This is a genomic window from Rhodococcus ruber, from assembly GCF_027270735.1.
Taxonomy (GTDB): domain Bacteria; phylum Actinomycetota; class Actinomycetes; order Mycobacteriales; family Mycobacteriaceae; genus Rhodococcoides; species Rhodococcoides rubrum_A.
The window spans coordinates 56,927-113,387 of record NZ_JAPWIJ010000012.1 but is presented as its reverse complement, the minus strand read 5'-3'; the positions used below and the strand labels follow the sequence as shown (position 1 = coordinate 113,387).

Annotated in this window: 59 protein-coding genes (2 of these 59 cut by a window edge); 30 read left to right on the top strand and 29 right to left on the bottom strand. The window is 63.3% G+C overall.

The genetic code is table 11. From position 1 onward, the window contains the following. Window positions 1-27 carry the 3' end of a hypothetical protein gene (locus O4220_RS23915; RefSeq protein ID WP_269608034.1) on the top strand. The gene continues 318 nt to the left of window position 1, outside the view, so 27 of the gene's 345 nt are visible here — the last part of the coding sequence; the start codon falls outside the window, past its left edge; it ends in the stop codon at window positions 25-27. Between the two features lie 94 nt (window positions 28-121). On the opposite strand, the gene acnA is transcribed toward O4220_RS23915, so the two are convergent. After that, on the bottom strand, window positions 122-2,761 hold the full coding sequence (acnA, locus tag O4220_RS23910; RefSeq protein ID WP_269608033.1) for an aconitate hydratase AcnA: 2,640 nt from the start codon (window positions 2,759-2,761) through the stop codon (window positions 122-124). 94 nt (window positions 2,762-2,855) lie between these two features. Here acnA and O4220_RS23905 point away from each other — a divergent pair, with 94 nt between their 5' ends. The 6 genes from O4220_RS23905 (at window position 2,856) to O4220_RS23880 (ending at window position 8,039) form a co-directional block, all read left to right on the top strand. Then, window positions 2,856-3,533, top strand: coding sequence for a GntR family transcriptional regulator (locus O4220_RS23905; RefSeq protein ID WP_269608032.1), 678 nt, complete (start codon window positions 2,856-2,858; stop codon window positions 3,531-3,533). A 122-nt stretch (window positions 3,534-3,655) separates the two neighbouring features. Further along, a complete protein-coding gene (locus O4220_RS23900) occupies window positions 3,656-4,732 on the top strand; it encodes a Bug family tripartite tricarboxylate transporter substrate binding protein (protein WP_420030454.1) in 1,077 nt (358 codons plus the stop codon). Between the two features lie 32 nt (window positions 4,733-4,764). Continuing rightward, window positions 4,765-5,154: a universal stress protein gene (locus O4220_RS23895; RefSeq protein ID WP_269608031.1), complete on the top strand. Its 390-nt coding sequence runs from the start codon at window positions 4,765-4,767 to the stop codon at window positions 5,152-5,154. Further along, window positions 5,144-5,701, top strand: coding sequence for a tripartite tricarboxylate transporter TctB family protein (locus O4220_RS23890; protein WP_269608029.1), 558 nt, complete (start codon window positions 5,144-5,146; stop codon window positions 5,699-5,701). The genes O4220_RS23895 and O4220_RS23890 overlap by 11 nt, the downstream gene beginning before the upstream one ends. Then, window positions 5,701-7,206 carry a tripartite tricarboxylate transporter permease gene (locus O4220_RS23885; protein ID WP_269608028.1) on the top strand — a complete coding sequence of 502 codons (1,506 nt, stop codon included), beginning with the start codon at window positions 5,701-5,703 and terminating at the stop codon, window positions 7,204-7,206. Before O4220_RS23890 ends, O4220_RS23885 begins: the two co-directional genes overlap by 1 nt. A gap of 56 nt (window positions 7,207-7,262) precedes the next feature. Next, window positions 7,263-8,039, top strand: a complete 777-nt coding sequence (locus tag O4220_RS23880; protein WP_269608027.1) for a fumarylacetoacetate hydrolase family protein — start codon at window positions 7,263-7,265, stop codon at window positions 8,037-8,039. 31 nt (window positions 8,040-8,070) lie between these two features. Here O4220_RS23880 and O4220_RS23875 read toward each other — a convergent pair whose 3' ends face one another. Further along, complete coding sequence (locus O4220_RS23875) at window positions 8,071-9,063, bottom strand: LacI family DNA-binding transcriptional regulator (RefSeq protein WP_269608026.1); 993 nt, start codon at window positions 9,061-9,063, stop codon at window positions 8,071-8,073. A 167-nt stretch (window positions 9,064-9,230) separates the two neighbouring features. Between O4220_RS23875 and O4220_RS23870 the strand changes: the two genes are divergently transcribed. Together O4220_RS23870 and O4220_RS23865 are read left to right on the top strand one after the other, a co-directional pair. Next, window positions 9,231-10,004 carry a nitrilase-related carbon-nitrogen hydrolase gene (locus O4220_RS23870; RefSeq protein WP_269608025.1) on the top strand — a complete coding sequence of 258 codons (774 nt, stop codon included), beginning with the start codon at window positions 9,231-9,233 and terminating at the stop codon, window positions 10,002-10,004. Window positions 10,005-10,048: 44 nt separating this feature from the next. Next, entirely contained in the window at window positions 10,049-11,722 is a 1,674-nt protein-coding gene (locus O4220_RS23865) for a flavin monoamine oxidase family protein (RefSeq protein WP_269608024.1), read from the top strand. Window positions 11,723-11,765: 43 nt separating this feature from the next. Here O4220_RS23865 and O4220_RS23860 read toward each other — a convergent pair whose 3' ends face one another. From O4220_RS23860 to O4220_RS23845, 4 genes are read right to left on the bottom strand one after another with little or no spacing between them, the layout of a single operon-like run. After that, window positions 11,766-13,421 carry an amidohydrolase gene (locus tag O4220_RS23860; RefSeq protein WP_269608023.1) on the bottom strand — a complete coding sequence of 552 codons (1,656 nt, stop codon included), beginning with the start codon at window positions 13,419-13,421 and terminating at the stop codon, window positions 11,766-11,768. Then, window positions 13,418-14,353 (bottom strand): NAD(P)-dependent oxidoreductase, encoded by a 936-nt coding sequence (locus tag O4220_RS23855; protein ID WP_269608022.1) that lies wholly within the window; start codon window positions 14,351-14,353, stop codon window positions 13,418-13,420. Before O4220_RS23855 ends, O4220_RS23860 begins: the two co-directional genes overlap by 4 nt. 5 nt (window positions 14,354-14,358) lie before the next feature. Continuing rightward, entirely contained in the window at window positions 14,359-15,147 is a 789-nt protein-coding gene (locus O4220_RS23850) for a class II aldolase/adducin family protein (RefSeq protein WP_269608021.1), read from the bottom strand. A gap of 29 nt (window positions 15,148-15,176) precedes the next feature. Then, a complete protein-coding gene (locus O4220_RS23845; protein WP_269608020.1) occupies window positions 15,177-16,496 on the bottom strand; it encodes an MFS transporter in 1,320 nt (439 codons plus the stop codon). A 289-nt stretch (window positions 16,497-16,785) separates the two neighbouring features. On the opposite strand from O4220_RS23845, the gene O4220_RS23840 reads away from it, so the two are divergent. Further along, entirely contained in the window at window positions 16,786-17,937 is a 1,152-nt protein-coding gene (locus O4220_RS23840) for a helix-turn-helix domain-containing protein (RefSeq protein WP_269608019.1), read from the top strand. Between the two features lie 265 nt (window positions 17,938-18,202). On the opposite strand, the gene O4220_RS23835 is transcribed toward O4220_RS23840, so the two are convergent. The 5 genes from O4220_RS23835 to O4220_RS23815 are packed head-to-tail and all read right to left on the bottom strand — an operon-like array spanning window position 18,203 to window position 22,423. After that, a complete protein-coding gene (locus tag O4220_RS23835; protein ID WP_269608018.1) occupies window positions 18,203-19,516 on the bottom strand; it encodes an MFS transporter in 1,314 nt (437 codons plus the stop codon). A gap of 21 nt (window positions 19,517-19,537) precedes the next feature. After that, a complete protein-coding gene (locus tag O4220_RS23830) occupies window positions 19,538-20,767 on the bottom strand; it encodes an alpha/beta hydrolase (protein ID WP_269608017.1) in 1,230 nt (409 codons plus the stop codon). After that, window positions 20,764-21,009 (bottom strand): hypothetical protein, encoded by a 246-nt coding sequence (locus tag O4220_RS23825; RefSeq protein ID WP_269608016.1) that lies wholly within the window; start codon window positions 21,007-21,009, stop codon window positions 20,764-20,766. The genes O4220_RS23830 and O4220_RS23825 overlap by 4 nt, the downstream gene beginning before the upstream one ends. Then, window positions 21,006-21,641, bottom strand: a complete 636-nt coding sequence (locus O4220_RS23820) for a VOC family protein (protein ID WP_269608015.1) — start codon at window positions 21,639-21,641, stop codon at window positions 21,006-21,008. Before O4220_RS23820 ends, O4220_RS23825 begins: the two co-directional genes overlap by 4 nt. Before the next feature lie 29 nt (window positions 21,642-21,670). Beyond that, a complete protein-coding gene (locus O4220_RS23815) occupies window positions 21,671-22,423 on the bottom strand; it encodes a maleate cis-trans isomerase (protein ID WP_269608014.1) in 753 nt (250 codons plus the stop codon). A 253-nt stretch (window positions 22,424-22,676) separates the two neighbouring features. Here O4220_RS23815 and O4220_RS23810 point away from each other — a divergent pair, with 253 nt between their 5' ends. The 5 genes from O4220_RS23810 to O4220_RS23790 are packed head-to-tail and all read left to right on the top strand — an operon-like array spanning window position 22,677 to window position 31,065. Next, window positions 22,677-24,779, top strand: a complete 2,103-nt coding sequence (locus tag O4220_RS23810; RefSeq protein ID WP_269608013.1) for a hydantoinase/oxoprolinase family protein — start codon at window positions 22,677-22,679, stop codon at window positions 24,777-24,779. A 20-nt stretch (window positions 24,780-24,799) separates the two neighbouring features. Continuing rightward, window positions 24,800-27,121, top strand: a complete 2,322-nt coding sequence (locus O4220_RS23805) for a hydantoinase B/oxoprolinase family protein (protein WP_269608012.1) — start codon at window positions 24,800-24,802, stop codon at window positions 27,119-27,121. Beyond that, the gene (locus O4220_RS23800) at window positions 27,118-28,797 is read left to right on the top strand and encodes a (2,3-dihydroxybenzoyl)adenylate synthase (RefSeq protein WP_269608011.1); all 1,680 of its coding nucleotides are present in this window, start codon (window positions 27,118-27,120) and stop codon (window positions 28,795-28,797) included. Before O4220_RS23805 ends, O4220_RS23800 begins: the two co-directional genes overlap by 4 nt. Next, entirely contained in the window at window positions 28,794-30,323 is a 1,530-nt protein-coding gene (locus tag O4220_RS23795) for an FAD-dependent monooxygenase (protein ID WP_269608010.1), read from the top strand. The genes O4220_RS23800 and O4220_RS23795 overlap by 4 nt, the downstream gene beginning before the upstream one ends. A gap of 25 nt (window positions 30,324-30,348) precedes the next feature. Continuing rightward, entirely contained in the window at window positions 30,349-31,065 is a 717-nt protein-coding gene (locus O4220_RS23790; protein WP_269608009.1) for a TetR/AcrR family transcriptional regulator, read from the top strand. 156 nt (window positions 31,066-31,221) lie between these two features. Here O4220_RS23790 and O4220_RS23785 read toward each other — a convergent pair whose 3' ends face one another. Continuing rightward, window positions 31,222-31,947, bottom strand: a complete 726-nt coding sequence (locus O4220_RS23785) for an SDR family oxidoreductase (RefSeq protein WP_269608008.1) — start codon at window positions 31,945-31,947, stop codon at window positions 31,222-31,224. 131 nt (window positions 31,948-32,078) lie between these two features. Between O4220_RS23785 and O4220_RS23780 the strand changes: the two genes are divergently transcribed. Then, window positions 32,079-32,495 carry a MerR family transcriptional regulator gene (locus O4220_RS23780; RefSeq protein WP_269608007.1) on the top strand — a complete coding sequence of 139 codons (417 nt, stop codon included), beginning with the start codon at window positions 32,079-32,081 and terminating at the stop codon, window positions 32,493-32,495. On the opposite strand, the gene O4220_RS23775 is transcribed toward O4220_RS23780, so the two are convergent. Next, the gene (locus tag O4220_RS23775; protein WP_269608006.1) at window positions 32,482-33,348 is read right to left on the bottom strand and encodes an alpha/beta fold hydrolase; all 867 of its coding nucleotides are present in this window, start codon (window positions 33,346-33,348) and stop codon (window positions 32,482-32,484) included. The two genes, O4220_RS23780 and O4220_RS23775, sit on opposite strands and share 14 nt — an antisense overlap. Window positions 33,349-33,513: 165 nt before the next feature. On the opposite strand from O4220_RS23775, the gene O4220_RS23770 reads away from it, so the two are divergent. From O4220_RS23770 to O4220_RS23750, 5 genes are all read left to right on the top strand, one after another. After that, window positions 33,514-34,506 carry an ABC transporter substrate-binding protein gene (locus O4220_RS23770; RefSeq protein WP_269608005.1) on the top strand — a complete coding sequence of 331 codons (993 nt, stop codon included), beginning with the start codon at window positions 33,514-33,516 and terminating at the stop codon, window positions 34,504-34,506. Further along, entirely contained in the window at window positions 34,503-35,315 is an 813-nt protein-coding gene (locus O4220_RS23765) for an ABC transporter permease (RefSeq protein ID WP_269608004.1), read from the top strand. Before O4220_RS23770 ends, O4220_RS23765 begins: the two co-directional genes overlap by 4 nt. Further along, window positions 35,312-36,085 carry an ABC transporter permease gene (locus O4220_RS23760; protein ID WP_269608003.1) on the top strand — a complete coding sequence of 258 codons (774 nt, stop codon included), beginning with the start codon at window positions 35,312-35,314 and terminating at the stop codon, window positions 36,083-36,085. The genes O4220_RS23765 and O4220_RS23760 overlap by 4 nt, the downstream gene beginning before the upstream one ends. Then, window positions 36,082-36,876: an ABC transporter ATP-binding protein gene (locus O4220_RS23755; protein ID WP_269608002.1), complete on the top strand. Its 795-nt coding sequence runs from the start codon at window positions 36,082-36,084 to the stop codon at window positions 36,874-36,876. Before O4220_RS23760 ends, O4220_RS23755 begins: the two co-directional genes overlap by 4 nt. Before the next feature lie 106 nt (window positions 36,877-36,982). Next, window positions 36,983-38,143 (top strand): alpha-hydroxy acid oxidase, encoded by a 1,161-nt coding sequence (locus O4220_RS23750; RefSeq protein ID WP_269608000.1) that lies wholly within the window; start codon window positions 36,983-36,985, stop codon window positions 38,141-38,143. Here the strand turns inward: O4220_RS23750 and O4220_RS23745 are convergent. Next, entirely contained in the window at window positions 38,132-39,487 is a 1,356-nt protein-coding gene (locus O4220_RS23745) for an alpha/beta hydrolase family protein (RefSeq protein WP_269607999.1), read from the bottom strand. The two genes, O4220_RS23750 and O4220_RS23745, sit on opposite strands and share 12 nt — an antisense overlap. 99 nt (window positions 39,488-39,586) lie before the next feature. Between O4220_RS23745 and O4220_RS23740 the strand changes: the two genes are divergently transcribed. Beyond that, the gene (locus O4220_RS23740; protein ID WP_269607998.1) at window positions 39,587-40,189 is read left to right on the top strand and encodes a TetR/AcrR family transcriptional regulator; all 603 of its coding nucleotides are present in this window, start codon (window positions 39,587-39,589) and stop codon (window positions 40,187-40,189) included. A 24-nt stretch (window positions 40,190-40,213) separates the two neighbouring features. On the opposite strand, the gene O4220_RS23735 is transcribed toward O4220_RS23740, so the two are convergent. The 4 genes from O4220_RS23735 to O4220_RS23720 all read right to left on the bottom strand — a co-directional run bounded on the left by O4220_RS23735 (window position 40,214) and on the right by O4220_RS23720 (window position 43,275). Next, a complete protein-coding gene (locus tag O4220_RS23735) occupies window positions 40,214-40,966 on the bottom strand; it encodes a ferredoxin reductase (RefSeq protein ID WP_269607997.1) in 753 nt (250 codons plus the stop codon). A 1-nt stretch (window position 40,967) separates the two neighbouring features. After that, the gene (locus O4220_RS23730) at window positions 40,968-41,567 is read right to left on the bottom strand and encodes a sulfite oxidase-like oxidoreductase (protein WP_269607996.1); all 600 of its coding nucleotides are present in this window, start codon (window positions 41,565-41,567) and stop codon (window positions 40,968-40,970) included. 83 nt (window positions 41,568-41,650) lie between these two features. Next, window positions 41,651-42,427, bottom strand: coding sequence for an SDR family oxidoreductase (locus O4220_RS23725; RefSeq protein WP_269607995.1), 777 nt, complete (start codon window positions 42,425-42,427; stop codon window positions 41,651-41,653). Then, entirely contained in the window at window positions 42,424-43,275 is an 852-nt protein-coding gene (locus O4220_RS23720) for an SDR family NAD(P)-dependent oxidoreductase (protein WP_269607994.1), read from the bottom strand. Before O4220_RS23720 ends, O4220_RS23725 begins: the two co-directional genes overlap by 4 nt. Window positions 43,276-43,392: 117 nt before the next feature. On the opposite strand from O4220_RS23720, the gene O4220_RS23715 reads away from it, so the two are divergent. Beyond that, the gene (locus O4220_RS23715; protein ID WP_269607993.1) at window positions 43,393-44,310 is read left to right on the top strand and encodes a LysR family transcriptional regulator; all 918 of its coding nucleotides are present in this window, start codon (window positions 43,393-43,395) and stop codon (window positions 44,308-44,310) included. A gap of 12 nt (window positions 44,311-44,322) precedes the next feature. Here the strand turns inward: O4220_RS23715 and O4220_RS23710 are convergent, their stop codons facing one another. Continuing rightward, the gene (locus tag O4220_RS23710) at window positions 44,323-45,192 is read right to left on the bottom strand and encodes a helix-turn-helix transcriptional regulator (RefSeq protein WP_269607992.1); all 870 of its coding nucleotides are present in this window, start codon (window positions 45,190-45,192) and stop codon (window positions 44,323-44,325) included. 101 nt (window positions 45,193-45,293) lie between these two features. On the opposite strand from O4220_RS23710, the gene O4220_RS23705 reads away from it, so the two are divergent. After that, window positions 45,294-45,989 carry an SDR family NAD(P)-dependent oxidoreductase gene (locus O4220_RS23705; protein ID WP_269607991.1) on the top strand — a complete coding sequence of 232 codons (696 nt, stop codon included), beginning with the start codon at window positions 45,294-45,296 and terminating at the stop codon, window positions 45,987-45,989. Window positions 45,990-46,017: 28 nt separating this feature from the next. On the opposite strand, the gene O4220_RS23700 is transcribed toward O4220_RS23705, so the two are convergent. Then, entirely contained in the window at window positions 46,018-47,046 is a 1,029-nt protein-coding gene (locus O4220_RS23700; RefSeq protein WP_269607990.1) for an NmrA/HSCARG family protein, read from the bottom strand. Window positions 47,047-47,092: 46 nt separating this feature from the next. On the opposite strand from O4220_RS23700, the gene O4220_RS23695 reads away from it, so the two are divergent. Continuing rightward, the gene (locus O4220_RS23695) at window positions 47,093-47,413 is read left to right on the top strand and encodes a winged helix-turn-helix transcriptional regulator (protein ID WP_269607989.1); all 321 of its coding nucleotides are present in this window, start codon (window positions 47,093-47,095) and stop codon (window positions 47,411-47,413) included. A 3-nt stretch (window positions 47,414-47,416) separates the two neighbouring features. On the opposite strand, the gene O4220_RS23690 is transcribed toward O4220_RS23695, so the two are convergent. Then, on the bottom strand, window positions 47,417-47,917 hold the full coding sequence (locus O4220_RS23690) for a MarR family winged helix-turn-helix transcriptional regulator (RefSeq protein WP_269607987.1): 501 nt from the start codon (window positions 47,915-47,917) through the stop codon (window positions 47,417-47,419). A 179-nt stretch (window positions 47,918-48,096) separates the two neighbouring features. On the opposite strand from O4220_RS23690, the gene O4220_RS23685 reads away from it, so the two are divergent. Continuing rightward, on the top strand, window positions 48,097-48,480 hold the full coding sequence (locus O4220_RS23685; RefSeq protein ID WP_420030456.1) for a Rid family hydrolase: 384 nt from the start codon (window positions 48,097-48,099) through the stop codon (window positions 48,478-48,480). Between the two features lie 93 nt (window positions 48,481-48,573). Beyond that, window positions 48,574-48,981 carry a DoxX family protein gene (locus tag O4220_RS23680; protein WP_269607984.1) on the top strand — a complete coding sequence of 136 codons (408 nt, stop codon included), beginning with the start codon at window positions 48,574-48,576 and terminating at the stop codon, window positions 48,979-48,981. 22 nt (window positions 48,982-49,003) lie between these two features. On the opposite strand, the gene O4220_RS23675 is transcribed toward O4220_RS23680, so the two are convergent. Then, a complete protein-coding gene (locus tag O4220_RS23675) occupies window positions 49,004-49,807 on the bottom strand; it encodes a DUF4239 domain-containing protein (RefSeq protein ID WP_269607983.1) in 804 nt (267 codons plus the stop codon). A 634-nt stretch (window positions 49,808-50,441) separates the two neighbouring features. On the opposite strand from O4220_RS23675, the gene O4220_RS23670 reads away from it, so the two are divergent. Then, the gene (locus O4220_RS23670; protein WP_269607982.1) at window positions 50,442-50,972 is read left to right on the top strand and encodes a tripartite tricarboxylate transporter substrate-binding protein; all 531 of its coding nucleotides are present in this window, start codon (window positions 50,442-50,444) and stop codon (window positions 50,970-50,972) included. A gap of 9 nt (window positions 50,973-50,981) precedes the next feature. Here O4220_RS23670 and O4220_RS23665 read toward each other — a convergent pair whose 3' ends face one another. After that, complete coding sequence (locus O4220_RS23665; RefSeq protein WP_269607981.1) at window positions 50,982-51,557, bottom strand: GNAT family N-acetyltransferase; 576 nt, start codon at window positions 51,555-51,557, stop codon at window positions 50,982-50,984. Window positions 51,558-51,700: 143 nt separating this feature from the next. Here O4220_RS23665 and O4220_RS23660 point away from each other — a divergent pair, with 143 nt between their 5' ends. Together O4220_RS23660 and O4220_RS27960 are read left to right on the top strand one after the other, a co-directional pair. Further along, window positions 51,701-52,189, top strand: a complete 489-nt coding sequence (locus tag O4220_RS23660; protein ID WP_269607979.1) for a nucleoside deaminase — start codon at window positions 51,701-51,703, stop codon at window positions 52,187-52,189. Continuing rightward, the gene (locus O4220_RS27960; protein ID WP_420030453.1) at window positions 52,189-52,446 is read left to right on the top strand and encodes an epoxide hydrolase N-terminal domain-containing protein; all 258 of its coding nucleotides are present in this window, start codon (window positions 52,189-52,191) and stop codon (window positions 52,444-52,446) included. Before O4220_RS23660 ends, O4220_RS27960 begins: the two co-directional genes overlap by 1 nt. A gap of 210 nt (window positions 52,447-52,656) precedes the next feature. Here the strand turns inward: O4220_RS27960 and O4220_RS23650 are convergent, their stop codons facing one another. The 6 genes from O4220_RS23650 to O4220_RS23625 form a co-directional block, all read right to left on the bottom strand. Beyond that, entirely contained in the window at window positions 52,657-52,812 is a 156-nt protein-coding gene (locus O4220_RS23650) for a hypothetical protein (protein ID WP_269607976.1), read from the bottom strand. A 102-nt stretch (window positions 52,813-52,914) separates the two neighbouring features. Beyond that, complete coding sequence (locus O4220_RS23645; protein ID WP_269607975.1) at window positions 52,915-53,595, bottom strand: DUF4232 domain-containing protein; 681 nt, start codon at window positions 53,593-53,595, stop codon at window positions 52,915-52,917. Between the two features lie 27 nt (window positions 53,596-53,622). After that, the gene (locus O4220_RS23640; protein WP_269607974.1) at window positions 53,623-54,060 is read right to left on the bottom strand and encodes a hypothetical protein; all 438 of its coding nucleotides are present in this window, start codon (window positions 54,058-54,060) and stop codon (window positions 53,623-53,625) included. Window positions 54,061-54,220: 160 nt separating this feature from the next. Beyond that, window positions 54,221-54,781 (bottom strand): TetR family transcriptional regulator, encoded by a 561-nt coding sequence (locus O4220_RS23635; protein ID WP_269607973.1) that lies wholly within the window; start codon window positions 54,779-54,781, stop codon window positions 54,221-54,223. Then, entirely contained in the window at window positions 54,778-56,064 is a 1,287-nt protein-coding gene (locus O4220_RS23630; RefSeq protein WP_269607972.1) for a competence/damage-inducible protein A, read from the bottom strand. Before O4220_RS23630 ends, O4220_RS23635 begins: the two co-directional genes overlap by 4 nt. A gap of 63 nt (window positions 56,065-56,127) precedes the next feature. After that, window positions 56,128-56,461, bottom strand: the 3' portion of a protein-coding gene (locus O4220_RS23625) for a helix-turn-helix domain-containing protein (protein ID WP_269607971.1). The gene runs 221 nt beyond the window's last position; the window shows 334 of its 555 coding nt (coding positions 222-555); the start codon falls outside the window, past its right edge; the stop codon is at window positions 56,128-56,130.

Below are 56,461 nucleotides of genomic sequence, written 5' to 3'. Positions count from 1 at the left end.
ATCACGGAAAGTCCGAATCGAGAATAATGCTGCCAGGGACGTGCGCTGAGGCATCCGCTGCAAACTGCTGTGACTCGAGCGGCGTGCTGACGGCACCTTGGGCGATACGGTAGCCACACAGCTACCGTCCACTCTTCAACGGGGCGATGTCGGCCCGCTGAATACGGTCGAGGATGGTCGGTATCACTCCTCCGTTCTCCAGCAGCTGTCGGTCTTGTTCGGTTTCGGCCGCGATGTCGGCCTCGAATTCATGCCGGGTGTCGTCTGCCCGTACCAGAATCACCGTGGCCGTTCGAGCGTTCGATCTGTGCGGTGACGCGTCTATGTGAATGCGGTCTCCCGACGAGCATGTCGCGAGAATGTCGGCGTCCGCGGGCCGAACGATGAGGGGCAGGACGCCGACGCCGATGAGGTTCGATCGGTGGATGCGCTCGAAGCTACGGGCGAGTACGGCCCGAACGCCCAGTAGCCGTACCGCTTTCGCGGCCCAGTCTCGTGACGATCCCATTCCGTAACGTTCGCCGGCAATGATCACCACATTCTCTCCGTCGTGGGCGTACCGTTGCGCCGCAGCCATCAACGGCATCACCTCGCCGCTGGGGGCGTGCACAGTGTGCGCGACGGGCCCATCGGGTGCGAGCGCGTTGTGGACGTTGCGGTTCTGGAAAGCGCCGCGCAGCATGAGTTCCCAATTTCCTCGACGGGAGGCGAAGACATTGAGATCGTTTCTGGGGACTCCGCGTTCGACGAGATAGTCCGCCGCCGAGCTGTTTCTGGGGATGGCACCGGCGGGGGAGATGTGGTCGGTGGTGATGTCGTCACCGAGCACCAACAGTGGGTGCGCGGAGTACCTGCCGAGGACGCCCTCGGCGAATTCTGCGTCCGCGAAAGGAGACGGCCGCAGGGCCGTCGAAGCAGGGTCCCATGGGAACAGCGGGCCCACCGGGGCTTCGATGGCGTCCCACACACCGTTCGAGGACGCTTCGGCGAAGTCGTCGACAACGTCCTGAGACCGTCTGGCCTCGTAGAGCACGCGGTCGATCTCGGTCACATCGGGCCAGAGTTGTTCCAGGTGCACCGGATTGCCGCTGTCGTCTCGACCCAACGGCTGCATGGTCAGGTCGACCGAGGCGTCTCCGGCCAGGGCGTAGGCGATCACCAGGGGCGGAGACATCAACAATCCCAATTCGAGATCGGGGTGTACTCGCCCGGGGAAATTCCTGTTGCCCGACAGCACTGCCACCGGCGATCCAGTGCCGGTCTCGACGGCTCTTGCGGTGGCGTCGAGCAGACCTCCAGAGTTTCCGATGCACGTGGCGCATCCGTACCCGACGATATCGAAGCCAACGGCGGACAGGTCGTCTATCAGACCCGCGCGCCGGAGCAGACTTGCGGCCGAGGGGGACCCGGGAGCCAGCGAAGTCTTCACCCAGGCCGGTGTTCTCAGGCCCAACGCCCTGGCGTTCCTGGCCAGCAGACCTGCGGCGATCAGCAGACGTGGGTCGGAGGTGTTGGTGCAACTGGTGATCGACGCGATGGCCACCGGAAAGTCGGGGAGTTCGCTGTCGTTGTCCACGGGCGGTGTGCCGGCGTGGACTATCGCATCTCCCGCGTCGGACAGTGCTAGCAGATCCTGGGGGCGACGTGGCCCGGCAACGGACGTTTCGATGGCGGAGAGGTCGATGGTGATGGACCTGGAGTAGTCGGGTTCGGCGTCGGGGTCGAACCACAACCCGGCTCGCTTCATCACCGTCTCGACGAGGTGGCACTGGTATTCGGTCCGTCCGGTGTTGGACAGGTATTCGAGCGCATGGTGGTCGACGGGGAAGTAGCCCGTGGTGGCTCCGTACTCCGGGGCCATGTTCGCCACGACAGCTCGGTCTCCGACAGTGAGGGTGGACACCCCCGGACCGAAGAACTCGACGAATTCCCCTGTTACTCCGATCTTTCGCAAACAATGGGTGACCGTCAGTGCGAGATCGGTTGCCATGACACCCGGAGTGAGCGATCCGGTGAACCGCACTCCCACGACGTCGGGGATTTGCAACGTGGTCGGCATTCCGAACATGACCGACTGTGCTTCGAGTCCGCCGATCCCCCAGGCCAGGACGCCGAGGCCGTTGATCATCGGTGTATGGCTGTCTGTTCCGAGCATCATGTCCGGGACGGCCCAGTCGGTACCGTCGCGGCGTTCGACGGTGACCACCGTGGCCAACTGTTCGAGATTGATTGTGTGCATGATGCCGGTACCGGGGCGATTGATGTGCACCGATGCCATCGCACCCGATGCCCACGCCAGGAAGCGGTACCGCTCGCCGTTCCTGCGCATGTCGTGTTCGAGATTGATCGCGGCGGCGGCTGGATCGGCGAACGATTCCACTGCGAGCGAGTGGTCGACCGAGACCTCCACAGGCAGAACAGGACTGAGTGACGATGGATCGCCGCCGCGAGCTGCGACGACGTCTCGCATTGCGGCGATGTCCACCAGGGCAGGTGTACTCGTCGTGTCGTGCATCATCAACCGCCCGGGTAGGAACGGGATCTCTGCGGAACTTGATCGAGCGCCCAGCCACGATCGCAAGTCGTCGAGCGCCTGAAGAGCAGTGGCCGGGGTCGAGGTTCTGACGACGTTCTCCGCGAGCAATCGGAGAACGACCGGCCATCTCCGGTAAACCTCGGATCCGACCGTGCTCTCGACATCGACGACCGACAGAGTCCGTTCGTCGATGTCGGTCACAGTGACGGTAGCGAACAAGTTCATGCAATCACTATAGGTTATAACCTCGTGCTTGCAGCTCCGATGATAAGCTTCACGCGCGTTACAGCTCGTTTCGCCGCGTAGAGGAGGCCACCGGATGAGCATGCCCGAAGCTACGTTCACCAAGAACGACTACGCATACGGGCAGTTGAGGACGCGCATTCTCACCGGAACCCTCGAAGCCGGGTCGGTCATCGGCCAGGCCAAACTCGCAGCCGAGCTGGGAGTCAGTACTACGCCGCTCCGAGAGGCAATTCGGAGACTCGCGGCCGAGGGGATGATCGATCTCGAAGCCCACCGCGACGCCCGGGTGACGGCCGTATCCGCCGACGAAGCCCGCCACCTCTATCAGGTGCGGGAAAGCCTCGACCCACTTGCGACATCCCTGGCCGCCCAGCATCGAACCAAGTCCGACATCGCTCGAATGGAGTTCGCGCTCAGTCGCCTCGAGCCCATCACCGATGCAGCGGACCTCGATGCACTGCTGCGACATCGCGAGTTTCACCGCGCTGTGTACCGAGCATCGGCGAACCCGGTGCTCATCGACATTCTCGAACGGTTGTGGGACAAGGCCGACCGCTATCGGCTGGTGGGGCTGCGGCACGGCGGCGATACGGAGCGTGATCGTGCCAGGGTCGAGGCGGAGCATACGGCGATCTACGAGGCCGTCGCGACCGGAAATGCCGACGCGGCAGCCGAAGTCATGACCGAGCACATCCGCCGTAGCCTCGGCCGGCGGGCCATCGTGGCCCTCGGGGATTCCGCTCAGGTCTAGCGCTCCGTACTACGCGAATGGGGATCCGGTAGTTGTGTTGGACATCACGCGCTATAGGTTATAACCTGCAACGACGAACGTCGCCTGATGTTCGTGTCGCAGACGCAATTGAGGTGTGCTCGTTGAACTCCCCCGAGAATTCTGTCGACCCCACGACACCCACGGACGCGGAGTCGCCGTCGACCGTGGTGCCGATACGCTCACCCCGCCTCTCGAAGGCCGGGCGTCGCGCGCTCGTCGCAGTGGGTCTGGTGGCATCGGTGGCGATCGTGGGAATCGGCGTCGTCGATGCCTCGTCGAGTGGGGGCGGCGCAGATGCTCGTTCCCAGTTGACTCTCATCGCACCGGCTGCCGCAGGGGGAGGGTGGGACGGTGCCGCGCGTGAAGCTCAGCAAGCTCTGCGTGCGCAGGGAATCGTCAACAACACCCAGGTGGTCAACATTCCGGGTGCGGGCGGCACTATCGGCCTCAGCCAATTCACCGGAATGGCCGGTGACGCAGCCACGATGATGGTCATGGGCATCACGATGCTCGGTGCCATCAACATCAATGGGTCCGACGTCGACCTCGGTGACGTCACCCCGATCGCCCGCCTCGCCGACGACTATGACGTCGTCGTCGTACCTGCGGATTCACCGATCCTGACCCTCGACGACCTGATGCAGGCTTGGCGAGAAGACCCGCAGCGCTTCTCGTTCGGCGGAGGATCGTTGGGCAGCGTCGATCAGATGATCATCAGCAGGATGGCCCAGCAGAACGACATCGACCCCGCGGGGGTCAACTACATCGCCTACTCGGGCGGAGGTGAACTCGCCACTTCCCTGATGTCGGGCACCATCAAGGCGTCGGTCAGCGGGTACGAGGACTTCGTCGATCAAATCGACGCCGGAAACCTTCGCGCCCTTGCCATCTCGGCCCCCGAGCCGGTGCCCGCCATAGACCTGCCGACTCTGGTGGAGCTCGGGTACGACGTGTCGCTGACCAACTGGCGCGGAATCGTCGCACCTCCTGGAATCACTGACGAGCAGCGGGCCGAGCTCGAAGCCATCGTCACCGAACTCGTCGATACACCGGAATGGCGAGATGCACTCGAACGCAACAGATGGACCGACACCTTTGCAGTCGGTGACGAGTTCGCCGAAGGCCTCCGAACCGAAACCGAATTCGTCGACGGCATCTGGGCCGACCTCGGCTACTGACACCTGATACTTCCCCGCCGAAAGGATTTGCCATGAGTGTTCTCGTCGCCTACTCCAACACCCCCGAAGGTCGTGCCGCGCTGCGGCACGGACACCGTCTAGCGCAGTCGGACAACGTGGATCTCGTTGCGTTCGACCTCGACAACTTCACCACCGCCGAAGACCGCAGTATCGATCCGCCTGCTGTCGACACCGAGTACGAAGGTCATGCCGTTCGATGGATCGGCCGCCACCGCGAAGATCCCGATGCCGCGGACGAATTGCTCGACACCTCGGAAGAACTCGGTGCGCAGCTGATCGTCCTCGGAATTCGCCGTCGCTCCGCCGTCGGAAAGCTCCTTCTCGGTTCCAATGCCCAGCGCATCCTCATGGGTGCCGACGTACCCGTCGTAGCAGTGAAGGCCGAACAACATGACCACTGACCGTACCGAAACGGAAACTGCCAGTCGTACAGCCGATCCAAGGGAGAAAGTGTCGATCGGCACCGGTCGCAGCGGACTCGTTGTCGCCGCACTGGTGTTCGCGTTGGCGCTCTACCTGACCCACGGCATTCTCACCATGGACGTTCCAGGAAGCGCCGCGACGCCTGGGCCGGCGTTCTTCCCCGTCATCATCGCGGCGTGCGCCTATCTACTCGCCATCGTGCTGACCGTCCAGATGCTCCGCACACCGATGGCTCCGGACCCGGAGTTGTTGCATCCCGGCAACACTCGGTACAAGACGCAGACCGACTGGAAGTCGCTGGGAATGACTCTCGGTGCGTTCTTGGCCTTCACTGCACTGCTGGTGCCGGTTGGATGGATCCTCTCCGCCGCGATGCTGTTCTGGTTCGTCGCGCGAGCGATGGGTAGCCCGCGACCGGTCATGGATCTCGGTATTGCGCTGGTGTTCTCGTGTGCCGTCCAAGCGTTCTTCTCGGCAGGCCTCGACCTGAACCTCCCGGCCGGAATTCTGGAAGGAATCGTCTGATGGAGAGCCTCGAACTCTTGATGGGCGGGTTTGCCCAGGCTCTGACCCCGATGAACCTGCTCTGGGTGTTCATCGGTGCCTTTCTCGGTACCGCCGTGGGCGTACTCCCCGGACTCGGATCGGCGATGGCCGTCGCGCTGCTTCTCCCGGTCACCTTCACCCTCGACCCCACCGGTGCCTTCATCATGTTCGCCGGGGTGTATTTCGGCGGGCTCTTCGGAGACTCGACCATGGGCATCCTGATGAACACCCCGGGCGGATCGACAGCCATTGCAACGACATTCGAGGGCCACCGTATGGCCAAGCGCGGTCGTGCCCCACAAGCACTGGCCACCTCGGCAATCGGTGCGTTCATCGGAGGTCTGATTGCCACGACGCTGGTGGTCTTCTTCGCACCCTCGCTGGCGGATCTTGCGGTCAACTTCGGACCGGCGGAGTATTTCGCGCTGGCCATCTTCGCTTTCATGGCGGTGGCATCGGTCGTCTCCGAATCGGTGACCAAAGGCCTCGCTGCGCTGATCGTCGGACTCGCCTTCGCGGTCGTCGGAATCGACGGCATTTCCGGTACACAGCGATTCACTCTCGGAGTACCCGAACTGTTCGACGGCGTGAGCATCATCGTCATCACAGTCGGCGTGCTGGCGCTCGGCGAGGTCTTCTACGTCGCGTCGCGGATCCACCGGACGAAGACACCCGAGACGGGAACCGTCACCGGTCGGCCGTTCCTGTCCCGCAGTGAGTTCAAGGAAGCGTTGCCTGCGTGGTTGCGCGGCACCGGTTTCGGTGTGCCGTTCGGTGTCATTCCCGTCGGCGGAGCCGAGGTGCCCACATTCATGGCCTACAGCGCCGAGAGGCGACTCGATCGCAGACGCACGGTGCCGCAATTCGGCAAGGGAGCCATTCGCGGTGTCGCGGCACCAGAAGCAGCGGGCAACGCTACTTCTGGCACCGCGATGGGCGCACTGCTGGCGATGGGTCTGCCGACATCGGCCACGGCCGCAATCATGCTCGCAGCGTTTCAGCAGTACGGTTTACAGCCAGGGCCACTGTTGTTCGAGCGCAACGCCGACCTGGTCTGGGCGCTGCTCGCGAGCCTCTTCGTCGGGTTGGTCATGCTGCTCATCCTGAACCTGCCGTTCGCGCCGATCTGGGCGAAGCTGCTACTGATTCCGCGGCCATACCTTTACGCAGGGATCACCGTATTTTGTGCGCTCGGTGTCTACGCCACATCAGCCGCAGTGACCGACCTGTTACTCGTGTTCGGAATCGGCTTCGTCGGGTTCCTGATGCGGCGCTACGGGTTTCCGCTCGCGCCCGTGATGATCGGAGTCGTCCTCGGTCCATTGGCCGAGACCAGTTTGCGCAATGCAATGATGTCGAGTGGCGGCGACGCATCCATTCTCGTCGCCAGCCCCATCACTTGGGTGCTCTACGGAGTCCTCGCGATCGTGCTGCTGTACACGGCGGCAAACCGTGTACGTACTCGCACCCGGGTAGACACATAGTCGAGTCTCGGATCAGGTTCGGCACCGAGTTACGCGAACGGCGAAGGAGTGAGCAGATGAGGTATGCCCGCATCGAGACAGGCGGGGATGTGCGGTGGGCTATGCACGTGGACAACAAGTTTCGGGTGCTCGACGGGAGCCCCTATGACGGTGGAAAGCCGGACGGCACCGAACTATCGGCAGAGAAGGTGCGTCTCGCGGCCCCGGTCACGCCGTCCAAGATCTTCTGCGTCGGCAGAAACTACGCAGCCCACCGAACCGAAATGGGCTACGAGCACGACGGGTCGCCGTCTGTCTTCATGAAGGGCCCGTCGGCGATCATCGGGCCGGGCGACGATATCGTGCTGCCCCCGACAGACATGAGTACTCACGTCGAGCACGAAGCGGAACTGGCGTTCGTCATCGGCAAGACCGCACGATTCGTCTCGGCTGCCGATGCGACCGGCTACATCTTCGGCTATACGTGTGCCAATGACGTGAGTGCACGTGATCTGCAGCGAAGCGACCCACAGCTCACCAGGGGAAAGGGCTTCGACACTTTCTGCCCCGTCGGCCCATGGCTCGAGAGCGAACTGGACATCGACGCCGGAGTCAGGTTGAGCTGCAACGTCAACGGTGAAATGCGACAGGACGCATCGACGGCCGACATGACCTACGACATACCGTTCCTGGTGGAGTACCTCAGTGCCTTCGCCACACTGCACCCCGGCGACCTCATCCTCACCGGCTCTCCCGGGGGAACGACACAGCTGCACCCAGGAGACACGATCGACATCGACATCGCTGGGATCGGGACCCTCACCAACGGCGTGATCGCCGGTCGACGCCCCTGAGCGAGCAGGCAGAACATCGGGCAAAGCCGACCTATCGCGTTCTCGATCGGATCTCCACCTCGTGGACCCGGTACAGCGGCGCGAGCTCCGGTCGGTCGATGATCTCCAGAAGCGTCTCGGAGGCAAGTTGTCCGAACTGGTGAGGTCTGAGGTCGACCACCGTCTCGAATGGGCGGTGCACGCTGTCGACCGGGGAACTGGTGAGCGTGGCAAGGTGAATGTCGCGTCCGCTGGCGGTACCCATCGACTCCAGCATGACGGTTGCGCGATCGGCGATCTCGTGCCAGCCGAACAACAACGCATCGACGTCGGGGTGGCGCAGTACGGACTGCAACGCGTCCTCCACCCGAGTGTTCGAGGGGAAGGGCGGAAGGCTGACCGTGGTCGAACTGACTCCGTGGGCGCGGCACCATTCGAGGTACCCCTCACGTATCTGCTGCGACCACGACAGTGAATCCTCGGCCTCGAGAACCAGGAGTGCTGGTACCGCGGCACCATGCAGAGCGAGTTCGTCGAGAGCTCGATGACACACCTGCGCATGCTCGATCTCGACGACTGCGGCGAAATTTGCGGCCGCCTCGCTGTCGACGCGTCCCGCGGACACCACTGGAAGGTGGGCGCGGACGAGTGAGGACACGATCGGATCGTTCTGGGGAGCATCGATCACAATGGCTCCGCCGAGGTGGTCCCAGGATTCACCCGGTTTCGGTGTGGGCCGCGAAATGAGCGTGAGGTCGTAACCGTGTTTCGACACGGCGTCGGTGACACCGAAAGCAAAAGGCATGTAGAACGGCATGTTTCGAACGTCCGGTCCGATGTAGAGCCCGATCGTCTCCGACGTTTTCGTGCGTAATTGGCGTGCAGCTCGGTTGGAGACGTAACCGGCATCGGCAGCTGCTCGACGCACTCGGTCGCGGGTCGACTCCGACACACGTCCCGAGCCACGGAGGGCGTCGGCGACCGTGGTCTTGGACAGGCCCAGTTGGGTCGCCAAGTCGACGATCGTTCGAGAATCCCGTGCCATGACCGCACCATAGCAGCGGCTACCAGTCGGCATTTGTGCGTGTCGGTCATGTCGACGTCGCTGGTCTGCTGTTGACAACCGTGGGTGTAGACCTGAGGATAGGGACGTGCCGGAACGTTCCGGCAAACGGCATTTCTCCCACACGACATTCAAGGAAGCTTCTACCCATGAAGATTGCGGCGCTGCAAGCCACCGGGCTCGCCGGCGAGCCCGACCTCAACCTCGCAGTATTGCGTGAGGCCGCACGGCAGGCAGTGGCCGAGGGTGCCGACGTCTTGGTGACACCCGAGCTCTACGTCCCTGGCTACGCGCCGGAGCAGGTACGCGGCTCGGACGGATCTGCGCAGCGTACGGAGATCGGAGTAGCCGCTGCGCAATACGGCATTCACATCGTTGCCTCCACCGTCGAGCTGACTCCATCCGGCTCCTATATCTCGGCGTCTCTTTTCGACCCGACGGGTGGCGAAGTGACGAGGTATCGAAAGCAGAATCTCTTCGGGTCCGCGGAGGAGTCCTCGTTCGAACGGGGGCGGGAAGATCCGGAATTGTTCGACCTCAACGGTTTTCGAGCGGCCCTGGGAATCTGCTTCGATATCGAGTTTCCCGAGTTCGTCCGGAAGCAGTCGGTGCGAGGTGCGACGCTGCTGCTGGTCCCCACTGCGGTTCCGCTGCGGGTGAATCCGGACGGTTCGCCGCCCGCGCTCGACACCCGCATTCTGTCCACCACAGTGATTCCCACGCGGGCCTTCGAGAGTCAGCTCTACATCGTGTACGCCAATCAGTGTGGCCCACGCTTTTCGGGGACCAGCACGATCGCAGACCCGTACGGTTCTCGACTCGCTACCGCGGGTGACGACCCCGCGCTGATTTTTGCCGACATCAGCCCCGCCGTCGTGGATGATGCTCGACGAGACGTCGGATACATGACCTTCTTCGCCTAGCCCCTCGTGCCACGTCCGCATCAGATTCTCGAGGAAACGACCACATGCCTGACTCCGCACCCATCACGATGCTCACCCCGGATTTCCCCTTTCCTTACAGCGACTACCTGGCGAATCCTGCCGGGATCGGGTCTGTTCCGTCGGATCTGTACGGCACCGAGGTTGCGGTGATCGGCGCAGGTGTCGCCGGCTTGGTCGCGGCACTCGAACTGATGAAGATGGGGCTCAAACCGGTTGTCTACGAGGCATCGTCGATCGGCGGTCGGCTGCGTGGGGCTCAGATTCCCGGAGCGGAGGGTCCGGTGGCGGACCTCGGTGCGATGCGATTTCCGATGTCGAGTCGGGCGTTCTGGCACTACGCCGACCGTCTCGGGATCGAGACTTGTGCCTTTCCCAATCCGTTGACCGACGCGTCACCGAGCACGGTTGTCGATATCGCCGGCCGGCAGTACGAGGGGAGAGCGCTCGAGGATCTGCCCCCGTTCTTTCAGGAGGTATTCCGAGCCTGGGTCGACTGCCTCGAAGAACGGGCCGACTTCAGTGCGATGCGACAGGCGATCCGCGACCACGACCTGCACCGGGTGAAAGAAATCTGGAACGAACTGGTGCCCAGATTCGACGACATGTCGTTTTCTCATTACCTGGCCACGTCCCGAGCGTTTTCGGAACTGCCGTTCGAGTATCGAGAAGCGTTCGGTCAGATCGGTTTCGGCTCCGGTGGCTGGGACGTGAGCTTCCCGAACTCGATCCTCGAGATTCTGCGCGTCGTGTACATGAAGTGCGAGGACGACCACCGACGAATCATCGGGGGAGCCGAGACGTTCACCCGAGGCCTGTGGACCTCGAGCGACCCGAGCACCGTGCACTGGCCGACCGGAACGACTCTGGAATCCCTTCATGACGGCAGTCCCCTCGGTGAGGTCCGAAGGCTTGCTCGGGTTCCGCAGAGTCCGGATTCGGAGGCCGGTGCGGAGACGGTCGCGATAACTGACGCCAACGGCACCACGCGGCGGTATCGGGCCGTGATCGTCACCTGCCACAAGGGGTTGCTCTCGACTCGAATCGACACCGAGGAAGGGCTTTTCGACCCCGGGACGTGGATGGCCATGCGCCGCGTGCACTACCTGCAGTCGTCCAAGACCTTCATCGCCGTCGACCGCCCGTTCTGGTTGGACGTCGACCCCACGACCGGTAAGAACGTCATGGGAACCACACTCACCGACCGCATCACGCGGGGCACCTACCTGTTCGACAACGGTCCCGACATGCAGGCCATGATCTGCCTGTCCTATACCTGGTGCGACGACTCGTTGAAATGGCTGCCCCTCGATGCAGACGAGCGGGCGTCGGTAGCCTTGCGCACCCTCGCCGACATCTATCCGGACGTCGATGTCGCAGGACACGTCCTGGGTAGGCCCATCACGGTCTCGTGGGAGGACGAACCCCATTTCATGGGCGCGTTCAAGATCAATCTGCCTGGGCACTACCGCTACCAGCGCAGGCTCTACGCCCACTTCGTCCGGGGCGGTGCGGACGACCCCGGTGTCTTTCTCGCTGGTGACGACGTGTCGTGGACGGCCGGCTGGGTCGAGGGAGCTGTGACGACCGGCATCAACGCCGTCTGGGCAGTGATGAACGCATTCGGCGGCAAGACACACCCCGACAATCCAGGGCCGGGCGATCGATTCGACGAACTCGCGCCGATTCTGCTCCCGTGAGGCGAACCGGTCGAGCAGAGGTGCTCGACCGGCCCACCGGTGGTCACGGTTGTCCGACCGTCGCGACGCCGGGGACAACGTCGGCTCCCCAACTGACTCGACCACCGAGTATCGTTGCCAGAACGTCGATCTTGCCGATGGTGGACGAGTCGGCGGTCGTCGGATCCTCGCTGAGGACGGTCAGGTCGGCTGCCTTACCCGGGCTGAGCGAGCCCTTGAAATCTGCGGTACCGGTCGCCGCTGCCGAACCGGCCGTATACGCGTGCAAGGCCTGTTCGGCGGTGAGGCGCTCGTCTCCGCCGTACAGCACGCCCGTTTCGGTCAAACGCTCGACGAAGGACTGCATGACGGACAGCGGAGCCCCGTGCGCCACCGGACGGTCCGAGCTGCCCGGTAGCACCAGTCCGGTAGACAGCAAAGACTGTGCACGATAGGACCATTCGATTCGTTCGGGTCCCAACAGTGCCGCCATGCTGTCACCGTATGTGGTGATGAAATGAGGTTGCGGGACGACGACCACGGACGTTTCGGCCAAACGTGCAAGTTGATCCGGCCGGATCACACCGCCGTGTTCGATACGGTTGGGGACCGAACGACGGCCGTGCCTCGCCTGAGCCTCGGCGATGATGTCGATGGCCAGGTCGACTGCATCGTCGCCGATCGCGTGTAGTGCCAGTGACCAGCCCGCGGCATAGGCGTCGAGTGCCCGTCGTCGCATATCGTCACGGTTACCCTGGAAGTAGCCGTGGTTGTGAGGGCAGCCGAGATAGTCCTCGGTCATGGCTGCGGTAGCCCCGAGTAGCGATCCGTCGGTGAACATCTTGGTGGGTCCGAGACGCAGCATGTCGTCTCCCAGGCCGGTTCTGATGCCGGTGGGGAGGCCGAACTTCGCGGACTCGTCCTGATGCCCGGTGAGCTGTTGCAAGGCATCGATCGTGATCATCGGTTGCATCCGGGTATGGAGTCGTCCAGCGTCGTACGCGTTCTGATACGAGGCGAATTCGACTGGACTGTTTCCGATCCATCCTCCCGCGACACCCGCGTCGGTGATGCTCGTCAACCCCTCCGATGCGTATCGACGAGTGGCGCTCTCCAGGGCGTCCTCGATGTCGCTGCCTCGGTAGGGCAGTACGAGATTCTGTACCAACCGCATCGCGTTCTCTTCGAGCAACCCGGTAGGCGCACCGGCCGAATCGCGGGTGATGTCGCCTCCGGCGAGATTGCCTGTTGCGATGTCGTTTTCGATGAGCGTGAGCACTACCGAATTGACGATGCACGCGTGACCCGAGCGGTTCTTGATCCAGAGCTTACGACCCCGTGCTGCACGGTCGAGGTGAGCAATGTCCGGTGTTCCACCCATTCGCAGCGGATCGAATCCGGCGGCGATGATCCACTCGTCGAGTGGAATTCGACCGGCGGCCTCGTCGACAGCGCGGTAGACCTCGTCGAAACTCGACACCGTCGACAGGTCGATCTCGGTCAGCGACAGCCCGAACCACACGCTGTGCGCATGGACGTCGTTGAATCCAGGTGTGACGGTGGCTCCGCCGAGGTCGATCGAGTGCTGTGCGCTGATCCCGTCGAGGTCGGCATCCAGCCCCACGATCAGACCCCGATCGATACCGATCGTGGTGGCTCTCGGGTGCGCTGAGTCGACGGTGATCGCTCGAACACCGGTCAGGATCGTATCGATTTTCATCGAACCATCCCCGTTACTGCGTGTGCGTCCAGGCTCACATCGATGTCGGACAGCAATGCGACGAATTGCTCGAACGGTTTGGTGACCGAGTCCGGTGACATCCATGCGACGTGCGGGGTCACCACGGCACCTGCAGCGCCGAGTAGGGCGCACGGGTCCACCGGTGGTTCCTGAACGAGAACGTCGAGTGCGGCACCGGCCAGGTGCCCTGATTCGAGATGGCGGGCGAGCGCGTCTTCGTCGACCAACTCGCCCCTGGAAACGTTGATCAGGTACGAACCTGGGCGCATTCGTCGAAAAGTGCTGTCGTCCATAAGGCCTCGTGTCATATCGGTCAGGGGGACGTGGAGTGAGAGCACCTCGCTCGATCCGATCAACTCGTCCCGATCGACCCATCGAATCGAGCTGTCGCCTGTGGTGTCGGTCCGCGAATGAACGATCACCTCCATGTCGAGTGCCAGGGCACGGCGCGCGACGGCTCGACCGATTGCGCCGAAGCCCCACAGTCCGAGTCTGGTGCCCGCGACGCGTCGCGGCAACACTGCGCCGTTGTCCCATCGGCCCTGGTGCACGGCGCGGTCGAAATGGTGCGTGCGGCGCAGTGAACCGAGGATGAGTGCGATGGTGTGATCGGCTACCTCGTCAACGCAGTACGCCGGGTTGTTGATTACCTCGATCCCGAACTCTGCTGCGGCGTCGAGATCGAGGTGATCGGTGCCCGCCGACGTGGTGAACACCATGCGAAGGTCCGGCAGGTCACGCAAATGCGAACGGTCCACCCGACCGCACGCAGGATTGACCGCAAGCGCAACGATATTCGGTCCGGTCGGAATGCCGTCCGACACGCAAAAGGCCCATCCCGGCGGGACCGCTGCCTCGTCGACGACAAGCGATCCGGAGTCGACCAGAACTGCAATCGGACGCTGGGTCACAGCTGTCACTTCCGGTAGTCCGGGTAGAGTCGATCAACCATGCGCTGCAAAGCATTCCACGCGAGATCCCAGTTGTCACTGTTGTCTCGGTCGTCGGCGGTCAGTGCCGATTTCTCGTTGTTCAACTGCGCCGCAGTGCGTTCACAGACATCAGCATCCGGTATCACCAGAGGCTGTCCGGTGGATTGCGCCAGGATCTGCATTTCGCAGGCGCGCTCGAGATAGAACATCCGAAGGAATGCACGGCGAGCCGAAGATCCGACGGTGAGGAGACCGTGGTTGCGTAGAACGAGGGCGTTGCGGGTGCCGAGATCAGCCACCAGGCGGGACTTCTCGCTGTCGTCGAGGGCCACGCCCTCGTAATCGTGATAGGCAAGTCTTCCGTAGAACTCCATCGAGGTCTGGTTGACCGGGAGCAAACCTGATTGCTGGGCGGCCACCGCACAGCCATAGCGAGAGTGAGTGTGCAGGACGCTGTGGGCGTCTGGGCGGGCGGAGTGAATGGCGCTGTGGATGACGAATCCCGCTGGATTGACTCGGTACTCGGACGACTCGACGGCTTCGCCGTCGTCGCCGACCACAACCAGATTGGAGGCAGTGATCTCGTCGAACATCAGTCCGTAGGGGTTGATGAGAAATCGCGATGTCGATCCGGGTAGTCGCTGTGAGATGTGCGAGAACACGAGGTCGGTCATCTTGAAGTGGGCGACCAACCGGTAGACGGCCGCCAATTCGACGCGCAGCTGCCATTCGTTCTGCTCGATGGCGAGATCGGAATCGAGTGTGGATGTCATGAAATAATCCTCCGAAACGGTAGTCGCTCTTAGTGTTTGAGTCCGATTTCGTCGACGCTGAACCGTGGACCGAGTACTCCTCCGGCCACAGCGATTGCGCCGATGATCGCCAGAATGACCGCGCTCGGCCACAGATGGTCGCCGGTCACCGTCAACACGGCGGTGGCGATCAATGGGACGCAGCCGCCGAGGACACCGCCGAGGTTGGCGGACATCGCAACTCCGCTGTACCGAATGCCGACTGGGAAGAGTCCGGTCAACACAGCCCCGGCGACGGCGTACGGGAACGCCACACAGCAGACTCCGAGAGTCATTCCGAGTGTGACGAGTAGCGGGTTCGCTGTGCCGATGAGGAAGAAGACCGGTGCCGCAGCGACAATGGTGGCGAGACCGCCGCCGATGACCACGCGTGAAGATCCGTACCGTGTTCCCAGGCGGCCGCCCAGAAGAATGATCGGAATTTCGATGACGGCGGCAATCACCGTGGCCAGCAGCAGCATCGACGAACTGAGCTCGAGAACTCGCTTGCCGTAACTGATCACGAATGTCGTGACGAGGTAGAACCCGCCGGTGCCGATCAGAAAGACCGCGGAACCGACCAGTACCTGTCGCCACCCCTGCGAGAAAACCTGACCGATCGGCGATTGAGCGGTTGCCTCCGACTCCAGAAGTTCGGTGAAGGCGGGCGACTCCTCGAGTTGGCGTCGTAGGGCTACCGAAACCGCGAGGAGGGGTAGTGCAAGAAGGAATGGGATGCGCCATCCCCATGCATCGAAGTTGCTCTCGCTCAGCAGTGCTGCGGTGAGGAAGAAGGCACCGGAGGAGGCGATGGTGCCCACCGGCGAGCCGAGTTGGGGAATCGATGCGAACTTCGCTCGCTCGCTCGAGGGGGCGTTCTCTGCGGCGATGATGACCGCGCCACCCCATTCTCCGCCGACGGCGAGTCCTTGAAGGATGCGCAGCACGATGAGCAGTATGGGTGCCGCGATGCCGATCGAGTAGTAGTTGGGGAGCAGGCCGATCAGGACGGTCGCAATTCCGATTCCTACGATCGTCATCATCAGGACACGCTTACGGCCTATCGAATCGCCGAGTTTGCCGAACAGCAGGCCGCCGATGGGTCGTGCTACGAAACCGACGGCCAGGGTCCCGAACGACGCGAGTGTTGCAACGAGTGCACTGTCGGAGACGAAGTACTGCACGTTGAACACGATCGCCGCAGCGGTGGTGAAAAGAAAGAAGTCGTACCACTCCATGGCGGTACCGACGAACGCTGCCATAGCGACTCGACGCGTCCGCGCTGCGTCGTATGGAGGGCTGTCGATCGACTCGGTAGAGGGTGTGGTCATGGGTGCAATCTCCAGATCGAACGCCGGCTGAACATGATGTGATGCCTGTCATCTCCAATGCAACCGCACACTCCACGTGGAAACCAGGCCATACTGCCCTGGAATGGGAACGTAGTATTGGGCGAATGCCCAACGACGATCGACCAACAGTGGACCGGTAACAACGGCCTCGAGCGGTGTTCGCGCAGGTCAACCGGCCGTGGGTGCGTTCGGGTCGAGCCAGAACGTCGAATGGGCGACGGCGGAGGAAACAGCCGGTTTACACGAGAGGGTTCGACGAGTGCAGAACTTGAAATCGAAGCGGCACGACACGATCGGTCGGTGGCGCGAGCTCGTCGAGGCAACCATTCGCGACGTGGACGATGTGGTTGCCGTCTTTCTGGCCGAGGTGGTCGAGCTTCCCGCGTACGGCTCGAATCTGGTCGGTGACGAGGACCTGAGCGCCACCGCCCGGGTGGCTTTCGACCTGTTGCTCGAGGCGGTGCGGCTCGGCACCACCACAGGTGAATTGAGCACACACCCGGGCGAACTGGGTCGTCGGCGCGCGCGTCAGGGCGTTCCCGTCAAAGACCTGATCGAGGCGGTCCGACTGGATTTCAACATCATCTGGTCGTCGTTGCTGTGGCACGCGACAACAGAGGACATGTTGGTACTCGCACTCCACGTCGACGAACTGTGGGCGGTTGTCGACGATTACGCTCGCGCAATACACCAGGGGTACCTCGAGGAATTGGCCGAGCAGGCGACCACCGTGCTGGACGCGCAGCGCGGCTACCTTGCCGAATTGTTCTCGCCTGCGCGGAACGTATCGGGAAATGTCGACCGAATTGCTCGAGCGCTCGGGGTCAGTGCTGCCGGACGGTTCTCGGTGGCGGTGGCGTCTCCCGACGCGTCGCCTGCCCTCCACCATGCGGCGACCCTGATGCGAGCAAGTGGCACAACGATATTCGTCCTCAACCAGTTCGATCGCGTGGTGGCGCTCTGGCCGATCGGTGCCGTCCATGGACCGGCTTCCTCGGCCGTCGAGTCTCGATTGTCCACCCTGACAGCCGGATACGTTCCCGTGGTCGACGGTCTGGCGGCTGTTCCCGACGCCGCGGACGTCGCGTACGACATCGTCGACAGTCTCGATCCCGCGACCGCGGGACTGGTCTCGGTACAGCAGGGCTGGGCTCGAATGACCAGAGGCAACCTCGATCGTCGAATCGGGTTCACCCCAACGATTCTGGCGGGTCTTCGGGAGCTACCGGCCGGTGAACGCGACCGGGTGATCGACACTGTTCGGGTGTATCTGGACACCGGCAGCGTGCGGGAGGCCGCCGCAGCTCTCTACTGTCACCGCAACACCGTGTTGAATCGACTCACCAAATTCCACGGCGCGACCGGCCTCGACGTGCAGATACCGCGAGAGGCGGCGCTGGTAGTTCTGGCGTTGTCGTGATCGCGGTCTAACGAAGCTACACGCGCACAATGGAAATCGTAAAGAAGGTCTGTGATGTAACGCACCGCTCGCGGTTCAGGCGAGCAAGCGCGTCGCTCGCGGAATCAGTGACGGCAAGATCGAGACGGAAGCCCGCAGCTGGAAGCTCAGCGAACAGGCCCTGGAGTCATTGAGTAGGTCGGCAGACACAGCAGCAGAGGGAATCATGGACTTCATGCAGAAGCGCGATCCGATATGGACCGGCAAGTGAATCCGATCAACCGAACTATCTCGTGTCAGGTGCGTGCAGTCGACCTTTCGACGCAGATGCCGGGCTGCTACGTAGCTTTCGTCCCGCCGGAATCAGAATCGTCACACCGGCTCCGATGATTGCCGGCAAGGCGAAAGCCAGAAGCTGAGTGCTGGTTCCCGCGCCGGCGGCAACGAACAGTCCGCCGTATGTCGGACCGACGATCGCGCCGAGACGCCCCACCGCGAGTGCGACGCCCAGTCCTGTGGTCCGGCACGACACGGGGTAGTAGCCACCGATGAACGTGTTGAGCAGGATCTGCGTCCCGGTTGTTCCCATTCCTGCGATCAGCACCAGAACGTACACGATCCCGATCGGGGGAGTGGTCGCGATCATTGCCAACGATACTGCTGCACAGAGGAATCCGAAGATTGTCACCGGTTTGATTCCGAACCGGTCCGCCAGGTAAGCGCCGCCGAGCGCGCCTACTGCACCGCCCACGTTGAGCATCAGCAGGAATGACAGTGCTGCGCCGAGCGGGTATCCGGCCGATCGCATCACCGCAGGCAACCAGGTCGCGACGCCGAACAACACCAGAAGGCACAACAGGGTCATCACCCAGAAGGACAGTGTCACTCGCGCACGGTTCGCGGTGAACAGCGCACCGATTCCGCGATCTGTCGACTTCGGGTCACCACCGGAATTCTTCACAGCTTCCTCGAGGCCGTACCGAGTCGAGATGGCCTGTGCCGCCTCGATCCTGCCCTGCGAGCCCAGGAAAGCGGGCGATTCGGGGAGATATCGGACCATCAACGGCAGAATCAACAACGCCGGGATCATCCCTGCCGCGAACATCGCTCGGAAGCCGAACTCCGGAACGAGCCACAGGGACAGGATTCCGGCCGCGATACCGCCGACACTGGTGCCCACGAATCCCAGTGCGACCGTTCTTGCCCTGGTGTCGAGCCGGGAAAACTCGATCAGCATCGACGCCGCGGTCGGCATCAGAACTCCTGCCCCGATGCCGACGACGAATCGCGCTGTTCCGAACGTCTCGGGCGAGGGTGCAATCGCACAGCATGCCATTGCGGCCGAGAACAGTGCGACCGCGGCGATCAAGGCGCGCCGTCTGCCCCAACGATCCGCGATACTGCCTGCGGCCAGCGCCCCGACCAACATGCCGACTCCCACCACTGATCCGAGTACACCGACGGTCGCTGGATCCAGATCCCACGGCTCGTACGCCAGGAGTGACGGCACCACCGTTCCGTACATCAGAAGGTCGTACCCCTCCAACGTCAACGCCGATAGGCACAGCGCAACGACGGGAGAAAATGTGTTACGTGACATGGGTTTCCGCTCGCAAGAGGGTCAGATGAAGTGTTGGGACAACCAGGCACCGATGTCGGCGGCGGCCAGAGAAGCGCCGGTGGGCGCGCCGCTCCGAATGGGGCCACCGAAGTGGGTTCCCTCGATCGCCACGCGAGTCTTGTCGACAGAGCCGAGAGCCTCGGCCATTCTCGACGCGTCCTCTGGGAAGCACGCCTGATCCCCGGTCAATTCGACGAACAACGACGGGACCGTGACCGACGGTGCACACCGGACGAAGTCGGCGTTGGAGCTCAGACCGGACCACGTCGACAACCAGGCATCCGGCGTGGACAAGCGAGCGAAACCGACGAGCCCGTAATTCGTCAGATCCGGCCGTCGACCGAACAATGAACCGTAGGGACGAGCGTTGGGGCTGAGCGACAAGTCGGTGAATCTCAGGTCCGCGTCGGTGCGATAGACGGTCAATATGCGAGGTGCCAACGCATCTCGACGGTCGGCAGGATCACGGCTTGTCTCGAAACGCCTGCGGGCGTCGGATGCTGCGGCGACCCGTGATCGCGCGAGTGCGTCCAGCCGTGCGACGCGCTCGCGCTGAGCGGCGCGATATCGCAGGACGAAGTCCTCGGGATACGAGGAACTTTCGGGTGCGGCGACAAATCCGTTTGCCTTGTCGAAGGGATCGAGTGCCGGGTCGATGGACATGGGGTCCGATTCGTCGACCACGGATGGGTCGATAAGTCGCAGCAGCAGCGCACCCTGTCCGGGGTGCGGGGCCATGAAGATCGCACCGTCCGGCGCGGGCATCTCTGCAGACGCGAGGTCGATCGGCCGACCTGCAGGCGTTTCCGTCAGCCGATCCTCGGGCGCGAGACCGGCTTGCTCGTGATAGAACGCGAACAGCGTTCCACCGCCCGAGTGCCCCAGCGTCACCACGTGATCGAACGATCGCGAGCGTAGGAACACCTGCCCGGCAGCCGCGTCGAGCAAGGCCTGCTCGTGTACCAGCGAGATGTCGTTGTTCACCGATCGCGTGCCCTGGGTCCACACCGCGTATCCGCGTGCAAGCAGTTCGGGCACGAGAACGTGGTGCGTCAGGTCCTGTCTCGGATGCATCAAGGCAACGACCGTCTCGGCACCAGGGACCGTTCGCAGCACTCCGCTCACCTTGGCACCGTCGGCGGTGCTGAGCTCGTGCGCCGAGGTCACCGTGTTCGACGGGGCCTCGGCGGCATCGATGTACCGGCCTGCACCGAGGCGGGCCTGAGTCATGACTTCTCGACGCGCAGAGCGTCTTTGTCCCACTGCGTGATTCGAGAGTCGGACAGGCCCGAGACACTGCTGTACCAGACGGCGTGCCTGCATCCGGTGGCCCGACGGTCGATGACGATGTCGCCGTCCGAGACTATGCGGAAGTACGGGCCGACGTGGTCGACGCGTACGGCTGGGTCGACGTCGGCCACCGATGCGATAGTGGTGTTCTCGGGAATGTCGAGTACGTACAACGTGGTCACGAAACCCCCACCTCGTGCTCGGCCGACCAGTCGGCCGCACGTTCGACGATCAGCTCGGCCTTGCGGGTCAACAGGTTCGCCATACTCGGGTCGGGTCCGCGAACAACGTCGATCAAGGCGTCGATCGTCAGGTTCGCGTCGAGATCTTCCTGCGGCGTGACCGGACGCATCGCGCGGGTGAGCTCGATCATGTAGCCGTTGGGATCGTGCGTGTAGATGGACTCGATCGTCTCGTGTTGAATCTGCATCTCCACGGGCCAGTCGCTGCCGTCCAGCCGCCGCCGATATTCCATCAGGTCTTCTTCGCTGTCGACGTGGATTGCCAGGTGACGCGAGCGGATGAAGAAGATCGGCACGTCCTCGGCGAACCGTGAGTACGAATCGCCCTGTGGTCCACCGTCGAACGGGTCGAGGCCGAAGTAGTAGAAGAAGGCGAGTCGATCGTCGTTGCCGATGTCGAAGAAGAAATGGATGAAGTCGGGATGCTTCTCCGGGCCCCACCCTGCTGCGCAAATGGAGTGGACGACGGGGAACCCGAGTACGTCGCGGTAGAACTCGACCGTCGCCGCCGGATCGAACGTGGGGTAGGCGACGTGGTCGACGCCCCGGACCTTGTGTGGCAAGTCGGACATGAAGATTTCCTCTCTACGAAAGTGACGATCTAGGACGTGAGGACGGCGTCTGCCCGGAGCAGTGAGCCGGCGTCCGGTAGATCGACGGGTAGGCCCAACGCACGGAGCAGGCTGTAGGCACCTGCCGTCGCGGCCGACAGAACGGGGATTCCGAATTCGTCTTCCGCTGCCTGAACGAGCGGTAGTGACGGCATCTGGACGCACGCGGAAATCACCAGAGCGTCGGCACCCGTGAGATCCAACGACCGCGCCGCGTCCATGACTCGTTCGCCTGGGATGCAGCCGACTTCGGCGTTGTCGGACACCTCGAGCGCACGCCAATCGAGTACACGAATGCCTTCGGCCTCGATGTACTCGACCACCTTCTCCGCGAGCGGTCGCATGTACGGCGTCACGAGAACGATGTTCTTCGCGTCCAGAGCCCCCAGGCCTTCCACGAGAGCGCCGGCACTCGACCTGACGGCTGCATTGGATCCGCCCGTGGCAAGTTGTTCCGCGATGAGCCCCTCGACCCGTTGGTGTTCCCCGGGTCCCGCGACCATGAGGGCGACGAGGCACGCGTAGAGAACGGCGTCGATTCCGGCATCGCCCAACTCGAGGATGCACCGTTCGCGCTGGGCATTCATGGCCCGCAATTGCTCCGGCGACACGGCCTGCATGCGCATGCGCGAGGAGTGGAACGAGAACCGGGCATCTCGATGTCGCGCCAGCAACGCGGGCATCTCCGTCTCCACAGTGACGTTGGAGCTCGGTACGACCAAGCCCACACGATGATTGCTCATGAACTGCCTTTCAGTAATTGACGCTGATGACGAGTATTCGACGTATGCGACGATTCGTCAAGCGGCCTGGAGCTGGGGAATCGAATCCGGGAGTCCGGTCGGGCAGTATCGAGGGAAGTGGCAGCACTCACATTCATGCTTGACATGTCGTCGGTCACGTCGAATACTCGACGCAGACGTAAGCAGTGTTCGAGAGTTGTTTCGCTCTCACACGCCAGAACGTCTTCGACTCGGACCTAAGGAGCACACCGGCATGACCTATGTGATCGGAGTGGACGTCGGCGGAACGTTCACGGACGCAGTACTCGACGACAGTTCCGGCACCGTGGTCGCTGCAAAAGCGCCCTCGACTCCACCCGACTATTCCCAGGGCGTCATCGACGTTCTCGAAGCGTTGGCCGAACAACTCGGATGTCCGGTGCAGGAAATGCTTGCGAACACCCACCACATCGCACACGGCACGACGTCCTCGCTCAATGCCCTGGTGATGGGCAACGTTCCGCCGGTCGGGTTCCTGACCACCAAGGGGCATCGGGATTCGATCTACATCATGAACGTCGAGGGCCGGTACCTCGGTGGCTCTCCCGAGCAACTGCAGAACGTGTTGGGACAGAGCAAGTCCCACGGTCTCGTCCCCAAGCGACACGCACTCGAGGTCACCGAACGCCTCGACCGTGACGGCACGGTCGTCGTCGCGCTGGACGAGGATTCCGCGCGCGTCGCCATCCGAAGCCTCGTCGACGACGGCGTCTCCGGAATTGCGGTCTCGCTGCTCTGGTCGTTCCGTAACCCTGTGCACGAGCAACGCATTCGCGAGCTGGTCCACGAGATCGACCCCGACATGTTCGTCTCGCTGTCCTCCGAAGTGAGCCCGCGCATTCGTGAGTTCGCGCGGAACGCGACGACGATCATGAGTACGCAGATCGGTCCGGGTTTGCGCGATTACCTCGGCTCGTTGGAGAAGAAGCTGCGTGCCCTCGACCTCGCCGGCCCATTGCTGGTGATGCAGAGCAACGGTGGTGCCGTTGCGGCAGCCGAGGCTCCGAAGAACGCCATCAGCACCGTCGGATCCGTGTTGACCGGCGGCGTGGTCGGAGCCGTGTCGCTCGGAAAGCAGCTCGGACACAAGAACATCATCGCCACCGACGTCGGCGGAACAACCTTCCTCGTCGGCCTCGTCGTGGACGGTGAGCCGGTGCGTGCGTCGAGCACCATCATCAATCATCACCCGATCAACGTGCCCACCCTGCAGGTGCACGCCATCGGATCCGGCGGCGGCGCCATCGCATGGGTGGATGCCGGCGGCAACCTCCAGATCGGACCGCACAGCGCCCAGGCGGTACCCGGGCCTGCTTGTTACGGACAGGGTGGCACCGAACCAACCAACGCCGACGCCAATCTCGTCCTCGGCATCCTCCCCGAACGCGGATTGCTCGGCGGTCGTAAACCACTCGACAAAGAGCTGGCGCGCGAGGCTATTCGACGCCGCATCGCGGAACCGCTCGGTCTGTCGATCGAGGATGCGGCGGCCGCGATCTATGCCGTACAGAACGCACAGACCGGCGATCTCCTGCGCAAGACCGTCGTCGAAGCCGGACACGATCCCCGCAACTTCGTTCTCTACGCATTCGGCGGAGCCGGACCGTCGCATTGCGCCGCCTATGCAGCCGAAGTCGGCGTCAAGGAAGTCATCGTTCCCCTCGGGCGGGTGGCATCGGCGTTCTCGGCCTACGGTCTGGCGTCGTCGAACATCGTGCTCGCGGCCGAGCTGTCCGACCCGGCGGCGATGCCGCTCGATCCTGCTCGCGCCGAAGCGAACTTCGACGGCCTCGAGAAACGCGTCCGCGAAGCCCTCGGTCGACAGGGACTGAATTTCACCAGCATCGAGGTCGAACGTGAAATCGACATGCGGTACACGATGCAGTTGGCAGAGGTAGCCACTACCATTCCCGAGGGCTCGCTGGACTCGTCGAGCGTCGCCCGTGCCTCCGATCTCTTCGAGCAGCGGTACGCAGACCTGTACGGCAAGGACAGTGGATTCCGCGAAGCCGGTATCCAAGCGATCACCTATCGCGTCCGTGCGACGGGCGTCCTACCGTTCTCGCCGACCCTCCCCGAGCTGAAGTCGGCCGACTCTGCCGACGCCTCGGTCGCTCGCATCGGTACTCGAAAGGTCAACCTGGACGGGCGAATCGGCTACGTCGAGACCGATATCTACGACTACAGCAAGCTCGCCGCCGGGCATGTGCTCGCCGGCCCCGCCATCGTCGAAGTCCCGACGACCACCGTCGTCGTCCCGCACGGCACCACCGGAACCGTCGACCGCCTCGGCAACCTCAACATCGTCGCCGGCTGAGACCACAGGAGAACCGAACCATGACATCCGCAATTCCAGGGTCCGAGATCTTCTCGTCCCGCCCCGTCGACCCCGACGCCCTCGCCCGTACCCTCCCGCCGACTCTGCCGGTGCACACCGTCACCCAGCAGCAGATCGACGATCTCGACCCGCTGACCTACGAGGTCATCCGGCACCGACTCTGGTCGGTCACCGACGAGATGGGCGAGGCACTCAAACGAATGTCGGGCTCACCCATCGTCACCGACGCGAACGACTTCGACTTCGCGATCAGTGACGAACTGGGACAAGAGGTTCAGGTGGGCCTCTACAACACCATGCTCGTCGGAGCCGTCGACCTGGCGATCTACTGGACCCTGCAGCACCGCGCCACCAACCCGGGAATCGTGGAGGGTGACATGTTCCTCTGCAACGACCCATGGGTCGGCGGGGGACTGCATCAGAGTGACGTCATCGTCTACCAGCCCATCTTTCACGAGGGCAAGCTGTTCGCCTGGACCAGCGCGATCTGCCACGAACCCGACCTCGGCGGTTCCGGACTCGGATCGTTCGACCCGTCGGCGAAAGACGTGTTCTCCGAGTCGCTTCCGACTCCACCGGTAAAGGTCGTCCGCGACTACGAGCTACAGCGCGACGTCGCCGATCTCTGGGTTCGACGCTCCCGTGTTCCCATGCTGGTCGGGCTGGATCTGCGCGCCAAGATCGGCGCGAACACCGTAGGCCGCAACCGCATGCTGGCCGTCATCGAGCAGTACGGTGCCGACACCGTCAAAGCCGTCATGAAGCGCATGATGACCGACGCCGAAGGGCGCCTTCGTAGCAAGCTCTCCTCGCTGCCCGACGGGACCTGGAAGGCCACCGGCTACCAGGACCAGTCGCACACCGGTGACCGCGAGGTGCACAAGATCACCGTCGCGATGAGCAAGACCGACGACCATCTCACGTTCGACTTCACCGGCACCGACAAGCAGACGGGCGTCATCAACTGCACGTACGCAGGTATGCGCGGCGGCGTCATGCTCGCGTTGCTTCCGATCCTCGCGGGCGACATTCCCTGGTCTGCAGGCGGATTGATGCGGTGCTTCGACTTGGTGTCCGAAGAGGGCACCATCAACAACGCGAGCTTCCCGGCGGCGGTCAGCCGTGGTCCCATCGGACCCGCATGGCTGACGGGAACACTCATCGCCGAATGCCTTTCGCAGATGCTCGACCGATCGGTCGACCTCGGCAAGAACGTGCAGGCTGCGTGCTGCGGTACCTGGGACACCGCCGTGATCGCAGGCCTCGACGAACGCGGAGAGCAACCCGTTCCGTTCCTCAACATCATGATGGAACCGATGGCAGGCGGTTACGGCGCACGCCCGACCGCCGACGGCATGGACACCGGCGGACTCTTCTGTATTCCGATGGGGCGCATCCCCGATACGGAAATGACCGAGTTCCTCTACCCGCTGCTCACACTGTGGCGTCGGGAAGAACCCGACTCCGGTGGACCCGGTCGTCAACGCGGTGGCGTGAGTGCATCGCTCGCGGTCACGCCGTACGGCACTTCGCTCCCGATGGGCCTCGTCCTCGCCTCGGCGGGTAAAGCAGTGGCGCAGAACAACGGACTCGCCGGCGGATACCCCGGCAACACCGGACTCGAAATTCTGGCGCGCAGTACCGACGTCATCGAGCAGTTCGCGGCAGGAAAGATCCCCGGTGCCCTGGAAGATCTGGGCGGCGGAAAGGAATTCGGAGCCTGCTACGCCGAAAGCTATGTCGCTCCCGGCGAGGTGCTGTACATGCACTGGCAGGGCGGCGGCGGTTACGGAGATCCGTTGCATCGCGATCCGGCGGCGGTCAGCGTCGATCTGCGTGAAGGAAAGGTCACTACCGACGGTGCCAGTGAGGTCTATGGCGTGGTGATCGACGACGGAAAGGTCGACGAGGCGGCAACTACCGCGCGACGTCGGGACATGATCGACGAACGGCGCACGCGTTCCACCCAGCACTCCGACGCTCCCATCATGGATCTCTCGCTGGCCAGACGTCTCGACGACAACCTGTCCGAGGTGACAGTCGGGGACGTTCGGGTCATCGCCTGTGCACAGTGCGGTCGACTGCTCGGTGACGAGAAGACCAGCGGCGTATTGGATCTGGCTCGCTACGAGGGGCCGTCCTCGGCGGCGGGGCCGCAGGTGACGTCGGATCCGTCCATCTACGTCGACACGCCCATCGTGTTCCGTCAGCTGTGCTGCCCGGGATGCTGGACGGCCGTGTACTCGGGAATCGTCCCGGCCGATCACCCTGATCATTCACTGGAGATCTCACGATTGCTCCCGGCGGTGGCCGAACGATGACGGTGACCACCGACGCGACCCACTCGGACTGGGACGGCCGGCTGGTGGGATACCCGGAGGATCGCGCGCAGCAGTACCGCCGGAGTGGTTCGTGGAGTTCACTTCCCACCAGCCGCCGGTTCCGCGACATCGCTGTTCGGTTTCCCGACAGGGTCGCGATCATCAGCGCCGAGGGGTCGATGACGTTCGCCGAACTCGACCGTCGGACCGATGCCATCGCTGCGGGCTTGGTGCGACTGGGGCTGACGCGCCTGGACCCTGTGTTGTTCCAACTGACGAACCGGCTGGAGACGGTGCTGGCCTGGTACGGCTGCGTCAAGGCCGGACTGGTTCCGGTCGCCACACTGGCCGCGCACCGAATGCACGAGATCGCGCACATCGGTGCCGCGGTGGGCGCGGTCGCGCATATCGTCGAGGCCGGCCTGCCGTCGTTCGATCTGGTCTCGTTCGCCCACGAACATGCCGCGGGCAGCGAGACCGTTCGCCACGTGGTCACAGTCGGGGCGGTGGACACCGACGAACTGCGCGTGGAGGACCTCGGTCTCGACATCGATCCCACCGAGGCCCGAGCTCTCGTCGACGCCATCGAGGCCGAGACGGATCCCGAGGATGTAGTTGCATTCCAATTGTCCGGCGGGACAACGGGAGTGCCCAAGGTCATTCCGCGGATTCATGCCGAGTACTGGAACAACGCACTCATGTACGCACAACGGCTCGAATGGACCGCGGACAGCCGCGTCGCTCATCTGATTCCCATCGTGCACAACGCAGGGATTGCCTGCGGTCTGCACGCCTCGCATTCGGTCGGTGCGTGCCTCGTACTCGCGACCGCCGACGTCGGATCGGCGTTCGACCTGATGGAGCGCGCGGAAGCCACCGAGGTGTTGATCGGCCACGGTCACTACCAGGCCGTGTCGAGTCCCGAGTTCGATCGCGTGCGTGAGCGTCTGCGGCACGTGATCCTGTCCGGTGCCAAAGTGTCACCGGCGCTGATGGACCGCGTCGACGACGGCGGAGATCATTGGGCGGGTCAGCTGTTCGGGATGTCCGAGGGGCTGCTCACCGTCACCCCGGTCGCCGCCCCTCGCGACGCTCGAATCACCACCGTCGGAACGCCTGTCTGCGCGGAGGACGAGGTGCGCATTCTCGATCCCGGCACGGAGATCGACCTACCCGACGGGGAAGTCGGTGAACTGTGTTGCCGAGGCCCGTACACGATCACCGGGTATTTCGGTGCACCCGAGCACAATCGAACGGCCTTCACCTCCGACGGCTTCTACCGGACCGGCGATCTGGCGTCGATCTCCGTCGTCGACGGGGAGCGGTACGTCACGATCGAGGGGCGCATCAAAGACCTCATCAACCGCGGCGGCGAGAAGATCAACGCCGAGGAAGTAGAGCTTCTTCTGCTCGACCATCCGGCCATCGTGGGCGCGGCCGTCGTCGCGATGCCCGACCCTCGACTCGGCGAGAAGACGTGCGCGTATCTCGTCACCGACGGGGCCCCGTTGACGATGGCCGACGTGCAGGACCATCTCACGAGACTCGGTGTGGCCAAGTTCAAATGGCCGGAGCGCCTCGAATGGCTCGACGCGCTTCCCCGAACCAACGTCAACAAGATCGACAAGAAGCGTTTGCGGCTGGACATCGCCGCGAAGCTCGAGAGGCAACGATGAAACTCGACCGCGTCGCAGTCATCGGCGGGGGCCCCGGTGGCCTCTACGCCGCACGACTGCTGAAACTGTCCAACCCCTCCGCGGAGATCACCGTCTACGAACAGAGTTCACCGGACACCACGTTCGGGTTCGGAGTCGGCCTCGCCTCACGGACGCAGCGGAATCTACGTCAGGCCGACGCTGCATCACTCGATGCAATTGTTGCTCAGGCGTACTCACACGAGATGTCGATGCAGGTGGGGGAGTCGATTGCCCGCTTGGCCCACGGTGATCTGCTCGCTGTGGCCCGCACCTCGCTGCTGTCCGTCCTGCAGGAGCAAGCGCGTGATGCAGGGGTTCGGCTCGAATTCGGCGAACGCCGTGAACCGGGCGATCTCGATGTCGACCTCGTCATCGCCGCGGACGGAATCAACAGCGCAACGCGAACTGCAGACCCGGGGTTCGGCACCGACATCAGCACCGGAACCGGCCTCTACCTCTGGTGTGGAACGGATTTCGCACTGGCAAGCGCCATTTTCGTACCCGTCACCACCGAGCACGGCACTTTCGTCGCACACGCGTATCCCTATGCGCCGGATCGCAGTACGTTCCTGATCGAGACGGATCTCGACACGTGGCACCGCGCGGGCTTCGACGTCACGACGGCTGCCACCGATCCGACCGACAGTGACGAGACGTCGTTGCGCTACCTCGAGACGGCCTTTGCCGACACGCTCCGGAATCACAGGCTCATCGGAAACCGGACCAGGTGGATGCAGTTCCGAACCGTCAAGTGCCGAAAGTGGTCGGTGGACAACGTCGTTCTCCTCGGCGACGCCGCCCACACAGCCCATTACTCGATCGGATCGGGAACGAAGCTGGCCATGGAAGACGCCATCGCTCTCGATGCTGCACTGGCGTCGGCTGCGACCGTCGGCGATGCCCTCACCGAGTACGAACGGGTGCGTCGCCCCGCAGTCGAACACCTCCAGCAGATTGCCGTGCGCAGTGAACAGTGGTGGGAGTCCTTCCCGCAACGGACGGATCTGCCCGTGGAGCAACTGATGGTGGCGTACATGACGCGCGCCGGAAAGGTCGGCCTGGAGCGGTTTCTCGAATCTGCTCCCGAGGTGGCGTGGAAGGGAATCGCCAGCTACGCGCAGGTTCCCGCAGATTCGGAGATTCCTGTCGACGTGTCTCGCTGGATCCTCTCGCGGCCCGTCGAACATGGTGGGCGGCTATTTCCCGACCGATTCGCCCCGTCCGATCTTCGCGAAGAGACGACGACAACGGTGGTCTCGGTGGACGTCGAATCTGCGTGGAACGAGAAGGCCACGGCCATCGTCGACGAGTGCAGGGCAAGCTCCACGGTGTGGCTGACCGGGTCCGGCGAGCGTGATCACGTCCTGACCCGACTCGATGTCGCGGAGCGAATGATGCGCAGCACCAGAGCACTCGTCGTTGTCGACGTACCGGAAGAGTGGATGTCCGACGCGGTGGCAGGTCTGGTCGGTGCGCGCACCCACCTCGTGTCTGTCGGTCGTTGACGAGCGCGACGGTTATTCTTCGGTCATGACACGCGAGGACTCACAGCGAGGAGCGGCGCGTAATCCGCGTCGGGAGCTGGTCGAGAAGCAGATTCTCGATCACGCCACGCGGTTGTTCGCGGAGAAGGGCTTTGCCAGCACGACCCTCCAGGACATCGCCGACGCAACGGGCCTCACCCGGCCGGCGCTCTATCATTACGTCGCGAACAAGGACGAGTTGCTGTCGCGCCTGATCAGCGAGAGCACCGAGACGCCTGCCGCAGTTCTGCACCAGATCAACGAGCGATCCGACCTCGATCCCACCGAGAAGCTTCGCAAGATGGCCACCGCGATCGCCCTGAACCAAGCTGAAACCGCCGACCGCTTCAAGCTCATCATCAGGTCGGAAGCCGACCTGCCCGAGAGGATTTCGCGGACCTACCAGCGCAGTCGTCGACACGTCCTCAAGGAGTTCGTGACGGTCGTCGAAAGCGGCGTCAAGGCAGGGGAGTTCAGGCCGGTCGACCCGCGTACTGCGGCACTCGGCATCATCGGCATGCTGAACTGGGTTGCCTGGTGGCATCAGAGCGGCGATGCCGACGCCGATCGGAGCGTGGCCGTCCAACTCGCCGACATGGCACTGCGCACCGTTGCCCAGGACAACGGCAAGCCCGTCGTACCCGAGGGGCCCGAACGGGCCATCTCCATGCTCCGCGAGGACCTCGACTACCTCGAACGCATTCTGGCTCGGGATCGAACCTAGGCGAGCGTGAAAAGAGCGGCTCCGTAGTGCGACACCTCGCCGCTCACATCCCTTCCGCCTTGACCGAACGGTTCGGTGCACCCCACAGTTCTCGGATCGAATCCGTATGGCCCCGCCCAGTGCCTTTCGGTTGGGGGTCGGGAGTTGGGATGGAAGTCAGTTCGCTCCGAGTAGTTCGGCCATCTGTGCATAGAAAGCTGCGGGATCGCCGGCGAGAGAGGACTTCACCATAGCGGTCCATTCGTCGACGATGATTTCGATGGAGCCGGCCGCCAGACCGTTCAGGGCGGCACGCGGCACTGTGCGGGGATCGATCTTCGGTCCGTCGTAGCCGGCGGCGATGTCGGTATCTGCAGCGCCGAGAAGTACGCCCTGTACGAATGTTCCCTGCGGTGCAAGTTCCAGGCGTACACCGTTCGTCATGTTCCATTCGGCGGCCTTCGCGGCAGAGTAGGCCCCGGATCCCGTTGTGGCGAACCAAGATAGAGCCGACAAGATATTGACGATCGAGCCGCCACCCTGTGTTGCGAGTACCGGGGCGAATGCCCGAATGACGTGCAGTGTGCCCCAGAAGTGTGTGTCCATCTCGCGTCGAACCTCGGTTAGGTCACCGGTGACGAGCGCGGCGCCGGTGGAGATGCCCGCATTGTTGACGAGCAGTGTGACATCGGACGCCGTCGACGCCGCCGCTCTCACCGATTCGCTGTCGAGCAAGTCGAGCGCCAACGGCACCACCCGGTTGTCGTCGAAGTCGAGCATTTCGGGTTTGCGAGCTGACGCGTAGATTTTCTCCGCACCTCGATCGAGCAGTTCGAGGACGAAGTGACGGCCGATGCCACGGTTGGCTCCGGTGACGAGGGCGATCTGGTCGGAGAAGTCCATGGGGACCTTGCTTTCTTCGCGAATTTCCGTTTTTTCGGTCCTGATCGGTCCGACATCGACAAGGCTAAAACTTCACGTTAACGTCAAGGGCAAGTCCAAGAACCGAAATGTTGCTCCGAGGGAGACACTGGATGCGTATAGGCGAGGTGGCACACCTGGCAGGAGTGAGCACGCGAGCTCTTCGCTACTACGAAGAGCAGGGCTTGCTGGAGTCCGAACGTACCTCCAGCGAACAACGCGTCTACCCTGAGTCTGCCGTCGAGCGCGTGAAGTTACTCCAGCAACTTTTCTCCGCTGGTCTTTCGAGTCGGAAGATTCTGCAACTACTGCCGTGTATAGACAGCGGCCAGAGCTCGCCCGAGGCCTTCGAGATCATGAGAGTCGAACGAGACCGAATCACCGCGGCCATGGCCGATCTGGCCGCCACGCGTGACGTCCTCGATCGGATGATCGACATTGCACACAACCCGACACCCGAACACTGTCCTGCGCTTCGAGACACCCCATGGGCACCGTTCGAGGCCGACGCATCTGCTACGCGTCGGTGAACTGCCCGACTCCTTCTGGCTCCGCGTCGATTGCTTCGTCGATCGTTTCTCCCACTGCAGCCGCACCGACCGCAGTCATGATCGTCCCGGCGTGATCGAGTCCCGGCATCGGGGTGATGGATGTCAGGTCGAGTGCTTCGATATCCTGCGGCGAGTACATTGGTGCCGAGTTTGCCCCAACGCTCCACTGCGCGTGCAGGAATCGAATCGGCATCGTCAATTCCCGGAATCGCGATTCGCCGAAGAACACGTCCGTGGCGTCGGCGACGACCGCGGCGGACGACAGGCGAATCGATCCGTCGGCCAGATCGTGTTCGGCGTACGTCCGAAGCAGCGGATCGGCCGGGTCGAGTAGCGGCAGTGACGTCGACACCAAGAACTCGATGTAATCGTCGATGTCGTTCCACTGCTGCTGAGTTCGAGCGATCTTATCCGCGAACACAGCCCCAACGGTCTCCTGCGTGAGACCGGCGGGCGGAGCCACCGGAACGCCACCGTCGACAAGAACGAGACTCTTCACCCGGGACGGATACCGGGCTGCGAATTCGACTGCCACGAATCCACCCATGGACATTCCGCACACGTGCACGCAGTCGAGTCCCAGAGCATTCAGGACGGCGTCGAGGTCGTCCGAGTGCTGTGTCAGCGATGACGGTCCCGCGACGTCCACGCTGTCACCTCGGCCGCGCAGATCCGGTGCGACGAGGGTTAGGTGCGGCGACTCCGCGTGCAGCCAACTCCAGAGCATGCGCTGGCTGGACACCCCGTGCACCATGAGGACGGGCTCACTGGTCCCGGTGTGAGTTTCCACGACGATGTCTCCGCCGGATACCGGTACTCGATCGATTGTCATGTCTGCAGACAGTATGGGAAGCCTCCCGACGGCGGGATGGATTACCTCCACACTGTGTGACCCAAGATGTGGATGGATGATCCGTATCGCACTGTGTCCTTCGTCACTATCGTCACTTTTCGACGCTGTAGTAGGCAGCGGGTCCGAGCCAACCGAAGGTGATCGATGATGATTCCACTGCGCCGACATGTCCGAACGCGATCGATTGCCGCGACCGCGGGTGTCCTTCTGGCGCTGACCGCGACCGCATGCGGTGGAACGCAAGCCGCGCCGGCGGCGTCGGAGAACGGTCTGACCACCGTCCGCCTGGGTAATGTTCAACTGTCCGACTACGCCGCGGTGTTGTTGGGTGTCGACCAGGGCATCTTCGAGCGCAACGGGTTGAACATCGAGCTCGTCGACATTACGCCGGCGGACCTGGTCGGTGGTCTCCTGAGCGGGCAGGTCGACATGAACCCCAACACCGGTCCCGGTGCGGTGATGGCGGCCGGGAAGGGGATCCCTCTGGCGGTGGTCGGCGGCGTCTCCACGTTCGAGGCCGGCCCGGATGGGCGCACCGGATCGACACTGCTGGTCAAGGCCAACAGTTCGATTCGGACGGCCGCAGACCTGGAAGGCAAGACGGTCGGGGTCAACCTGCTCGCGTCGGCATCCGAGTACGGGGTCCGAGGTGTCGTCGACCAAGCGGGGGGCGACGGCAGCGGCGTATCGATCATCGAGGTTCCGTTCTCCGCCATGGGCGAGTCACTGACCGCGGATCGCATCGACGCCGCTCTCATCGGTGATCCCTACGCCAGCCTTCTGCTGAAGACCGGACAGTTCGAGGTACCCCTGGGCGACCCCATCGAGCAGGTCTTCGGTCCCGCGCCCCGAGTGATCGTCACCGGCACCCGCGAGTATGTCGAGACCAATCCCGAGGTGGTGGACAAGTTCCAGACCGCGCTCGACGAGTCCGTGGAGTACGCCGACTCGCACCCCGACGATATGCGCGCCGCCATGGTCGAACATTTCGGCACCCCCGCCGACACGGTGGGGGACACCGGGTACCCGGCGCTCGAAAGTCGCGTCGACGCAGCGGGAATCGACGGTATCGCCACCATTCTCCGGGAGAACGGCGCTCTCGATTCATCGGCCGACGTCAGTGGGCTGACCCGATGACCAGTGCGGCGCTACGCACCGCCCCAGTGTTTCGAGTGCGAACGGTGATGCCCTCCGCTACGCAGAAGGCGATCGCTCCGGTGGTGCTGGTGCTCGTTTGGGCTGCCCTCTCGTCGTCGGGCCTGTTCGCCGCGGACACCATCCCTGGGCCCGTTCCGGTAGCGGGCCGAATGCTGGAGATGGCGGCGACGTCCGCGTTCTGGACCGACATCGCGTCGACCATGACCGGCTGGGCCTTGGGTTTGCTGTACTCGACGATCATCGCGGTGCCGGTCGGAATACTTCTCGGGACGAGCGACTTCGCCTATCGCAGTTGCCGATTCATCATCGAGTTTCTTCGGTCGATTCCGACCCTGGGAATCATCCCGCTCGTCGCGCTCATCTACGGAACCACCCGTCAGACGGAGCTGACCGTTGTGGTCGCGGCCTGCGTGTGGCCGATCCTGCTGCAGACGATGTACGGGGTCCGAGATGTCGACGGTGCCGCGCTCGAAGCGGCTCGGTCGTATCGTCTGACCAGGTTCCAGGTCATTCGGTTCGTCATCGTTCCGTCTGCTACTCCGTTCGTGGCCACCGGTTTTCGTATCGCCGCAGTCATGGCGATGCTCCTGGCGATAGGAATCGAACTGTTGGCCGCGGTGCCCGGTATCGGCAAGACGCTCGCTCGAGCTCAGATGAACGCGCAGATGGTCGACGTCTTTGCCTTGACCCTGGTGACCGCGCTCATGGGTGTCGCCGTGCTGTATCTGTTCGCCGCGGCCGAGCGCCGGCTGTGCCGCTGGCACCCGTCGCAGAGGAGTGCGTCGTGACCCGTATCCGTTCGATTGCCGTCGAAGCCTGGCTGCCTGTTCTTATCGTCGGGGTGTGGTGGTTCGCGTCGAGCAACAGTTCGTCGTTCTACTTTCCGCCGCTCAGCGAGATCATGTCGCGGTTCGCGAACCTGTGGTTCTCAGATCAGTTCGCGGTCCACGTGGTGCCGAGTCTTCGAAACTTCGGCATCGGATTCGTCCTGGGCGTCACCGTCGGAATTCTGTGCGGACTTGCCTTGGGCACTATGCCGCAGACGTATCGCGCTCTGTCTCCTACACTCGAATTCATTCGGGCCACACCGGTTATCGCTTTGATTCCGTTGACGATCGTGCTGCTCGGCACGGACGTCGTGCAGAAGGTGGCCATCATCGCCTTCGCGTGCATGTGGCCGACGTTGCTCAACACCGTCGACGGAGTCCGCGCCGTCGATCCACTGGTGCGAGATGTTGCCCGAAGTTACCGACTCGCTCTGTGGGATTCGAATATGCGCGTGTTCCTACGTTCCGCCACACCCCAGATCATCGCGGGAATGCGAACCAGCGTCGCCGTTGCCGTCGTGGCAATGGTGGGTAGCGAGCTGTTCGCGTCGTCCGAAGGCATCGGATATTTCGTTCTGCAGTCACAGCGCACGTATGCCATGACCGACATGTGGGCTGGACTCATCATGCTCGGACTGCTCGGCTACGGACTCAATCTTTTGTTCGCTCTATTGGAGAGAAGGACCCTTCGGTGGCATCGTCTACGACTCGAAACGACAGCAGCACAATGAACGATGGACCCACGTCCGCAGTGGCGGTTCGGAAGCTGTGCAAGACCTACGCCGGTGCAACGAGGCCAGTGTTGAGCGACGTCGACATCACAGTCGAGGAGCGTGAATTGGTCTGCATCGTAGGCCATTCCGGTACCGGAAAATCCACTCTGCTTCGCGCGATTGCGGGGTTGACATCCGCAACGGGTGAGGTGTCGGTCAACGGAAGAAAGGTCGACGGGCCACCGGCGGATCTGGCCGTCGTCTTCCAGGACTACGGACGCTCGTTGCTCCCGTGGATGCGTGTCAGAGAGAACGTGGAGCTTCCTTTGCGTCGTACCACGGGCAAGACAGAGCGGCGCCAGCGCGCCGAATCCGCCCTCGAGTCTGTCGGTCTCGAAGGTCGCGGCGATCTGTACCCGTGGGAAATGTCCGGCGGAATGCAGCAGCGTGCCGCCATCGCGCGGGCGCTCGCGTTCGAGCCCCGCGTGCTGTTGATGGACGAGCCGTTCGCGTCCGTCGATGCCCAGACCCGCGCCGATCTCGAAGACCTGACGATGAAAGTGCAACGCGAGTTCGGGATGACGGTAGTCATCGTCACCCATGACGTCGACGAAGCGGTGTACATGTCCAACAAGGTCATCGTTCTCGGGGGAGCTCCGGCATCGGTGACGGCCACCGTTCCAGTGGCACTGCCGGATTCGCGAGACCAACTGAGCACCAAGAGTTCGGAGCTCTTCGGTTCACTGCGGATGGACGTACTTCGGCGCATTCGTCCGGACCTCGCAGGTCCCGCCGTGTCGGTGGCCTGACGGATACCGAACGAGAGGCGAATCGATGACACAAGCCGCTGACACGAACACACCACGTACACATCGGAGGCTTCCTCGTTGGCGAGAGGTGGCACCGTTCCTCGAAATGCGGTCGAGAGAAGTCGATCTCGTCGAACGACGCCTGTCTCGCGCGCACACCATCGCCGATCTCGCCGAGATTGCACGACGCCGTACTCCGCGATCGGTGTTCGAGTATGTCTCGGGTGGTGCCGAGGGCGAGGTCGGCATCGCTCGAGCTCGTGAGGCGTACCGACGAATCGAGTTCAGACCTCACGTGCTGCGTGATGTGAGCGCAGTCGATACGTCGACGTCGATCTTGGGTAGGAAGGCTGCGCTCCCGTTGATCCTCGCCCCGACCGGTTTCACCAGAATGATGCACCATGAAGGCGAAACTGCCGTGGCCCGGGCAGCCGCGACGGCAGGTGTGCCGTACGCACTCTCGACCATGGGCACCGCATCGATCGAGGACGTGACGAGGACGGCACCGACCGGTGCCAATTGGTTTCAGCTGTATCTGTGGAAGGACCGGGCGGCCAGCAAGGACCTCGTCGAACGAGCTGTCCAGGCCGGGGTCGACGTACTGGTTCTCACCGTGGACACACCAGTTCCCGGTAACCGCCTGCGCGATGTCCGCAACGGGATGACCATCCCACCGACACTGAACATGCGCACCCTTACCGACATGACGCGGCACCCCAGTTGGTGGATGAATCTGTTGACCACCGAACCGCTGGAATTCGCGAATCTGACGTCCTTCGAGGGCACCGTCGGCGATCTGGTGCAGAGCATGTTCGACCCCTCGCTGAGTTTCACCGATCTCGAATGGCTGCGCTCCGAATGGCCGGGAAAGCTTGTGGTCAAGGGGATTCAGGATGTCGCCGACGCGCGCGACGTCGTCGGTGCCGGTGCGGATGCGTTGGTGGTGTCCAATCATGGCGGTCGTCAGCTCGACCGCGCCCCGACCCCTCTCGAATTGCTACCGCAGGTCGTCGATGCGGTCGGATCCGATGCAGAGGTGTACGTGGACACCGGAATCACGACCGGATCCGATCTGATCGCAGCTGTGGGGTTGGGAGCCACGGGCGCAATGGTGGGGCGTGCGTATCTGTACGGACTGATGGCCGGCGGGCAGCGGGGCGTCACCTCGGCACTCGAGATATTCCAGTCGGAGGCGACTCGGACGATGCAGCTGATGGGCGCACGGTCGTTGGCGGACGTTCGAGGACGAGTGACTTTACGGAGATAGCTCGGCAGTGGTCGACGGGCTCAGTAGATGCTCGCGAAGGAATCGAGTCGAGAGTGCAGACCAATGTTCTGCGTTGCCCATCGCACAGTGGTCGTCGTCCGCGTACAGCACCAATTGAGCGTTCGGTGCCTCGACGGCGAGCTCGATCGAGTCGCGGGTACTGGCCAGAGTGTCCTCGGCCCCATTGATCACCAACAGCGGGATGTCGATATCCCGGTAGCGATGCCGTAGGGACATCTTCGAAGTCTTGCGCGCCAAGTCCAGTATTCCGGTCGCACCGAGTGTGCGGATGAGCGTCGATATCATCACCTCGGGCATCCCGATCGAGTTGATCGCACCGAAACTGCGGTGAGTCAGCGGACCGTTGGACACCGCCACTTTCAATCGTGAATCCGACGCGGCCATGCGTGCGGACCAGTATCCGCCGAAACTGAAGCCCATCATGCCGATTCGGTCCGGGTCGACGCGCTGATCGGCTGCGAGGAAGTCGATCACTGCCGAGTACACGTTCTCGGACGCAGCTGTCATGGGGTCGTCGTACGAGTAGGTTCCGGGCATTTCCATGACGAACGTGCCCAGTCCTGCATCCCGTTGCGCCAGTAGGGGTAGCAGTGTTTCGGCGACAGTCCCCTCCAGGCCGTTCGTAACCAGGACCGTCGGAATGTGTTTCGCGTTCAGCGGTAGCGCGAGAATTCCGTGTACCCGGTCGGAGGTACCGGGCAGGGCGATGTCGACTACTTCCACGACGTACCCCATGACCGGTGCGAGAGCGAGTAACAGAGACTCCGACAATCGAGTAGATCTGCGATAGGCGTCCTGGCGTTGCGGCGTCCCGCCCGGCCATGCGGCGACGAAGTAGTACACCAACGCCTTGATCAACCCATCGACAGCGACCGCCGCGTCGGATGCGTCGGGATGCTCGGCAATGAATCGTGCGGTCGCGTGTGGATCGGCAACCGTTCCGCGGTCGGCAAGGATCGACGCCGCTGGGGCAAGTACGCCGCCCAATTCGGAAAGTAGCGCGCCGGTCGGAGCCTCTGTGTCGAGCAGCCGGGTACTGACGGGCGCACTCAACCGTGACAGGGCCGCATCGGCGCGATCGAGGTGCTCGGTGGCGAAAGTCGACCAGTAGGAAACCCATAGGTCGTCCTCGAAGGAGCGGCATCGAGCCAACTGGCCGCGGAACTCGTCATCGGGTATGCCCCCGAGGTGGGTGAAACGGTCCACGAACAGACGAGGCAGAAACGGCGCGACGCCGCGGGCATATGAGGCCCTTTCGGTGGTGTGGGTCAATGCTCTCGCGCTGACTGTTGCCCTCTGTCCCCATTCGATCAACGATGCCATCGTGTAGCTCCCCATCCCTTAACGCAGATTAATCTGCTTTAGACGCACGGTAGGGTGCCGGATCGGTAAATGCAAGACTTTCTGCTTTAGCCTTGGGGTGTGGAGCAGACACCTACCGATCCTGAAGTACGGCGGCGACCCGGCGGTCGAGCCGCACAGGTGACGGAAGCTGTCCACGAGGCTGTGCTCGCTGCCGTCGTGGAGGTCGGTGTCGACAAGGTCGGCATTCCTGATATCAGTCGTCGGGCCGGAGTGCGTGACACCACGATCTACCGGCGGTGGGTGACGCGAGAGAATCTGATCCTCGACGTACTGCTCACCGGCAGCGAGCGCACCTTGGTGGTACCCGACACGGGCACTCTTCGCGACGACCTGACCTCATTCGCAACCGCACTCGACGGATACCTGGAATCTGCTGTCGGACAAGGTTTACTCCGAGTTTTCGCCTCGATCACAGACTCGCCGGAGATCGCCGAGTCACGCAAGATGTTCTGGCAAGAACGATTCCGGTCCGTCGCGGTTGTCTTCGAACGCGCGTCAGCACGGGGCGAGACAGCGGCGGATGTCGATGCTCGCGCCGCCATCGAACTACTGATCGCCCCGATTCATTTCCGCCATTTGCTCAGCCGTCAACCCTGCGATCGCGAATTCGTCGACAGCCTGGTGAGTGCCGTGATCGGCTACTGCGAAACAGCGTCGTGAGCGGTGCCGAGCCGATGGCCTCCCTCAGCTCGGTCCGAAACGCTCTGTTCGGATATTCGCTGCCGAGTGACCCCGAGCCACCAGCATGTCGGCCACCGTATCGACGAAGCTCGTGGGGCCGCAGATATAGCAACGCGGCTCGAACTCCGCCGGCCATCCGTGAGCATCGATGTCTTCCAACGTGATCCGGCCGAGTGGCCGTGCGTTGCCGGCTGGTGCACGCCGCGTGTGGATCAGGGTGACGTCCACTCCCGCCGGAGGGCGAGCCCACTCGTCCGCGAAGTAGACCTCCGCAGGTTCGCGCACGGAGTACAGCACCCGGAATGGCACCGGTCCGCCCGTCGCGGATGCCTGCGCCCGAACCATCGCGCGGAGCGGGACGATGCCGGAACCGCCGCCCACCAACAGAATCGGGGGAGACGGGGGCTCCGACGGTCGTGACGGCCGCCAGACGAACCATCGACCCACCGGCCCGCGGAGTTCGATGCGATCGCCGACCTCGACGGACTCGACCAAGTAGGGCGACACCTCGCCGTCCTCGACGTTCTGGACGGCTATCTCGATGCGCGAGGTGCCGTCGGGTGCCGACGCCAGGGAATAGCTTCGCTGCGCGCTGTAACCGTCCTCGGCGGTGAGCTTGACGTCCACGTGCTGTCCGGCGAGATGGCCGGGCCACCCGTCTACGTCCAGAACGAGGGTCGACGCGGTGGGTGTCTCACGCCGCACGGCCACCGCCGTGGCAACGAGCCAGGGTTTCGCCCCAGCCGTCGATGTCACGTCAGTCGCCCTGGTACCGCTGCTCGCGCCACGGATCTCCGTAGTCGTGGTACCCGCCGCGCTCCCAGAAGCCCTGTTCGTTCTCCAGGGTGAGTTCGATGCGTGAGATCCATTTGGCCGATTTCCAGAAATACAGATGCGGAACGAGAAGCCTTGCCGGACCGCCGTGTTCGCGAGCAAGGGGAGCGCCGTCGAACTCGGTGACCAGCCAGGCCTTGCCATCCCTGAGGTCCTCGAGGGGGAGATTGGTGGTGTAGCCGTCGAAGCCGTGCACCACGACGTACCCGGCATCGGTGTCGAGACCGTCCAACAGAACGTCCAGGCTCACGCCCTTCCAGGTGGTGTCGAGCTTCGACCACTTGGTGACGCAATGGATGTCGACGGTGGGAGTCTCGTGCGGAAGTGCCGCGAATTCGTCCCAGCTCCACGTGCGAGCATCGCCGCGTTCGGTGGTGACCGAGAACGACCACGTGTCGGTCGCGACCACGGGCGCGGGTCCGATCGCGAGGACCGGAAAATCCTTGGTCAGATACTGACCGGGGGGAGTGCGCCCGTCGTCGCCGGGTCGGCGACCGACGAAGCCCTTCGAGATCAGTGCCATGGTGACGAATTGTGCGCTCGTGGTCGGGAGTCTGACAAGTCAGGACGCGTTCGGTCGAAGTAGCCCATGGTCAGAGAAACGGGTCAGGCGATCCCGCCATTGGCGTACACGACCTGACCATTGATCCATCGAGCAGGACCGGCCAGGTAGGCGACGGTCTCGGCGATATCCTCCGGTCGACCCAGTCTTTCGAGCGGTGTCATCTTCTCCATCGCATCGATCGTTTCTCGGGGTTTGCCGTCGAGAAAGAGCGGAGTCGCGGTGGGCCCGGGGGCGACGGCGTTCACTGTGATGTCGCGTCCGCGCAGCTCTTTGGCGAGAATCGGGGTCAACGCGTCGACGGCGCCTTTGGTTGCTGCGTAAGCACCGTAAGCGGGCAAGGCCAGCTTGACCACCGAGCTGGAGAAGTTCACGATGGCACCGCCTGCGCGGACGCGTCGTGCAGCCGATTGGCTCACCACGAACGAGCCGCGCACGTTGGTTCGGTGCATGCGGTCGAAATCCTCGAACGACATGTCGACGAGCGGAGACAACAGCATGATCCCGGCGGTGTGGACGACGACGTCCACTCCACCGAAGGTGGACTCGAGTTCGGCGAACATTGCCGCGGTCGAATTCTCGTCGGCGACATCGGCAGACAGTAAGACCGCCTCACCGCCTGCGGCGACAACCGCATCGGCGGTCGCCGCAGCTCGCTCGCGGTTGCCCGAGTAGTGTACACCGACCGCCATGCCGTCGGCTCCGAGTCGGGTGGCGACGGCGCGTCCGATGCCGCCGGAAGCGCCCGTGACCAGGGCCACCCGGCGGTCGGTGGATCGAGTGTCTCTCTCGCGGGTCGGGTCTGTCGACCGTTCCGTCATAGATGCTCTCCTTGGATTGTTGCGGTATGTGCACTGTGTCCGAACGCGGCCAGAGCCGTGGGCTGCCACCGCCACCAGGTGTCGAGTCGATCCTGATAGATGGGGACGATGTCGTTGTAGGTCTTGCCGAGAAACAGGCGGTGCGGCGCGCGGTCGGTGTCGACGAGTTGCAGGATCGCTGCGGACGTCGCGGCGGGGTCGCCGACGTCGAAACCTCCTGCCGTCGCAGCTCGCACAACGTCGTACGCACTGTCGACCGCACTGGTTCGTGAGCCGGTGGCAAGCCAGTCGGTGTCGTACGGTCCTGGTTCGACGTTGGTCACCTGGATTCCGAATTGTTCGACTTCCTGCCAGAGAGATTCGGACAAACCCTCGAGCGCCCACTTGGACGCGTGATAGGCACCGATTCCCGGGAATGCCCGGACACCGCCCTCGCTCGTGATCTGCAGAATGCGTCCCGAACGTTGTGCACGCATGATCGGAAGGACCGCTTGCGTGACCCATAGTGCTCCGAAGAAGTTGGTCTCCAGCTGAGACCGTATTTCCGTTTCGGTGAGTTCCTCGACCATGCCGAAGTGCCCATATCCCGCATTGTTGATCAACACATCGATGGTTCCGAAATGCTCCGCTGCCTGCCGCACCGTCGCGAACACCGCGTCGCGGTCGGTGACGTCGAGCTGTATCGACAAAACATCACTTCCGTACTCGGCGGCCAGAGGCTCGAGATCGGCGGGGTTGCGTGCGGTCGCGACGACGCGATCACCGCGTTCGAGCGCGGCCTGCGCCCATAGGCGACCGAACCCCTTGGACGAGCCGGTGATGAACCACGTTTTGTTGCTGACAGCCACTCTCGCACTTCCTTTCGTCGGTGTAGTCAGCGTGCGCTTCTGCCAGCCATTCCACCAGCGATAGTTACGCATATCAGGTATGCGGTATTCACATGGCCGATGTGGTCGAATGAAGGGGTGGCGGAATGGAGTCTGAGCGGACTGCGGGTGGTACGCGTGGTGTTCGAGACCGGATCGTTCACTGCCGCAGCTCAGATTCTGGGTTACACGCAGTCGGCGATCTCTCGGCAGGTCGCATCGATGGAAGCGGCCGCGGGATCGACCTTGTTCGAGCGCGGTGCGCGTGGAGTGCGGCCGACAGCAGCGGGGACACTAGTGGCGGCGCGCGCGGCGACCGTGTTGCACGAGATCGACGCGGCGACCCGCGAGCTCACCGAAGCCGAGAATCTACTCACCGGAACTGTGTCGATAGGGGCATTCCCCACCGCGGCAATGGTTCTCGTGCCGCGCGCGATAGCCCGAGTTCGACACTCGCACTCGGAACTCGCTGTCGAAATCGTCGAGAGTTCGACCCCGGCGCAGCTGCGACAATTGCGCGCCGGACGCATCGACGTGGCAGTGATCGCTGTCGGCGACGGGCTTGCCGCTTACGACCTGAAGGGATTGCGCGTCGACACAGTGATCGACGGAAAGCTCTTGCTGGCAGTCGGAGTTGAGCACAGGCTTGCGCACCAAGGTCGAACACACGTCGACGAACTCGCACGTGAATCATGGATCGTCGGCAAAGGTGCCCGCAACGACCCACAATTCGGGGCATGGCCCACCTTGCCGAACCCGCGAGTCGCTGCGCGAATTCGGGAGTGGACTGCCCGTCTCGGCTGTGTCGCAGCAGGATTGGGCATCACAGTCATACCCGAAATCGCAGCAGCCACAGTGCCGGACGGTGTCACCACGGTGCAGGTCGATGATCCCGCGTGGAGTGGGAGGACGACCTGCGCGCTAACTCTGCCGCACCGTACGAACTCGACGAGCGCAGTCGTCGACTCGCTCCTCGTCGAAGCCCGCAGAATACGAGCCGAGAACCGAGACTTTTGACGACTCTGCGCCTCAGGCGAATTCGGTCGTGGCCACGCTGCCGGCGATCGTGGCCAGGCGTAGCTTGGTCTCGTCCTCCGAACCGGGGGCGGCAGTCATGATGACGATCTTCAGCTCCGCGTCACCGTCGGTGAGTACGTCGCAGTCGACGGTGATCGGTCCAACCGTCGGGTGGTGGACTACTTTGTGATCCTCGCGATGTGAACCGACGGCACCGACGGACCACAACGCCTCGAATTCTGAGTTGCCGACGCGCAACTCATCGATCAACCCCCTCAGCCTCGAGTCGTGGGGAAACCGCCCGGTGGCCCGCCGAAGGTCTGACACGACTGCCGCCCGAACCGCTTCTTCGCCACCGGACGGCGTCACCGGCCAGGCGGACATCCGCGGTGTGTCTGCGCCGGCAGGGAAGCATTCACGAGCGAAGTTTCGCCTGGCAGGGGCGACGGACAACGGATCGCCGACCAGCGCGGCCCAACTTCGGTTCCACCACAGCAGTTGCCAGTCGGCTGCGAACACGGCAACCGCACCCTCGTGGAGCCGGCCGACCACCCGCCTGACTCCGGGCGGAATGTGGTCGGAGATGGTGCCGTCGGCCGGCGGAATGTGACCGGCCAAGCGGTAGAGATGGTCTCGCTCGGGCACGGTCAGCTGGAGGGCACGCGCCATGGACGACACCACCTGGACGGACGGGGTTTTCGCTCGCCCCTGTTCGAGCCGCACGATGTAGTCCACGGAAATACCCGCGAGATCGGCGAGGTCCTCCCGCCTGAGCCCCGCGGCCCGGCGTGAACGTCCGGTCGGTAGACCGACAGCATCGGGTGAGAGTCGATCACGCCATGATCTGATCGTCGCGCCGAGTCCGTCCGTTGTCGAGGTCACGGTTCCATTGTCGCTCTTCGGGCGTGTATCAGGGTGGTACCGATTTTCCTACCGTCGAGGAGTGCCTGGAACGAGCCTTGGTCGCCCTGAACACTGGGGATATGACCATCACATTCATCACCGGAGCAAACAAGGGCCTCGGCTACGAAACGGCCCGACGACTGATCGATCGGGGCCACACCGTCATTCTCGGAGCACGTGATGCCGAGCGGGGTAGGACTGCTGCCGCAGCAGTGGGGGCTCGGTTCGTGCAGATCGACGTCACCGATGCCGAATCCGTCGCAGCTGCAGCTGCGGACGTACAAGGCCAGGAGGGGGTTGTCGACGTACTGATCAACAATGCCGGCATCGCCGGACCGCACAGCGCCGTCGACGAGTTGACCGCCGAGGACGTGTTGTCGGTTCTCGACGTGAACGTTCTCGGAATCGTCCGCACGACAGCAGCGTTCCTTCCGTTGCTACGGATCTCGACCGATCCCGTCATCGTCAATGTCAGTAGTGGGATGGGGTCTTTCGCAGCAACACACGATCCGTCTCGCGTCGAATCCAGCGTGGTTGCTCCGGCCTACACTGCGTCGAAGTCGGCTGTCACGATGCTGACGACCCAATATGCCAAGGGCCTCGACGATATTCGTATCAATGCCGCCGATCCTGGCTATACCGCAACCGAATTCAACGGAAACAGCGGGCCGCAGACGGTCACCGAGGGGACCGACGCCATCGTCCGACTGGCGACCGAAGGACCGGGCTACGGGTCCGGGCGGTTCATCGATCGGTACGGAACCGTCAGCTGGTGACCGTTGGTGCCGTAGATCGATGTCGCTGTCAGCGCAGACCGACGTCGCCGCTCGACGGGCGAGTGGCGGCGTCGATGATGTCGGGACCGCGGGTCGCCAACCAGTCCTCGAATCGAAGCAGAAACGGAAACGTGTGCCTCAGCTCCGTGAGGTCGGCACGCCCGGCCAAACTTCCGTCGTCGACGGCGGCTGCCAATCTACCCAGCACGTCGTTCTGTTCAAGGACGGACGGGTTCATTCGTTGGTACTCGATGGGGCGTTCCAGTGCTGTGCTGAAGTGTTGTGCCAGTTGATTTCCGGTGAGCGCGTCTCCGGCGATGTCGAGACTGCAGTGCCTGAATTCGCCAGGTGCCGAAAAGATGTGGGCAGCAATGAGTCCGATGTCGCGCACCGCGATGAACTGCATCGGTTGGGTGTCGCCCATCAGAAAGGAGAAACGACCGTCAGCGAGACCCATGCCGGGGAGCAGGAGAATCTCCATGAAGCTGGACGGGCGGATGACAGTGCTCGGAATGTCGAGCCCGCCGATATGTGCCTCGATGCGTGCTTTGGTGTCGAAGTGTCCGATGCCGGTGGGTGTCGACCTCGCAGCGATCGCGGAGCTGTACACGAGGTGTTCGACCCCCGCGGCCCTGGCGGTGTCGGCGACCGAGATTCCGTACGCCACCTCGTCGTCGTCGGTGACCTCGGACCCGGCCTGTCCGGAACTGGGTTGGACGCTGAACACCCCGTGGGCACCGGTGAACGCCGACCGAAGCGATGTCGGGTCGGCAAGGTCGCCTCCGACCGTCTCGATCCCGGTGGCCGCGAGTCGCCGGGCCCGCGAGCTCGACGGATCACGCACCACGGCGCGAACCCTCCACCCGGCTTCGAGCAGGGCCGCGGCCACTGACCCACCCTGCTGCCCGGTTGCACCCAATACGGTGATCACCCTGTCGACGGCTGCCGTCCGATGGGTGAGTTGCTGCTCGTTCACGGTTTCTCCTACCGCGACATGCGTCCGAGACTCGGCCTGTTCTCGGCATTCGATGCCGCCCGCACCGAACGCTAGTGTCATGACGCCTACCATTTGGTAGGCGTTCGTTCACGACAGTGAGGTTCCTATGCGCGATGTGTTGCCCGCCGCGGCCGACTGCTTCGTCAGGCTCGGCGTCGAGCTGATCGCGCATCAGTGGGACGCGGTAGTCCTCACTGCATTGAGGTCCGGACCGACTCGACGCGTCGACCTGGTGTCGATGATCGGCGGTATCAGCGACAAGTCTCTACACGAATCGATGAAACGCCTGCGCACGTTCCGATTGGTCGAGAAGGACGACGTCGGTGGGATGCACCGGTTGACCGAGACCGGGGAGTCGTTTGCGAACGGGCCGTTGCTGGCGCTGGCGCAATGGGCAGAGTCCCATCACCGTGTGCTGAACTCGTAGTTTTCAGTTCAGGTCATCCGGTCGTATTCGTAGCTTTGCTGCGATGCGAGCCAACGCTCGGTGATCGGTCTGGGTGAGCGGGTCGAGTACGAAGTCGCGCACTGCGCGTACGTGAATCGGTGCCGCGGCTACGACGACGTCGTAGCCGGCGTCGGTGAGTTCGGCAGTGGTGACACGGCCGTCTTCGGGATCGGTCGATCGAACCACCCAGCCGCGCTGCTCGAAACGCTTGACCACATTCGACAGACGGGACAGCGATCCGTTTGTCAGATATGCCAATTCGCTCATTCGCAGCCGATGCCCGGGCGTCTCGGAGATATGGCTCAGCGTCAAGTATTCGAAGAGGGTGAGTCCTGACTCCTGCTGCAGCGGAGACTCCAATCGGCCTGGTAGTAACAGGATCAGCGAGACCAAGCCGGTCCAGGCGGCCTTCTCGTCTGCGGTCAACCAGGGGTGTTGTTCGGATGAGTCCGGATCTGCATCCGCCGGGTCTGTGGTCGCCATATCGGCATCCTACTCGAGCGCATTCACTTCATGCGTGAAGTAACTGTGCTACGTTTACTTCACGCATGAAGTTCTGGACGAGCGGCACACGAGAAGCTCGCCAGCTATTCGAGGAGATAGCCGTGAATACTGCAGAATTCTTCGTCACCCCGGGTTACGGCGACACGCAACTCGCCGACATGCGATACAGCCAAGCTGTCCGCATCGGAGATCGGGTCGATACGTCCGGTCAGGGTGGCTGGGACGACGAGTTCCACTTTCCGGCAACACTCGAAGACGAGATCGTGCGCGCGTTCGACAACGTGGAGAGGACGCTGGTAACGGCGGGAGCCACGTGGAACGACGTCGTATCTGTTGTCTCGTACCATATTCCGGAGTCCGAGGTGTCCATCGGCGACGAGCACAACCGGGTCATGGTGGAGCAGTTCGAGAGGCGGATGGGCAATCGCGCCCCGATCTGGACTCAGATCGGGGTGAGCGCGCTCGGTGCCCCGATGATGCGGGTGGAAATAGCTGTCACGGCAGTGGTGGGTTCGCACCCGAGTGTTCATGATCGAGGCTGAAGCAGTCCTGGTGACATCCTCGCGCCGGTGAGTTTTCGTACCGATGGCAGTCGATACCGGCGACACCTCAAATATCGAGCATCGGAGAACATCATGACCGTGACGACTACCCCTGCGACCAACTCGCGGAGCGCAGCCCGCGTGGGCTGGGTCCTGACAGGCCTGCTTGCGCTGTTTCTGATCTTCGATATCGTCGGCAAATTGCTGAATGTGCAGCAGGTGAAAGATGCGACGCTCGAATTGGGGCTGCGCGACGAGATGACGCCCGTCATCGGCATCGTATTACTGGCGTGCCTGGTTCTGTACGTGGTGCCGCGCACCGCATTTCTCGGGGCGGTTCTCCTGACCGGATATCTCGGTGGTGCCGTCCTCACCAATTGGCGAGTGGACAAGCCGTTGTTCAGCACGGTCTTGTTCGCGGTGTACGTCGGAGTTCTCGCTTGGGGCGCGCTGTATCTGCGTGATCCGAAGGTGCGTCAGGTCATGCCGATCGTGCGGTAGTGGGTGCTGCGCATGCGGCGGGTCAGGTGGGGTTGCCGGACTCGTCGCACGGGACCGGGTGGCCGTCGTCGATGAACTGCAGTGTCACGTTCATCTCGGTGGGTTGGATGCTGCCCGACCAATCGGAGTACGGGTGGTCGAGAAACGCGACGACGACCAGAGCCGAGGCCACGAGCGCCGATACGAACGCGATCGGAACCGCCTGTACTACAGCGGATTCGCGGCGATCCGCCTGCACGCACATGTACGAGAGTATTGCCGATGCTCCGATGCCCAGCACGATCCACAGCGGAAACGGAACCGATGGTGTTGCCTCGGCCAGCCGGTCGCGGCGACCGTCGCGGCGTTCGGCTTGCTGATCGAACCACTGTCCGTAAGCCGCCTCCTGTGAGGCACCTTCCGGTGTGGTGGCCGCAAAATCCTGGGCCATGGTGTCCACCCAGTGATTGACTGTGGGGGATGTTTCACTGCGCGCCATCGCAGACCATTCGTTCGAGACGACAGCACGGCTGTAGCAGATGAGGCTGCCGTGCAACTTCTCACCGTCGTGCCCTTCGAGGACATCGGCCACATTGTGCAGCTCCGTCACGGCAACGGCTTCGACGCTGGCCCCATTGCTCGCGCGCTGGTAACTCTGCAGTGCGAAGAAAATGGTGAATGCCAGCAGGACGGAGAACATCGTTCCGATGACCGTCAACGCACCGGCTGCACGAGTGCTGTCGATGAACCATCCCGGGTCGGGAGCTCGGGTGCGGGCAGCGAGTTTGGCCGTCACGGCCAACACCACGACGAGTACGACGATCAGACCCAGTATCCAGCTCGGCACTGCGCAACTGTAGGTGAGTGCGCGCCCGTGCGTCGGTGGAATCGTGTACTCGTCGCGCGCGGGTAGTTGCCGGTTTGTCCGGACGTCGTTTTGCTCCGCCCCGTATCACTGCATCCTAGAGTTGGTGGAAGCAGCGACCGCTGTGCAGGACCGGGCTTGGGGGCGATGCTGTGATCGCGAAGAAATCGATGTTCGGCGTCATGATCGCGGCCACCCTCGTGTTGACCGGATGTACCGATTCCGGACCCAGCGCCGATCCTGCATCTACTTCCGATTCGGTGCCCTATCCCGACGGCCCAGTAACGATGACGGCGGGAGCCGATCCCGGCAGTGGCTTCGACCTCACCATACGTTCGGTCGTGGATGCCCTGCGGACGGAGAAGATCGTCGAAACAGCTCTGCCGGTGCAGAATCGACCCGGCGGGAGTGGTGCCGACTACCTCGCCACGATGGTCGAGGACCATCGGAGCGCCGACGATCAGCTTGCGGTGACGTCGTTGTCGATGATGGTGAATCAGGCGAGCGGGGTGTCGAAATACGGCAAAGACGACGTCACGATGATCGCCCGATTGATGACCGAGTACTACGTCGTCGTCACGCGTCCGGCAGTCCTCTCTCCGACCTTCGCGGAGTCATGGCTGCAGTGGCGTCCAACCCATCGGGCGTCGTGGTCGGTGCGGCCCACGATGACGAGTTGCCTTTCTCTCTTTTGGTGTCGGCAGCCGGCGGCGACCCGTCCGCCGTCCGCTACGTCACCCAGGAGGGTGGCCGCGAACAGATCGCTGCACTTCTGGGCGGTGAGATCGACGTGGCCATCGGTGGTGTCAGTGAATTCGTCGATCGACTGGCATCCGGGGACCTCGAAGGTATCGGCGTTCTGGCCGACAATCGGATCCCCGGTTTCGACGTTCCCACCGCACGAGAGCTGGGATTCGATGTGACGCTGTCGAATTGGCGCGGACTGTACGGGCCACCGGACATGCCCGTCGGCGCGGTCGACTACTGGCGGGCGGCGCTGGGGAAGATGGTGGATACGCCCACCTGGAAACAGATCGCGGAGCGCAGCAAATTCACGACGACTTTCACGATCGGCGAGGAGTTCGAAACGTTCCTGGCCGAGACCCAGAAGGATGTGGAGACCGGATTGCAAGCGGCACCGCGGTGAGCGCTTGCCCTAGTGGCGCAGGTCTTTTCGCATGATCACCCGATGGAAGCCACCCGACACCGACGTTGTTTCGACGGCGAACTCGAAGCCCGCCGATTCGAACAGTCGGCGTGTGCCCACGTATGCCATGGTGAGATCGACTCTTCGGCCCTCGTTGTCGACCGGGTACCCCTCGACCGCCGGGGCACCATGGTCGTCCGCGAACCGAACGGCACCGTCCAACAACGCATGTGCGATTCCGCGTTTTCGGTGGCCGGCCTTGACCCGGAAGCACCAGACCGTCCAGACCGGCAGATCGTCGACGTGCGGAATCTTGTTCGACCGCGCGAACGGTAACTCCGAGCGCGGTGCAACAGCCGCCCAGCCGACCACCTCGTCGCCGTCGTAGGCCAGTACCCCCGGCGCGACTGTTCGACGGGTCAGCTTCTTCACGTACTCGGCGCGTTCGGGACCGACGAGTGCCCTGTTGGTCGCAGAATCGATTCGGTAGCTCAGGCACCAGCAGACCGAGGACGTCGGGTTCTTCGGGCCGAGGATTTCACGCAGATCCGCGAACGACGTGGCCGGCCGTATCGAGAAGCTCACCAGCCGACCATACCGAGCATCGATGGATGGTGCCCCGGAACAGTCAACCGGTTTTCGGACGAACCGGCCCGGAGTTTCCGCGTCTCGACCCGGTACGGTCGTGGCGTGGACACTTCGATCGTCGACGCACCCGGCGGTGCCCTGTGAGTATCTCCTCGAGCGACCGTGCATTCCTTGCCCGTGCTGTGGACTTGGCGGCGGACGCAGTGCAGACGGGCAACGATCCGTTCGGATCGGTACTCGTCTCGGAGGGCGGGGAAGTGTTGGCCGAGGACAGGAATCGGGTCGGCGACCGAAACGATCCCACCCAACATCCCGAGATCGCTCTGTCGCGGTGGGCTGCGACCAATCTGAGCCCCGATCAGCGTCGATCGGCGACGGTCTACACCTCCGGTGAGCACTGTGTGATGTGCGCTGCGAGCCACGGAATAGTGGGGCTCGGCCGCATTGTCTACGCCACGTCGACCGCTCAATTGCTCACCTGGCTGCGAGAATTCGGCGCTACTCCACTCGCGATCTCGCCGACGCCCATCGAGCAGATCGTGCCGGGGATCGTGGTCGACGGGCCTGACGCCGAGTTCAGCGACGCTGTCCGCGAACTGCACAGGCAACGTCACGCGTCTGCGCAGTAGTGGGGAGCGGAGGCGGGCAACGCATCCGCTACCTGCACGTGCGGTCGTCGCGCGCAGACTCCACTCCCATCCTGCTGTGCCACGGGTGGCCGGGTTATTATCTCGAGCTCCTCGATCTCGTTCCACTGCTGACCGAGCCGGACGATGCCGACCTTCGGGCCTTCGACGTGATCGTGCCGTCCGTGCCCGGATTTGCTTTCCCACACCACTGTCCGACCGCGGTTGAAGTACTCGCCCACGTCACCTGTACTGGCTGACCCGCAGCGCCGGTAGCGCCGCTCACACCGTGTACGCGTCGGACCGCGGAGCCTGGGGCGATCAGCAGTCGAAGCCGTCGCAACCGGTCGGTGCCATCATGTTTGCGCACGACATCGGAATCAGACACCTTGCGGCGAGTGATCGATCGATGGGCAACGCGCCGAACGCTGCCGTCCGACTCGGCCGATCGGTAACGATCGGCCGAAGGCTCAGTTCTGTGGATCTGTGTCCGTCGGAGGGTGGGGCACGTTCTCTTCGTCCACGTGCGCGCCTTCGACGGCATCGGTCTCGGGCGTGGGTTCCCGCGGACCGTCATTGCTGCCGTGGGACGGGACTGCTTCGCTTGCGTCGCTCGGCATCGTCATGGAATCTCCTATGGGTCGGGGCGACTGGTCGCCGGTATCAGGACATTGTGGGAGTGCCCCGCCGAGCGCGGAACTACACCCGTCCGGCGCTCCGGTGTCGACTCAGTCGACGGGCCCGCTGAATGCACCGATGTAGCTCGCCGGATGCGTCGCACCGTCTTGACGCTGCACGCCGACCGTTGCGGGGAAGGGAAGCGTCATCACCGTCGTGTCCCCGGGTGCGGTAGTCAGGAATGCAGTCGGGATCCATGCCCGCTCGTCGTTCTTGTCGACCGTGCCGAGAGTCAGATCGGCAACCGCGGCCGCCCCGGGTTCGAGGGTGATCGTGGTCGACGGCGTGGTCTCGCCGCGCGCCAAGTCGTACTCCTGTCCGAGACCGTCGACGTCGGGCCCTTCCAGCGTTGCTCCGGGAAAGCCCGTGACGTTGCACGGCACGGATCCGGAGTTGGTGTAGCGCAACGCAACCGTTGTCTGCACATCGCTCGGCGTGACGTCACCGAGGGTGGGGGTGATGTCTGCAGCGGTGCACGCCGCAACGGCGGCCGCGCCCGAACTGTCGTCCTTATCGGCACCGCCGTCCGTGGGCCCACCCGGTGACGACCCGTCGAAGTTGCCGCTCTCTCCCGAGACCGTGGCGGAGGGTTCACCCTGAACAGGCTGCTGCACAGCCGATGTTGGCGGCGAAGATGCGGTATCCGTCGGTGCCGTATCCACGGTGGTGCATCCGGTCAGTGCGATCAGGCCGACGATTCCGAACGCCGAAGCCGTTCCGATTCTGTTCACTGTGCTCTCCTGCTCCTGAAGCACTTGTCAGGGAATCTGGACCGTGCCCGATGCTCTGTCGGTGGTGTGCGGCCCGTTGGTGGTCAATGTGTATTCGACGAGGCCGTGTCCCGAAAAGGTCTTCAGCCCGTAGTTCACCAGACCGCTGGTGACCGGGATGTCGTCCGAACCTGTTCTGCCGGTGGCTGGTTCCTTCCAGCTGAGCGTGGCGGTGAGGTCGCACGGGCCGATGCCCAGGTATCGAACGTCCGGTCCGACGATCACGTAGGAGTTCGATTCCGCGCCGGGTCGAATGGACACGTCGATCTTTGCGGCACAGAACCCCGCCTGGGGCAGGCTGTATGTCTCGAGAGTCAACGGTGAGGAAAGCGGATCGGCCGATGCGGTACCGACGGCGACCGAGGTTGCCGCTGCAGCCGTCAGTGCCAGAATGGTCGAGACTCGTCGAACGGTGTTGTGCACCATGCGTACTCCTTGCTGAGCTGTACCCCGGTAAAACGAAGGTGTCGTGGGTGTGCCGAATGCGCAAACCCTTACTTCGCCTAACGATAACATCAAAACTGAATCATGCAAGGTTTAGTGAGCGTGAAAGGGGGTTCTGCCGATCACCCGACAGTGGCAGGCGCTATCGGTTCATGTCGAGCAGAACGGTGGTGAACCTTCGCATTCGGGCCGCGACGTCGATGGTGGGATCGGAAATCCACTGCAGTTGTAGCCCTTCGGCCAGCGCGGCCACAGCGTCGATGGTCTCCGGGTCGGCGTCGGGCGCGAGTCGGGCGATCACACTGACAACACCCGCACGGTGCTCGGCCATGAAGGCGTGTGCGGGATGAGCGGGATCGGCCGCTGCAGCGGACATGTCGACGAACAGCTTCGTCAGTCCTGGAGTCGTGGTCGTCTCGGCCAGGTAGGCGTTCTGCCCCTCTGCTGTGCTGAGATCGTGCAGAGCCGCAGCGTCCTCGTCGCGGCGGCGGAGGATCGCGACGAACAATTCGTCCTTCGAGCCGAAATGGTGGAGCACGCCCGCTTCGGTGACTCCGGCCGCTTCGGCGATGTCGCGTAGGCGTGGACCGAGTCTGTCGCTGGTTGCATACGCGTTCAACGCGGCTTCGAGGATTGCCGATCTGCGCGCGGCTCCCTTGGGTGATCGTCGGCGAGCAGTGACCCGGTCGGAGCCCTCGGTCATCGGTCGGGCTTCAACGCGTCGGCGAGCATGTGCATCGCTGCCGTGGTGGACAACGCACGCACACTTGCCCGGTCGCCCGGAAGAAGGAGTGTGCGGGTGACGGTCGGTCGGTCGGCGGCGGCGATCGCGAAGCACACGGTGCCGACCGGTTTGAGCTCGGTGCCGCCCCCCGGTCCTGCTATTCCGCTGGTGGATACCGCGATGTCGACGCCCAGTCGGTGCCGTGCGCCCTCGGCCATCGATGCAGCCACCGGTTCGCTGACGGCTCCGTGCTGTTCGATGGACTCGGTGGGAACGTCGAGTAGGCCTGTCTTCGTCTCGTTCGCGTAGGACACCACAGCGCCGATCACGTACGCCGACGAGCCTGCGCGATCGGTGAGCCGGGCCGCGATCATGCCGCCGGTGCACGATTCCGCAGTGGCGATTCTTCGGCCGGTCAGTCGGTCGGCCACGATGTCGTCGATGGTCGATCCGTCGGTCGAAAAGACTTGTGCGCCATGATGCTTTCCGATGAGACCGACGAGATCGGAGTATGCGGGTGCCGCCGGCTCCGCATAGCGGGTCACCATTTCGAGCTCTCCGAGACTCAGGCAAGTGGTGATCTCGAGAGCGTCGAATCCTTCGATGGCACGCTCTGCCGTCCGCAATGTTGCGGCGAGATCGGCTTCGGACAGTTTGTAGGCGCGAATGGTGTCCTGACGGATCTGCGCGCGTCGAGTCAAGACCTGGGCGATGGGCGCGCACGCGAGAGCCTCGCTCCACATCGCCTGCAGTTCGCGGGGAGGGCCGGGCAAGATCAACACCGCCGGAAGCGTCCCGGACTCGTTCGCTGATATCGCCACGCCAGGCGCAGTTCCGGTGGGCGAAATAGATTGCGCGCCTTCGGGAACCATGGCTTGCTTGCGAATTCCCGCCTTCAGCGGCTCGGAGTCGACAGCCGAGCTGAGCCGGCTGCGCCAACGCTCGACGATCTCTGAGATTCGTTTCTCGAGTCGAACATCGAGGTGCATCTCTCGGCCGTACAGCGCAGCGACAGTCGCCACCGTGAGATCGTCGGCGGTCGGACCGAGGCCTCCGGTGGTGATGATCAGATCGACGCGCTGGTCCGCGAGAAATTGCACTTGCGCCGTCAGGTCATCGGGTCGGTCGCCACAGATCGTGATGTGTGCGACGTCGACGCCGAGCTCGAGGAGTTGCTGGGCTACCCACGGGCCGTTTCGGTCGGCGACCCGACCGGCCAGAACCTCGGTCCCCGTGACCACCACACCCGCTCGTACAGTCATTCTCCGACCTTACTGTCCTCGACCTCGCCATGATTCGCCGTGGCCTCTCTTCGCCGCGGGACGTCAGTGGGCGCGCGTGGTGGTGGACACCAGCAGTGCGCGCGCGGGTTCGTCGCCGAGTGCTCGGACGGAATGAGCGTTCAGCGACGGGAAGTGCAGCGCATCTCCGGTGTCGAGTCGAACATTGTCGTTTCCGATGGTGACCTCCACCGAGCCGTCCAGTATGTAGAGCCACTCCTCGCCGGAGTGGTGGGCAACCGGGGCATCCGAGGCGGGCGGGATGGTCAACAGGACGGCATCGATACCGGGGTAGTTGCCGGACAGGGGCGTCATCGCACCGTTGGCAGATTCGTGGGGACGTTGCTCTCCGGCTTTCACCAGATGAAACGCGAGGGTC

Bases quoted from the DNA above. Each gene is read 5' to 3' on its own strand.
- acnA (WP_269608033.1), bottom strand. From the start codon at position 2,761: ATGAACTTGTTCGCTACCGTCACTGTGACCGACATCGACGAACGGACT.
- O4220_RS23905 (WP_269608032.1), top strand. From the start codon at position 2,856: ATGAGCATGCCCGAAGCTACGTTCACCAAGAACGACTACGCATACGGG.
- O4220_RS23895 (WP_269608031.1), top strand. From the start codon at position 4,765: ATGAGTGTTCTCGTCGCCTACTCCAACACCCCCGAAGGTCGTGCCGCG.
- O4220_RS23890 (WP_269608029.1), top strand. From the start codon at position 5,144: ATGACCACTGACCGTACCGAAACGGAAACTGCCAGTCGTACAGCCGAT.
- O4220_RS23885 (WP_269608028.1), top strand. From the start codon at position 5,701: ATGGAGAGCCTCGAACTCTTGATGGGCGGGTTTGCCCAGGCTCTGACC.
- O4220_RS23880 (WP_269608027.1), top strand. From the start codon at position 7,263: ATGAGGTATGCCCGCATCGAGACAGGCGGGGATGTGCGGTGGGCTATG.
- O4220_RS23875 (WP_269608026.1), bottom strand. From the start codon at position 9,063: ATGGCACGGGATTCTCGAACGATCGTCGACTTGGCGACCCAACTGGGC.
- O4220_RS23870 (WP_269608025.1), top strand. From the start codon at position 9,231: ATGAAGATTGCGGCGCTGCAAGCCACCGGGCTCGCCGGCGAGCCCGAC.
- O4220_RS23865 (WP_269608024.1), top strand. From the start codon at position 10,049: ATGCCTGACTCCGCACCCATCACGATGCTCACCCCGGATTTCCCCTTT.
- O4220_RS23860 (WP_269608023.1), bottom strand. From the start codon at position 13,421: ATGAAAATCGATACGATCCTGACCGGTGTTCGAGCGATCACCGTCGAC.
- O4220_RS23850 (WP_269608021.1), bottom strand. From the start codon at position 15,147: ATGACATCCACACTCGATTCCGATCTCGCCATCGAGCAGAACGAATGG.
- O4220_RS23845 (WP_269608020.1), bottom strand. From the start codon at position 16,496: ATGACCACACCCTCTACCGAGTCGATCGACAGCCCTCCATACGACGCA.
- O4220_RS23835 (WP_269608018.1), bottom strand. From the start codon at position 19,516: ATGTCACGTAACACATTTTCTCCCGTCGTTGCGCTGTGCCTATCGGCG.
- O4220_RS23830 (WP_269608017.1), bottom strand. From the start codon at position 20,767: ATGACTCAGGCCCGCCTCGGTGCAGGCCGGTACATCGATGCCGCCGAG.
- O4220_RS23820 (WP_269608015.1), bottom strand. From the start codon at position 21,641: ATGTCCGACTTGCCACACAAGGTCCGGGGCGTCGACCACGTCGCCTAC.
- O4220_RS23815 (WP_269608014.1), bottom strand. From the start codon at position 22,423: ATGAGCAATCATCGTGTGGGCTTGGTCGTACCGAGCTCCAACGTCACT.
- O4220_RS23810 (WP_269608013.1), top strand. From the start codon at position 22,677: ATGACCTATGTGATCGGAGTGGACGTCGGCGGAACGTTCACGGACGCA.
- O4220_RS23805 (WP_269608012.1), top strand. From the start codon at position 24,800: ATGACATCCGCAATTCCAGGGTCCGAGATCTTCTCGTCCCGCCCCGTC.
- O4220_RS23800 (WP_269608011.1), top strand. From the start codon at position 27,118: ATGACGGTGACCACCGACGCGACCCACTCGGACTGGGACGGCCGGCTG.
- O4220_RS23795 (WP_269608010.1), top strand. From the start codon at position 28,794: ATGAAACTCGACCGCGTCGCAGTCATCGGCGGGGGCCCCGGTGGCCTC.
- O4220_RS23790 (WP_269608009.1), top strand. From the start codon at position 30,349: ATGACACGCGAGGACTCACAGCGAGGAGCGGCGCGTAATCCGCGTCGG.
- O4220_RS23785 (WP_269608008.1), bottom strand. From the start codon at position 31,947: ATGGACTTCTCCGACCAGATCGCCCTCGTCACCGGAGCCAACCGTGGC.
- O4220_RS23780 (WP_269608007.1), top strand. From the start codon at position 32,079: ATGCGTATAGGCGAGGTGGCACACCTGGCAGGAGTGAGCACGCGAGCT.
- O4220_RS23775 (WP_269608006.1), bottom strand. From the start codon at position 33,348: ATGACAATCGATCGAGTACCGGTATCCGGCGGAGACATCGTCGTGGAA.
- O4220_RS23770 (WP_269608005.1), top strand. From the start codon at position 33,514: ATGATGATTCCACTGCGCCGACATGTCCGAACGCGATCGATTGCCGCG.
- O4220_RS23765 (WP_269608004.1), top strand. From the start codon at position 34,503: ATGACCAGTGCGGCGCTACGCACCGCCCCAGTGTTTCGAGTGCGAACG.
- O4220_RS23755 (WP_269608002.1), top strand. From the start codon at position 36,082: ATGAACGATGGACCCACGTCCGCAGTGGCGGTTCGGAAGCTGTGCAAG.
- O4220_RS23750 (WP_269608000.1), top strand. From the start codon at position 36,983: ATGCGGTCGAGAGAAGTCGATCTCGTCGAACGACGCCTGTCTCGCGCG.
- O4220_RS23745 (WP_269607999.1), bottom strand. From the start codon at position 39,487: ATGGCATCGTTGATCGAATGGGGACAGAGGGCAACAGTCAGCGCGAGA.
- O4220_RS23730 (WP_269607996.1), bottom strand. From the start codon at position 41,567: ATGGCACTGATCTCGAAGGGCTTCGTCGGTCGCCGACCCGGCGACGAC.
- O4220_RS23725 (WP_269607995.1), bottom strand. From the start codon at position 42,427: ATGACGGAACGGTCGACAGACCCGACCCGCGAGAGAGACACTCGATCC.
- O4220_RS23705 (WP_269607991.1), top strand. From the start codon at position 45,294: ATGACCATCACATTCATCACCGGAGCAAACAAGGGCCTCGGCTACGAA.
- O4220_RS23700 (WP_269607990.1), bottom strand. From the start codon at position 47,046: ATGACACTAGCGTTCGGTGCGGGCGGCATCGAATGCCGAGAACAGGCC.
- O4220_RS23695 (WP_269607989.1), top strand. From the start codon at position 47,093: ATGCGCGATGTGTTGCCCGCCGCGGCCGACTGCTTCGTCAGGCTCGGC.
- O4220_RS23690 (WP_269607987.1), bottom strand. From the start codon at position 47,917: ATGGCGACCACAGACCCGGCGGATGCAGATCCGGACTCATCCGAACAA.
- O4220_RS23685 (WP_420030456.1), top strand. From the start codon at position 48,097: ATGCGATACAGCCAAGCTGTCCGCATCGGAGATCGGGTCGATACGTCC.
- O4220_RS23680 (WP_269607984.1), top strand. From the start codon at position 48,574: ATGACCGTGACGACTACCCCTGCGACCAACTCGCGGAGCGCAGCCCGC.
- O4220_RS23670 (WP_269607982.1), top strand. From the start codon at position 50,442: ATGGCTGCAGTGGCGTCCAACCCATCGGGCGTCGTGGTCGGTGCGGCC.
- O4220_RS23650 (WP_269607976.1), bottom strand. From the start codon at position 52,812: ATGACGATGCCGAGCGACGCAAGCGAAGCAGTCCCGTCCCACGGCAGC.
- O4220_RS23640 (WP_269607974.1), bottom strand. From the start codon at position 54,060: ATGGTGCACAACACCGTTCGACGAGTCTCGACCATTCTGGCACTGACG.
- O4220_RS23635 (WP_269607973.1), bottom strand. From the start codon at position 54,781: ATGACCGAGGGCTCCGACCGGGTCACTGCTCGCCGACGATCACCCAAG.
- O4220_RS23630 (WP_269607972.1), bottom strand. From the start codon at position 56,064: ATGACTGTACGAGCGGGTGTGGTGGTCACGGGGACCGAGGTTCTGGCC.